Genomic DNA, 57671 nt, shown 5'->3' with positions numbered 1-57671 from the left:
GGTCTCACTTTAATCGCTTAGGAAGGCACATGAACAGACCAAAATCTACGGTAATATCTTCCCCAACAGCCATACATGAAAAAGTTATTATTCTTGATGATCAAACAGAAAAATACGAACTTCCAAAATGGATCTTAACTATGATTGCGATCATAGCGAGCATTGCCTTAGCTTTACTAAGCACTTATTTTTTAAATTTCAATGGATCATTCGGTAATCAAGGCGACTTTGGCACATTTGGTGACTTTCTAGGTGGAGTCCTCAATCCGATCTTAGGCTTTGCAACTGTTTTTTTACTCATCTGGTCACTGAAAATGCAGGTCAAAGAGCTGGCACTTTCTAATCAGCAACTCGCTTTAACTCGACAAGAATTGAAAGAAACCAAAGAAGAGACTGCACTGAGTCGTAAAGCTATGGAAGCTCAAGTTGCTCATTTAAAACAAGATGCAAAACTGACTGAATTGCAAGGCGTGTTAAAAGCTCAGCTTGATATCATCAACGACCATCTTGCTACTCAAGTTTATTCTCGAGCAACTGAAAGAGGATCTATAGAAATTACCTTCGACAAAATATTGAACAATCATAATGAAGTTCGTAGATATCAAGGTGCATTAAATCAACTATTGGAATCTGATCAACCTAACCCTCTGATTAATGCAGGAAAAGCATTGGAAATACAAATAATTCAGCTTGGTCATATATCCTTAGAGTACTCTAAAGAAACTAACTCGAAACTTTATGCATTACCATACCTTGTAAATGCAATATCACTGCTTAGTAAATTCTATAAATTTCAACCAAACGTAAGTATTGAGACTCTGTTGGAAGAAATAGATGCACAAATCAAAAAAGGCGAAGACAAAATTTAATTAACGCTACAAAAGTCGACAACAATCTCAAGTATGGTTTGCTCATCCTCACGGCTTACACCTAGGTATGGCCGTGCAGGAATACCCGCTGGGCCTGCGGGCATATCGTCGGTGCCGCCGAACTGGTGAATAACGGCATAGATTTTATTGCTACCAATGGCCGCCCAAAAGTCACCGCTGTCTGCGGTAATGCTGGCAGCTAGCCCGCCAGCACTGGCTTGCAGTATCTTACCGCCCTGGCGTTTAGGGTTGGCTTTAAGGTAGGCATCACTTAAGGATGCCCAAGCTTGGCCTGTAGTGGGATCGGCCTCTGCTTCAAACGCACCTTCTGTGGCTGACTCTAGAACTGCGGCGATATCGTTCATGGGTTCACTTAAGTCGTCGAGTCTTTCCATCAAGCTAGTCAGCATCTGCAATACTGTGCCGTTGGTAAACTGAATATCCACTTTACTCATAGTGCCCCCTACTCTTTTAACTTGCCTTCAAGCACTTGGTATTGGGCTTGCTGCAGATCTGCTAGTGATAACTTAAGCACTTCCACTTGGCCCTCATTAGGTGTGCGCTGTAATGACCAATGGTTCGCGATAAGTAATTTGCTCGCTCGTTCATCATCAGCTTGCCCTTCAATTGGATACACATAGAGCAAGGTTTGATTATCGTTATCCCATAGAACGGCCTCGGGCTTAGCCAGCATCAGCGGTAATTGCTGCAACTGGTTAGGCGTCACTGAGGCTTGCGCTGTGTTGAGTTGCCGCTCAGTTATAGCGAGCAATGCACTAGGCTCGCGCCCTAAACGCGCTGTCACTGCGGTTTGAATCGAGGGCGTCATAAAACCTAAAGCCTGTACGCCTAAGCCTGGTCTTCGTTTCTGCCCTGGATTGGCGGCAAGGACTTCATCCGTCCACTTTGCAAACTGGGCGTGGCGCAGCGGGCTATTATTGAGTGCCTGAATAAACTGTGCGCGGGTATCGAGGGATTGAATGGTGCCAAGCTTTTTGGCGACGGCCACGTCGGTACCAAAGGCGGCTTCGCCTGGACTATAAGCCCAACCTAAATCGGGGCTCATGCTGCTGCCATCGGGCAGATCGATACGCGCATGGGGCACAGTTAACACTTCACCCGTTACGCGCGCGACTGTCTCAGTGTCAAAGCGCTGGATATAACCTTCGCCATTTTCCACAGTGATCCCCATCGCCTTCACTTGCGCCTCGGTGAGCGCCCGAACGCGGCAACGACAGCCCCAGCCATTGGGAGGATAGATGATGTCCCATATTGGATCGTCAAAGCGGAACACTTTACCCCTAAGCCGCGCATGGGCTGGCCGTGTTTGGCCGTCATCTATCGCCACATACTGCCAATAGGGGTGGGTTTTAGTGCGCGACAACATGCGCCGATAGCGCCCAGCCATGTAGGCAGTTTGCAAGTTTTGACGATAGATAGTGTTTAAGCGGTAGGGACTCCCCAGCTGTACCTCGCGGCCATCGACTTCCTTTTTGCCCCACCACCCGAGCTTTTCAAGCTGCGGTTTAAGGTTTGACTGAAACTGCTTAGCGGTTAACCCTTGGCTTAGGGCTGCATCCACTTCATTACGGATCGCCGTGAGCACATCCATCTGTGCCGCCTTGGCCACCGTAAAGGCACGGGCGTGGGCGCGGGTCCACACGTCTTGCCAATCATCACTGATGGCAAAGCCTTTGGCACGGAAATAAGCCACCGCATCGGCGGGGGCTTGGTTAATGGCAATGCTTAAATCAACAGTTTTAGGCACTCTTGGTTTAGGCATTGGCGATGCCCCACAGTTCAGCCACAAACATTAACCGCGCGAGCGTTTCGGTAAGCTGCTCGGTATCCATGGTGGGATAGTCCTTTTCCAGTTGCGCCCGCAGCTGCTCCGGCTCGCTCTGCAGTTGTGCCAGTAATGGCTCTACCATCGCCATATAGGCTTCGCTCATTTGACCTTGAGTGAGTGCATCCAAGGCTTTATCTAAGGCGGTTTGGCTCGGTTCACTCAACGGGACATCTGACTGCATAGCCGCCCCCTCTGTCGCAGAGAGTGCGGCCAAGGCCGTCTGCTGATTGTCATTAGCGCCTGCTGCGCTGGCATTGGGGTCTTCTTGCTGGATCACCAGCACGGCTTCGCCATTGGCGGGCTTAGGGATACGGGTCTTTTCATGCAGCCAGTTTTGTGGGATCTGCATGCCCATGCTGACGAACGCCCGCAGCGGATACGCTAAGGCCCGTAAGTCTTCGGCCTCTGTGGTATCAAAGACTAAGCGTGGATGACGACGATGGCTTTGATAACTCTTGCAGTTAAGGGCATATAAAGGGGCCACTAAGTCGCGGGTTAAGGTTTCGGCAATCAGGCTAAGGTCAGCATCACGCAGCTCTTGGCGCACTTCGTTATGCACGTTACCGAGCGCATTAGTTGAGCTTTTACCATCGGCTTGGCTGGTTAAGGTGCCGCCTAAAATCACCTTGCTCATGGTCTTTTCAGCCCAGCTAATCATCAAATCAAAGGGATCGGCTTGGCCTGTGGCGGCACTCTCAAAATCCATCACCATGCCCTTGGGCATAATGCCACCCGCGTTATGGCCAATGCTCATCACTGCATTTAACAGGGCGCGCTTTTCCTCATCGCTGGCACCCGCTGGATACTGACCAATACGCAGCGGCAAACCGTAGATCTCCAGAAACTCGGCTAAGTCGCGCACACTGTAGTTTTTAAAAATAAAGGGCCAGATTAACTGACGCACTAAACCACTGCGGCTAACATAGCCAGACTTGGCTGGGTGAATATGTTTGATCCAACCAAAGGGCCACAGGTCAGCGCCATTGACCGTGGCATCACGCAGCCGCAGTTCGTTGCGCCGCTCAGGATGAGTCATAAACCAAGACGGATCGCGATACTCTGGCACTTCAATAAACCATTCGCCCAGCTCACGCGTCCAGGCTAACTCGTGCATGCTAAAGCCCTTGAGAATGGCATCACTCATTGACTTAATGAGCGTCTTTATCCAGTTACCTTCCTCAAGCATTTCTTGCAGATATTCAGTGTCGGCCTTTTCCTGTGGCGTCGGGTTACGGGGTGGCACTAAGTAATAGTCCACGCCGATCAACGCCCGTTTGCGCTTGTCCAACTCGGCATATAGGTGGCCGTCTTTCTCTTCGATATCTTCGGCCAGTTCACATTGGGCAATGAGATCGCCTTGCTCGGCGGCCTGCAAAATATTGGCAGCACTGGCGGGCGTTAAACCACTACTGGGGTGCTGGCTAAAGGTGCGTTGCAGACCAATTAAACGCACATCGTCGGTTTGCAGCGCTTTGGCTTCACGCTGCTTAAACGGCCGACCACTGGCGTCCAAAATACGTGATTCAGTTGTTTTTTCTTGCATTACCAGCAACCTCGCTGCGTTTGATGATCATCATCCTCATGGGCACTTGCTGCGGCATTCGGATTGCGGTGATCACTTCTAGGAATGGGGGTGAACTCTATGGGGGCACCGTCTAAGGTGGAGGCGTATACCATCAAGAACAGGCTGATCGCGGCATCACCATGGCGTTCTTTTTCTTGGCCTGTGCGTACATCGCCAAGGCATGGCGTACCTCGACGGTTAATGCTCAAGGCCCGCAAGTCTGTGCTGGTATCATCATCCCTTGGAATAGTTAACAGCCCATCTTCAAAGTGACTTTTAAAACGAGGCATTTGTTCGCGGTAAAAGGACTCTGACAGCATCACGCAGGCGATCACTTCACTGCCGTATTTATCCTGGGCGTATTCTGCTAAGGCTTGGCCATTACCGCGCGCATCCATCGCGCCGCCCCTCATCCGTGGCAAGCGGTCCACAATGTAAAACAGGATCTGCTCTTGTTGGCGAAAGGGAATGTTTTTAAGCTCAACCTGTAACTTGGTTTTAATGTGCAAGTCTTGGGCGATTTCCCCCACGTCAATCACAGTTAAGTCACCACTACGGGCAAAGTCTTCGCCAAAGCAATGGGGGCGTGCAGGATTTAAGCTATCGAGAACCGGCTTGAGTTCATCCTCACACCACTTAAGGATCTCCGCTGCCCGTAAACCCTCTGGCCATTGTCCAAAAGCATCGTCTTTTTTAAGGCGAACAACGGGGCCGCTATCTGTCACGCTGGCCATGCGGGCTTCGATTAACGCGCGGTTAAGATAGGCACCACCGCCCGACTTTGGCACACAGAAGTATTCTTCTAATGCGTCCTCTTCGGTAGCTGTGGCTTTGAGTAATTTTGCTTTCCAGTCATCCTCGGCCGCTTGGCTCCATTCGATGCCTCGCACTTGGCAAATACGCTTATACAGCCCCTCGCTACAGGCATCATCTAAGGTGACACGGTGAATGGAGTAATCTTTTTTACCCGCACGGGAATCATTAATCAGCTCATTGAACTGGTTATCAATGCCATTATGGGTGGAGATCAAGCGTACCTTTGCGCCCCACATGGTCAACGCCAATGCCGCTTTTAGCACTTCGGCCAAGCGTTCGTGGAACGCCGCTTCGTCTATGGTCACATTGCCTTGCATACCACGCAGGTTTGAGGGATTACTCGATAGCGCCTGCACCTTAAAACCTGAGGCAAAGTAAATGGCAAAGGTCAGGATCTCTTTACCATCTTGGCCTTCATCAACAAACACTTCTTCTTGGATTTCGCCTGCGGCTTTATCAAATACCTTAGCCCACATGGCCGCAGCGTCGATAAATTCCCGTGCCATTTCTTTGTTACTGCCCACATAAAAATGGTTAGTACCGCCTTGGCCACGGGCAGCGCCTGCGGTAAGAGAAGCATCGGCAGCCTCAGCCCAAGTGAGTCCAGTTCGGCGCGACTTTTCGGCAATTTTCAGCGGTGACTCGTCGGCTATCCAGCGCTTCTGATAACCGAGCAGCACCTCTTTTGGATCAAAGCGACTTAGGCAACTTGCCTCATACGTGGGATCAAAGCTGCTTGCTGTTGGCGTGATGGCTAGCGCTACCGCAGTCGCGGCCGCTAACACCTTTTTCTTAATGGTCATCAGGCAATCCCCAATATTTCGCGCTTAAGCAAGGCCACAGCATCACTGGTTAAACCTGCAGTTTTAGCTACCTTCTCGGCGGCATTAGCCGCTTCGGCCGCGAACGCAGTGCGGATCTCTTTCTCGCGCTTATGGCTGGCCATTGCAGCAGACTCCAAACGCTGCACCGCTAACATGGCGTCTTTAATCATGCCAACGTCGGCACCTTCGCCCGTTTCATCTTGGTTTAATAGGGCTTTAAACAGCTGCGAACGCGCCATTTCGAGGATGAGTTTAGTGACTTCACCTGTGGGTTTATCGCCCAGTTCTGCCGTCCACACTTGGGTGATCTCACGCATTTCGCGCAGGGATTTACCCACAGCCTCCATCTTGGTGGCATAGCGGTTGATGCCTGCGCGGGAAAGCTGGTTTTCCTCAGGTAAGCCTGCGGCTTTAATCAGCGCATTGATTTCATCAAGTAAATCAATCTGCTGAATCGAGCCATTACGCAGCCCCGCATCGAGTTTTTTGCGGATAGGATCAGGCAGCAAATCGACTTTAGAGCGTCGGCCTCGGGTTTCACTCGCCATTGTCAGCTCCTTTAGAAGACTTTATCGAAGCAGCAATGTCCTTCTGCGCTTGAGCCATGGCTTTTTGCAAAGCTCTTTCGGCCTGTGCAACTTGGGGCACTTTGGCGAAATACATCTTGCGGAACTCACCTTCGATATACCGCTTACCTTCTTTTTCCATCATTGGTTTAATGACTTGGTTTTCTACATCAGCGGTAACAAAAGCGAGAGCTAAGTGATAAAGCACGTTCTTTTGTCCAGCGGATAACGGTTTAACGGCCATGGCTACTCTCCCGCCCGTGGGCGTTTAACCCCTGGCACTACCGCGCGACCTGTCGCCACATCTTGGCCGCGACCTGTTAGCGTTGCCGTGGTCACTTTGCCAACCAGTTCGGTTTTAATCAGCCCTTGCTCGTTAAGCCAAGCGAGCTGCACCAGCAAGGCATCACGGCTAATGTCGAGGCCGTAGGCATTTAAGCCATCTTGTAAGATGGACTCATTGAGTGCGAAGGCTCCCGCCTCGGTCAGTAATCGAAGCACCACAAGGCGTTGGTGCTCATTGATAATTTGCTGCATCGCCATTAATGGCCTCCTTTCAGTTCGTTTTCGAGAAGCATGTCGGTCTTGGTTTCTAAGCGCCTAATGCCTTGTTCCATTGCGCCAAAGCGCTCACCTAAACCTGTGAGGGTTTTATCGAGCGCATGCAGTTCGTCACGGGTCGGCATGTACTCCAATTGCATTTCGGTTTCGCTTAGGCGCTTGTCGATTTCCGCCACCTTTTGGATCACCTTTTCATGCTCAATCCGTGGGGTAAATCGCGTGCTAAACCACGCCATCAGCAGTGCACAGAAAACGCTAATAACGCTGCCAATGAAGCCCCAATACTTCCCGAAATATTCAAATAACGATTCGATCATAAACGCTTCCCATAGCGCATCTTCTGGCGCTTATCTTCATCCTGTTGGCAACTGATACAGCGCAACTCGTTAAGTCGCTGTGGCTCATTTGGCTCTAAGCAATCAATACAGATGCCATTGCCTGTGCTGTGTTGTTTGTGCCTGGCGGCATCCCGAACTGCATCAACACAGGCAGCTCGCTCGCGGGTTTCCATATTGCTAGCCCAATCGGTTTCGTCCATGGGGTTCCTTATTTTGTTTGGTCAATTTGATGGCGTTGCCGCCAATCGTGCAGGGCTTGCCAGTCGAGGTTGCATTGCCCAAGATCAGTGAGTAGCGAGAGCATTAGCCCCGCTAGCTCTTGATTGCTGAGCGGTGGGTTGCGAAGGCACACCACTTGTTGGTTTTGCAGGCACTGCAAGACCTCTGGCGGTACCTGAGTGACGTTGCACTCGCGTATCAGTACTTCGGGCGGCAACACATATTGGGTCTTGTAAATAGGCACGTAACGCACAGCGGGCGGCGTTGTCGAACACGCGCACAACATCGTTAGGCACACTAGCCACACGCCATGTTTGTGTTTGCTCATCTTGGGCGTCCTCAAGTAGCTGGATCAGTTGGTGGTTAAGATCTTGATTGCGGTTGGCCAGTGCGGCCTTTTGCTGTTCGACGGATTGCACCTGCAGGGCGAGTGTTTCGCCTTCGGCTTTTAAGGCAATGCGTTCAACGTTGGCGTCTTGTAGCCATACCGCTAGGGTGTCTGCACTCTGTTTTAGGGCAGCATTGTCAGTTAACGCTTGGGTGAGCAGGCTCTTAGTGCTCTGCTGTTGGTGGTACATCAGCCCAATGGTGACTAATGCCAGTGACAAAAATAGCCACTGCACAGTGCTAATGATTTGAGAGGGATTCATTGCGCGCCCCCCTTTGATTGCGAGAGGCCCAGTTCGCTTAGGCAAATGGCTTGCTCTTCGGCGCGGCGTTTAATCAGCCCATTCAGACGCACCTTGACACCTAGGCGGGTGCCATAGGTCCAACCATTGCAGACGCGCTCACCCGTTTGAGGATTGGTGGAACAGGCCTGCGTTAGCTCCTTGCAGGCACCCACACGATCCCCTACAAGCAGCTTTTTACGCAGGGTTGAGCTGGCAAAATTGCCATAGCCCGCCCAATGCATAAACGACAGATAGGCCGCATGCTCGCCGTCAGTAAGTGCTACAGGGGCCGTGAGTTGCAGCAACTGCTTATCTGCGCGAGCGATATCCTTGGCAAAAATCTCCATGCATTGCTGCTCGGTAAAGGTTTGCCCAAGCCTCAAGTCTTTGCTCGTATGGCCACGACAGGCGGTCAGCACGCCAACCGCATCGATATAGACGCTCAGGCTATTCCCTTCCCATTTATCGGTAAGCTGTGCGCCCGTAATGGCCGCCGAACTTAAGCCTGCGGCCAGTAAAATCGCCTTGAGTTTACTGTTCATTAGGCACCGCCATAGCTTGTGCTTTAGCTCGTTTACGCGCTTTTAAAATGTCTAGATGGGTGACGGCTTGCCAGCCTTGATCAAAGTAGCTTTGGCGGGTAAGGCTGTGACTGTACAAAGGCAGGGGCGCTGGCCCATTGCCCGTGAGATCAGCCGCTAACTCTGCACGGATGCGAGCATTAAAACCGTCTTTGGCGCACTGGCGATAGACTCGGTTTTGTATGCGTTTGGGCTGCGCATTCGCAATCGGCATACTGTTAACGCCGCTGCGATAGTTGTTGTGGGTGACAAAGGCCATAAAAAAACCGAGACAGTGAACATAGGTTCATTGTCTCGGCTTAAGTTTTTGCAGCGGATTGGAAAGGTTTCGGGACTATCAATTAGCTGACACTATATAACTAATACTCCACTATCATTTTTAAGAGCAATCTCATAGAAAACCTCTACTTTCAGCTCTACCTCAACTTCATTATTATCAATAAAATAAGAAAAAACTGTGCTATTAAACTCAGACCAAAGTGGGTTTAATGTCATTTTTATTTCAACACTCTTATTGTCAACGACTAAAACCTCTTCCGATTTAGCTATGTAACCATAAGACCTTGCACATTTTTCATGTACCCAAATGTTTTTTTCACCTTTTTTAAAACCAAGGCTAACTAGACTTTCTTGGGATGAAAAAACAACTACTTGATCTATATATATTTCTGCAAAAGTCCCTTTCTTAGCAATATTCATAAACTGACTATAAAGTTGATTTAAAAAATTACGTGCTGAATCATAGCCAAAGTGATAACCATAATACTCTAAATGATCAGAAGTCATGAGCTGTTTCCGCTCTAGTTTATGCTTCAATACACAGGCATCCTTACTCAAAACACATGTCTCATAGCGCATATTGAAAAGCCCTGAAATATCAGAATATTCTTCCCACCCTTTTACAATACTATCCTTTAGAACAAACCAATTAGAATGTCCTATAGGTTTATTGCACTCATCTCGTAACATGCGCTCATCAATAGCATTAATAGAACTATTTATATCACCTATAACTGAAGTTAACACCTCTTGACTAAAGCCAACTAACTTCACATTTACTTCTTGTTCTAGCAGCTTACTGAGTATCTTTTTTTGTAGTAAAGAATCATTATAATCCCCACTATTATAAAGTAATCCTACCTCAGCCCCTCGCCCATTAAAATAACAAAGTTGATACAAAAAAGCTCTGAAAGCAAAAGGTGAAAGTTCATATCTATCATGAAACCTATAATTATTAATAATGTTATCATAATCTGCGAGAATCAAATCTAAAACTTCAGGGACACTACTAGCAAACAAAGACTCACCTAAATAGCAAGCATTAGATTCACGTGGCTGCTTCCACTCCAGACAATCATACAACTCCTGCCATCGCTCGTTAAAGGCAAGTCCAGCCAACATTCGACAACCAATACTTTTCATATATCTCAACAATATGTCGTTATTGAGGCTTGTACTATAAATCGCTCTCTCAGCTAAGATAACCTCCTCATTAGTTAATGGTGTTGATAATAAAAATTTTCCATACTTTGAATAAGCGACCCCATCTGAAAGCGATTTAACTTTATCTTTTAAAACATCCAAGTTATTAATAGTATACCTAACTGAATTGAAGTCTCTCCAATAATCCAAAAGCCATAATTTATCACGACCTTGTGGCAAGTATTGCACGTACTTTGTATGTAAATCACCCTGCAAATTTTCTGCAACATTTTTATATAATGTAATAACTTTATGAGGGTGCTCGCTAGCTATTAAATGAAAAATATCCACAACTGATTGGATCGCTGTAATAATTCCAGTTTTATTAAGTATAAAATCAACGTGACTAGACCAACCAAAAACTTCACGAAACCACTCACATTCAATTACTAAATCTATGCCTCTTCCCGATTGATATCCTTGCCAGCGAGCAATCTCGTACAAATCTGACGACCAATTTATTTTATCATCAGAGTTTGAAGTGTATGATTCTGCAACTAGAGTTTCATATTGAGGGTGGTGAACAATATGAGAAATCATTGTTGCCAATAGCCTTTGGGAGTGAAATGATAGTTTAGCATCGCCAGCTTCTCTAGAAACTCTTACGATCCTAACTAAAGCATCCCAGTATAATTTAATAAATTTAACATCAGTTTTTGACAAAGGTGTAATAGATTGCTTTTCTCCAAAAAATGTCTTGACCATTTTCTTATGAAAAAGAAATAAAATCCCAACAAAATTGCTATCCCAACTTTTATTTTTAAGCTGCTCAATAAGAACTTCCAATCCAGCACTAATATACCTCAACTTAGATGCAGAAAGCCTTGAAAAGTAAAAACGCCCTTCAATATCTAATTTTTGCACCCAAGTAAAGTAAGAGTTATTTTTAGATAAAACTTCTAACTTAATGCCCCACCTCAAGAACAGCGGCTTATTTAGCATTAAGAAATCTCTAATATAGTCTTCTGTCTGAGCCAGTGTACGAATGTACAACCTGATAAAGAACCATGCCGCAGTAACCATAGTTAAGAAAAAAGTAAAGCATAAAAGTCTTACAACTTCCGTTCCTACTCCTAGTGATAGCTTGGAACTACCTTCAACAAATGTAGTTTTATAAAATATGCTTATGAAAATATGGAGGGTTGATATTAAAATCAGAGATATTGGATTGACAAATGCACCTTGAGTAAGCCTCTTTGCCAAGAGTGAGCTATCGTACTTTTCTGTAACTTGACCTGCTATTTGTATTGCCAACGGAATACCTATTGCTACAAACCCAACAATCAATGTGAAGGTATCACTCACAACACTCATATAATTCGATACTAGTTCAATTCCCAAATGTTTAAATGTAAAAATATCGAATAAATCACCAAAAAAGGTAAGAAACGGTTCAAAAATATCAGCTGTCATTTTAAGAGCCAGTAAAAAATCATTCATTGAATAATACCTGAACAACATAAATTATCATATGATTCATCAGCATATCAGAACTCTATTTTAGACAACTAAATACCGGTTTCTAGTTATAGAACACTTGGCAGTGCAATGAAGATATACCAAGAATGGCACGTTGATGCATTTAGGATGAGAGCATATACTAACCTGCACACGATTAACTATGATGTCGTAAAATTAAAAGCAGTTATGCGGCTTCATGGTCTGCTAAAGAACAAGCATAGACTGATAATAATTAGACCTTCAAACACAGCTATCATTTTAGTATTAAAACAATCTCCTCTGCTTCCTCGCCACAAATGCTGCCCTTTGCTCTGCCACTATCTGGCTGATCCGGCGCTCGGTGAGTCCATAGTCGCGGCTTAACTGCTCTAGGTTATTGCCCTTAAACTCGCGCCAAATGCGGATATCCCGCAGCGCATCCTTGAGGCGCTCACCATTGGGAATGTAGATATCGCGCCCACCGAGATAGGCGCTTAGACTAGTGGCTAAGGCTTCGCTGACATTATCCGCGTTATTAATATCGTATTGCTTTAGGGTTTGGCGCATCACATCGCACAAGCTTTGCAAGGTTGAGGGCCAGCGGCGAATGAAGTCCTCACGTTCATCGGGCTTAAGCGTGGCTAAGGTTTCGAGGGCTTGTTCCAGCTCGGCGGCGCTGGTGGACAATAAATCCAACTGGTTTTCGGGAATGCTAACCGCGTTTAGACTGTTCTTACTCATGACCATGCCCCTCGTATTGCGTGACGATCACTTCATAGTTTGCGGGGCGTGTACCTGCTTCATTCATCTTTAGCCGCTCACCACGGACAATAATGCGCTCGATAAGTACGCGCTTATGCCAGTTTTTCAGGCTTTCTAATACTTTGTAGGCTTGCTGTTCTGTCATCCAAGCGGTGGCATCCACGCCTTCACTTTTACTACGTAGCGTCATGCGACGCACATAGGCATCGAGCGCTGACTCACTGTTATCCTGGATAACTAAGTGATGGCCCATGGTGATCCAAATGGCACGTATTTTATCTATGCTGGCCAATTTACTTTTACCCGCAGCAGGACTTAAACGGCGTTTAACCGCTGTTTTTTTATTGGTTACAGTTGGTTTAAAGCCCTTTTGTTTAAACACTTCTAGCGCCTGTTCAAGCTCTGGCAAGTTCATTGCCCGCAAGGAATCTTTACCCGTGGCATTTTTCAGCATGGCGCGGTAGATGACTTCATCGAGCAGCAATGATCCCTTAGCCACATTGATTAAAGTGATCAGGCGCTTCTTGTGTTGAGCGACTGTGTGCGCCTGCGCATTAGTCTGCACAGGGGCTTTTTGATTAGTTTCTAACATTCGTCATCCTCATCGGTTGTCGCACTGGATACTATCTTGATGGCTTTAGGCTGACTCTTAAGCTGCTGCCAATTCGGTGTTGCTGCATTTAAAAAGTTAACAGCCCAAAGCTCACGATCGGCGAGCAGTTCTGCCTTAGTTTTCCCCTTACGAACGGGCCTAACTGGGCAGTTCGCAATGGCATATTTGAGTAAGCGTTTAGCATAGGGTGTCATTCATCTTTACTCTTTGGTTAGCTGCTCATCAGTGCCTAATCACTACATTAGACAGACCTCGCTCCAAGCTATGGAGCGGGTTTCGCAGGGTTAACGCATTACTGGCTTTGGCTCCAGCAGATCCAAATTATTGAGTGATTTCTCCATAAAAAAGGCGATCACAGCGCGGCGTTCGCCCGCAAACTCTTTGCTTAACTCTTTAAGCGCATTGAGCAGCGCGGCGCCCATCATCAAGCAGTAATGCGGCCTTTCCGCCGCTAGGCCACTGAGTTCGCTGCGCAGATTGTCAAAGCTGGCTTCAAGTAAGGTTGCTTGGCGTAATTGAAACGCCACCCGATCGAGTGCGGCTTGGTTGTCATCGAATAGGTGTTGAATGCCCGATTGTGTGCTGAGTGTCATGATGTGCTCCTTGCCCACCCTAAAGGGTGCTGATATCCAGTGGTAGTTGGGTGTATTTGCCATTAGGCTGACGCTCATATAAGCGCAGGTACTGACTAGTGCCTGTGATTTGAATCGCGTCGGCTATAGCGTCCATGGCCCGTTTCCAGTTGGCATCGTCGATATCCAGCTGGCGCAGACTGAGCACCTGGTTAACGTCGATTCGACCTTGCTGGTTTACCCGAAACGCATGTTCAACCATCGCCATCAGGCGGGTATCCGCGCCACCGCTCCAGCTTTTAATGCAATCATCAATCAAGGTTTTAGCGGTTTGAATGCGTTCATCAAATACGCGGTGTTCACCTACAGCACGGCGTACTTGGTACTTGCCATCAAAGCTAGTAAGTAAAATATTGCCCTTACTACCACCAACCTTAACGCCATATTCACTGGCCGATAGTTCGGCAAAACCATCAATTTGCGCCATAGTCATCAGTTTGAAATTAAGCATCTGTTCACGCAGCTCTTTAGCAGAACCGACAATAGCCAGCACGACTTCATCGCGCAGTTTGTCCACGGCCTTAATACGATCTTCATGAACCAAATCGCCTACCGCGTTTTTGCGGTAGCCCTGCGGAATAGCGGCTTGGTTGTGGGTTTGTTCTTGTATGTTCATCTTATTTGTCCTCATTCCAACGCACTGTCACGCCATGAAATTGCACCGCCATACAACGGCGACGAATGCCTTTTATGTTCTCGATAATCTCAACTGCCATGCGTTTAAAATCACGGCTTGGAACGTCAATTTGGATAACACCGCGATGCTGGCTAACGACCTTCATCCCACGAAGCCTTAAGGCGGCAATCACATTGATAGCTTTTGTTTGCATGTTATTTACCTTTCCATTTGTTATCCCAAAGGGCGCTATTTAGGCGGTTAGCCACCTTTTGCAATTCCCTTTCGAGTAGTTCGATATGCTGTAGTTGATCGCCCTGGGCGAGTCGGCGACAGAACGCGAGCTGTTCCTCTACGTTGTAACGACTGTCTGTCGCGGATTGCACATCGATCCTCTGTGTTACTGCCGACTGCTTTAACTGCGAATGTGGGCAGCCACCGCGACAGGCGCGATAGAGCCGGACGCGTTGTGGGTTGGTAGAGCTAAAAGGCCGTTCTTGATTGTCTTTGCAGGTATCAACGCTGATTTGTCCTGCAACGGGGCACTGTACGTGGTGACGTAAGTAGCGCCCTTCGACACGATTTTTAATGGTGTCGATATTGCCTTTGTATTTGTTCAGCAGGACCTGATTAAGCATGGTCGGACTGACACCTAGCTCTCTGGCAATCTGCGCTTGGCTGCTCTCACTGACTTTTAACTCAAGCACTTGGAACCAATTGTCCTTGTTCATAGCGCCTCCCTATAGGGATAAAACTTCGATTTGGTTGGTGCATAAATACCGTCATCGATTAGCTCTGGCGCTAAAGCGCCACAGTCAACGTTGAGGTGATAAATGATCATTTCCTCTTCGATAGCTCTGATGCGGATCAAGCCTGCCCGTTGCAGGGCATTGAGGTAACGCTTTACCGTTGAGCGCGCCACCCTAGCTGTGACCATGATTTCTTCAATGGAGAAATTGCGCATGATGCGGCAGCTGTTCCAGATCCGCTGATTCGCTTTAATCTTGGCGAACTGAGACAGGCGCTTTAACGGGCTGTCATCGTTTAACCAATAGCGGTTCGTCAGCCCTGTACGCCCTTTCCATTCGAGTGTTAAGCGCCCTTCTCGATACAAATCACGCAAAAAGCGATTCGCGAGACACTTAGGCATTCCCGATGCATCGGCAACTTGTTCAGCACTAAAGCTGACTTTTCGATTGCGACAACAACACATAAACAACCATGCGCTGTGCCTTAACGGGGTTGAGCGTTTGACTTGTGCCATAACGCTTAACCCACAAGGCTTGGACGTCGAACACCATGGAATGGCTGTGCCCCCCAGTGTTCTGCTGTGACGTAATCAAGTTCGTTCATTTTGGCGAGACGTTCGATTTGATTAAGGCCAATGACAATGCGACGAGCCTCACCACTGCTGGCTTTACGCAGTTCATCAAGGAGTTCTGGTTCGACTTTGATGTCGTTGTCTAAGAGGGAATCGGCCATCACCATGACGTCATCTAAGTCGGCTGGCCGAAACTCAACCCACTCTGAAATACGGTTAAAGAACTGTTTGCGTGTACTGATACGGCGGGCGATTTGGTCCATACCAATGAGGATCACAGGGACTTCTGTGTTGTCGTAGAGATCACGCACCGTTTCAAGCATACGAACGTCCGACATCAGGTAGTCGGCTTCATCAATAAACAGTGGGCGTTCGTACATGCTCATTTGCTCGATAGTGAAATCGACCATCTTATTGATGCGCCACATACCACTCGATCCGAGTTCGCCGACAATGCGGTTCATTAGCGTACTGGCACTGTCTGTGGCCATGGCTCGAACATAGATACCGTTCACTTGGTTAAACAGATACGTAGTTGCAGTTGTTTTACCAAAGCCACTTGGGCCGTGGTACAAACCGAGACCTGGTACACCTATACCTCGGGTACAAAGGTTGTCGAAGGCGTCTTGGGCTGTCAGAACATTTTTTACAGGTGCGATCACTGCTTTCATTTTGTATACTCCATTTGCTTTAGTTTTATGGCCTTCATGGCCGTTATGGGTCATAAGTGCTCAGTTGGTCGCTCTGCGCTTATGGCCCATGATTTCATCAATGCGTTTTGCCCCTAACTTGTTGTGCTTTTTGTAATCCTTTAGGAATGCATCCTCCTTTGGCGTTAATTCACGGTTGAGAGATTCAGCGGCAAGCAAACGTGCCTTTTCGTGCTCATTACGCACTAAGGTTGCATGCTGTTGATTAATGGTGTTTTTACGTTCTTCAATCGCTTTACGCTTCTGGCGTAAATGCTCAATTTGTTGGTCGCTATAAGCAGGCTTATTAGTTTTAACGAGCTGCTCTGCAGCCTCAGTTAATGCCATTAAGCTGGGGTTTTGGTGGGCTATTGGCTGGGTTGGAAACTCGACTAGTGACTTAGCCTGCTTGGCATAGTGTTCAATGACGGTTTGATGGATCTCGCCTATGTTGAACGTTTTAGCGAGTTGCTTCATTTCGGCCCTGAAACTACGCAGTGACTTGGCTTCTTCTTTTTTGGTTTGACGATAAGCCGCAGGGCTGATCTCTTGACCTAAAAGACGGCTATCAACCGCTTCAATTCGTGTTTCCCAATTATTGATCGGGTAAATAAACGCACGAGCGACATCCGTTGGATCGAGAAATACTCGAACTCGTTGCCCTTTCCACTCATGCTCCAACATTTCCGGTGCCGTATAACGCAATCCTCCCGCTTTAATAAAGCCTTTAAGGATGGTGTACTCGCCAACGTGGTTAAGCAGGAGATCTAAGGCTTCAGGATGTTCGACCGCCCGCACTTGATATTGAGCTGCGCGATAGACTTCATTGGGTGTTTTACCCTTTAGGCCATCGTGTGCGCGGAGGTGATAATAGGCATCTACCCAATTATCAAGAAGTTGCTGTAATTCCGGTTGCGTCATACGGAGATCGTAATCAGCCTTTTCGTTCTCTTTCTTGTTGCGCTCTTTAAGGCGTACCGCAAATTCTTTGCGAGCCTCGATAGCCTCGCGATCATTGACGTTATGGCCAATGTAGCCTGGTAGTAACTCAATAAGATCATGGCTGAGTGTCTTAAAGAAACGTTCGATAAAGGGCTTTTCCCAACCTGAGTATGGATTAGCTCGGCTTTGTTCTAAATCGAGTAAGTGATAGATGCTCGTGGTTCGCTGGCTAACATAATCGCTACCGTTATCGGTACGCATTAAGCCGCCTTGGTTTGGAACTCCCCAAGCCAGCAAGGTTTTACGCATTAAAAGGCAAATGCCTTCACTTGATGAAGTGGGCGAAACAAGCAGTTTGACGCGACGTGTGAAGCAGTCGATCACCGCAATAATGGTGTGTCGCCCTTCTTTCAACATGGCATCGACTGGGGTTGAGTCAAATTCCCATACATCGTTTGGCGCAGCCATCCATGGATAGGTTTGCTCAACCGCAGTGCGGTATTTATCGTTGAATTTTTTAGGGTTTGTGGTGAATGTAAAAGCCGCTTGATTCTGACTTATCCATTTATTCACCCAGCGGCGAATGCTGGAGATGCTTGGGATCTGCCAAGGCATGTCGGTTTTTATCGCATAGATCTCGGCTAGTTTTTTAAGCTGCTTTGCCTTGCCCGCCAGATGCGGTTTAGCGGTGATCAGCCCCTTTAGGAAGTCGGCTAAGTCGGGCTCGTCGTTCAGTAGACAAGGACGCTCAACTTTATATTTACCAGCGAGTGCACTAACGCCATCTTTAGCTAAGACCTTTTCCCAACGGCGGATCGTAACAATAGAAACGCTGCTAATAATTGAGAATACCCAGTCCGGTAGTGCAATCGAACGCTGTGTATACGCTTTGCAGAATGCTTTTTCACCATCAACGAGCTTGCGAACCTCAAGGTAAGGCATGCAGAATTTAGCCTTGGCATTGACGATCAGCATCTTTGCATCAGCCCGCTTTTGCGCTTTATCAGGTAGATTTATAAACTGCTGAATGCTCTTGGCTTTTTCTGTTTGACTCACTGCAGGGATTTGCAGTTTGGCAACAGCAGATCCCGCATGCATCAGGGACGTTGGAGATTTTGCTATCTTCTCCGCTTCCTGTTTTGCCAGCTTCTGACGAGCCTCAAGGGGTAAACTATTTAGGTGATATTCAAATCCTCCACCTAGCCCTTGTCGCCTTTGCTTTTGCCAGTTTTCATGTTTTGCCCTATCACGGACGCGTCTATCCCCGACATCCAATAGCTCTGCAATTTCTACAGTGCTAAACCATTCCTTAGTCATGGTGCTCTCCCACTAAATCAACACCAAGGTATTCAGATAAAGCAGCCATGATCTTGATGGCTTTTAAGCGTTTAGGTTTACGACCTGTATTGGGTGCAAACCATTGAACGCACTTCTGAACCGTCCTTGGGTTATATCCATGCGTAATCGCCCACGCACGGCAGCTTTGTCCATTTGCGAGCAAGGCTGCATGTATATGACGAGCGCTTTCTATCTTCATAAGAATTACCGTGCTAATATTTTGATTACGTTCGCATTGCGAACGAACGCAGTTTAACTACAATACGTTACGCAGTGCGTAACGTATTGCGAATATAGATCCGAGTTAGGCACAAATCAACAGCTTTTTGCTTTTTTGCGCAGAAAATTACGCACTAAAGTTATTTTAGTGCGCAAAAGATTGATGTAGTTTCGGTTGGATATTCAGTAAACCATTACTTATTCGGTAGTTTTTAAGTAATAACTATTGCTCTCTTGAGCGTTAAATAGATTTTGGTTCGAGGAAAATAATGAAGTCGGAAGCCTTACATTCAGATCCAACTTTAGATCCGACTTCCACAACTGAAGTCGGCACTCTTGCTGACCGTATTTCGGAAGCAATTGGGAAAAACAGTATTAGAGAGTTCGCCATTAAAATTGGCGTATCTGAAGGTACCCTGCGTAATCTAATCAAAGGTGGAGAACCTAAGTTAGATACAGCAATACGTATAGCAGAAGAGGCAGGCGTGAGCATTCGTTGGCTTGCAACTGGCAATGGCCCTAAATACCCGAATCGCCAACGCGATGAAATTTCCCAGGAAGGTATTGTTTACGTCCACCAAGACCAATTCAATGAAGAGTATTTCTTGATTGAAGGCTATGACGTGGTGGTAAGCACTGGGCATGGTGCGTTTAATGATGAAACAGGTGTACGCAGACGGCTGCCGTTTAGAAAGAACTGGCTTAAATACCGTAGTTTAAAGCCCGAGAATCTTAAAGTCGTCTATGCCAAAGGCAATTCGATGGAGCCCGCCATACACAGCGGAGATAGCTTACTGGTAGATATCAGCAAGACTACGCTAGAAGACGGCTGTATCTTCGTATTACGTCTGGGCGACGATCTTTACGCCAAGCGCTTACAGAAACTATTTGATGGCGGTATAGAGATACTCAGTGACAACAAGGAGTATAAATCTCAGATTGTCTCTGCGGGTGAACTGCCAATGCTGCAAATTATTGGCAAAGTCGTGTGGATGGGTAAAAACCTCGATTAAATCTTTAAAAGTTCCGAGTTTATCAATCTTGATGAACTGTGATTATTTTTCAAAGCTGGCGAACCATTTTGGCGCCAGCTTTGTTTTTATCAATCCTAGTGAATCACTTCCGACTTAATTCACCACTCGTACAACTCTTGTACACCAAGGCCTCCCGCCTAGTTTCGACTAATCTCGGCTGTTCTCACTTATTGTCAATCCATTTGACTGGTTACACTAACTGTAATTAACACGAGCTGTAGTAGCGCATCTGGTGCCACAACTTATAGTGAAGTACATCACTTAATTTGAAAAACAGCTCACGCTAATTCGATAAAGCCTCAATTAACACCTCCATCAACAACAGCAAACTTGTTAAAACAGAAAAACAGACTTTAACGGCGAAAAGATAACCCACGTTTTCTATCGGTATAAAGAACTGAGTAAATTCACATTACCCCACCTGAGATCCTTTTTGAGCGGTTTGAGTCTTAAGTACTCGACCAAGTACCAAAAACAGTGTCGATTATTTAGCGAATGATTTCAATTTCATAGAATCACCGCTTAAAAACGATGGACTCAATTATGGCTATATTGCGAATTGTTAAGTGGTTTTTCACGAAAAATGTCGAATTCTGCACCACGATGCACATTAGATGAGCACTTAACAGCATAATTACACTTTTTTTAGTAACTCGAGTTGACTCATCCAACAGAGCGTTTTACTATGCGCTCCGTTCTCAACGAGTCGCTACGATTGTGTGAAACGATTCCCCTGTAGTTCAGTCGGTAGAACGGCGGACTGTTAATCCGTATGTCACTGGTTCAAGTCCAGTCAGGGGAGCCACTTTAAGCACATGATAAAAATGAGTTAGAACAAGCAGTAAGATAAGTTGTAAACAATTCCCCTGTAGTTCAGTCGGTAGAACGGCGGACTGTTAATCCGTATGTCACTGGTTCAAGTCCAGTCAGGGGAGCCAATTACATTATCAAGCTGAAGCATTAAAATGATTCCCCTGTAGTTCAGTCGGTAGAACGGCGGACTGTTAATCCGTATGTCACTGGTTCAAGTCCAGTCAGGGGAGCCAATTTAAGCAAGCTAAAAAGTCGATAGTAATATCGCACCTCGATTCCCCTGTAGTTCAGTCGGTAGAACGGCGGACTGTTAATCCGTATGTCACTGGTTCAAGTCCAGTCAGGGGAGCCATTTAAAAAGTGTTATTTCTGTAAAGTCGATAGCAATATCGCACCCTCTACTCCCCTGTAGTTCAGTCGGTAGAACGGCGGACTGTTAATCCGTATGTCACTGGTTCAAGTCCAGTCAGGGGAGCCAATTTATTCTTCGTTTTGTTCCCGTGCCTTTGCCTCTTCCGGCTTCTAGTTACCCTATTCTTTTCCGTTTTGTTTTTAAGCAAATGCAGTTACACTGTTATCAGCTTATTAATAAAAATTTATGAGTGTCATCACACAGATAGCTGCAGTTAAGTATTCTTGACTTAAACTTATCCTGTTTGAGCTCACCCAAAAAAATAGAGCGGATTTTTATGGCCATGTCAAAATCATATCCAATTTTTTTACTGCTTATTTTCTTAGGTCTTTTTGCTTGGGTATATCAAAGCGAAAATAGCCAATTACAAATCCAACAACAGCAAGAACTGGATAGCTTTAAAACCAGTTTAACCCGCTACCAACAATGGCAAGGTGATGGCGCCGAACTCTTCAAAAAGCTTTCTGAAAATTACCCATTCCAATTTTTCCAATATATTGATGATACCGATGGCCAACGGAGTCATACAGAAGGTCGTTTAGACAGCCAACATCCTCATCCTTTAGCCCGTTTATTTTCTATCGAGCTCAGTCATACACAAAAATTGGCAACCGGTCGTTTACAAGTCAAACTCAGTGCAAACCAAGCGATTGAAACTTCGATTAGTCATACTCAAAAGCTCGGTGTCATGTTACTGGTGGCTTACCTTATCTTGCTGTTAGTGTTTATTCTGTTAATGTCAAAACATAGGGCGGCGATACATTATGCTGCTGATTATATTTCAAAAATACCTGAGTTAGGGTTTTCTGCTGTCGCATCATCAAAACTCACAGGTGAGCTCAACCCCATTGGAATATCCCTTGAAGAGTGTCGTCTTCAACTTAAAGCCCAAATCGATAAACTCAATCAAGAGAATGAAAAGCTGCATAAAGCAGCCTATCAAGACACAGTGACGGGTTTTGGTAGTCGCCAGCGCTTTACCCAAAAATTAGAAACCATAAGTAATCCCGATATTCCTCAATTGGGGCTGATGGCAATGGTTAAGGCGACAGAGCTTGCGCAAATCAATCAAAAACAAGGGCGAACTGCGGGGGATGATTATCTTTCAAGGGTGGCAAATTGTATCCGCAAAGCCTGTAGTAAGTATTCAGACGCAGAATGTTTCAGGGTATCGAGCGCTGATTTTGCCATCTTTATTCCTGATGTCATGCTGAAGGATGCTCCAAAATTTTTAGACCAATTAAAAATTTATCTCGATGAATATTTGCAGATGACAAAAGCGGAATCTGTTGCCCATATCGGTTTAGTCCCCTATCACCAAGGTACCGATGCGGTTAATTTGCTGACGATTGCGGATACCGCAGTCAGCATAGCGCAGACCCTTGGACCGAATAGCTATCATATCCAAGAAAAACTCAATGGTGACGAGCAGTTTGGTGATGATCGCTGGAAAATGGCGATCAATGATTTAGTCACTCGCCAAGCATTAAAATTCTACCAACAGCCAATTCAGCCGTGCCGAACTGATGTAGAGGTTTACCGTGAGTTGTTGGCGCGCTTTTACAATAGCGAAGGCAAGTTCTTACCCACCACCACAGTGATCGCTATGGCCGAACGTCACGGTATGAGTTCTGAATTAGATAAACTGGTGGTGATCAGTGCATTAAGAATGCTTAAGGAAAACCCGACCATTTCGGGTAACTTTGGCATCAATATCAGCGCATTTTCTGCGCATCAAGATATGTTTGTCGCTTGGCTAAAGGACATTTTAGGCAAGCAAAAATACATCGCCTCGCGCTTAGTATTTGAGATCAATGAGTCAGGTATGCAGTCTAACTTAGGGGCAAGCTATAAGTTCGTTCGCGAAATACATAGCGTTGGATCACGGGTGTCGATAGAGCGTTTTGGCATGAGCTTTACGTCCTTCAAATTCTTCAGTGAAGTGCGTCCAGACTACATAAAGCTTGATGGCAGCTACACATCGAACATTGATGAAGACAGCAATAATAAATTCTTCGTCCGTATGATGGTGGATGTTGCAAGGCGGATAGGCATTCGGGTTATTGCGACCAGCGTCGAACGCCAAGAAGAAAAACTCACCCTCGAAAAACTCTTAGTTGATGGATTGCAAGGCTATTACATAGCACAGCCCCAAGCCATGGCGATTACAGATCAAATTTAATACTTTAACGGGTTAATTCGTCGCCAAAATTTACAGTAAAGATGGTTAACCCTGCATTCTATATGTTGTTTATGCAAACGGAAAAGTCGATAATACGGCCAAGATCCGTTTAGAAAAGTATTGAGATGACTGAATATCTCCTCTTGTTGATCAGTACAGTACTGGTCAACAATTTCGTTTTAGTGAAATTCTTAGGCTTGTGTCCTTTCATGGGGGTCTCCAGTAAACTGGAGTCCGCTATTGGCATGTCTATGGCGACCACTTTTGTGCTGACGTTAGCCTCTATTCTCAGTTACCTCGTCAACCAGTATCTACTATTGCCCTTTGATCTGAGCTACCTGCGAACCATGAGCTTCATTTTAGTGATTGCGGTTGTGGTGCAATTTACTGAAATGGTGGTGCAAAAAACCAGTGCTGCACTGCATCGGGCTTTAGGCATTTACCTGCCGCTGATCACAACGAACTGTGCTGTGTTGGGTGTTGCCCTATTGAACGTTAACGAGAAGCACGATTTTATCCAATCGGCTATCTATGGCTTTGGTGCTGCGTTAGGCTTCTCATTAGTGTTAATTCTCTTCTCGGCGATGCGCGAACGTTTAGCTGCCGCAGATGTCCCCTTACCTTTCAAAGGCGGCGCCATAGCGATGATCACCGCAGGTCTTATGTCCCTCGCCTTTATGGGATTCACAGGATTGGTTAAGTAAGATGTCCGGAATTTTAATTGCAGTCATATTGTTGACCCTATTGGCATTAGTCTTTGGACTATTACTCGGTTTTGCCGCCGTTAAATTTAAGGTTGAAGGCAATCCGATTGTCGATGAACTCGAAGCGATTCTGCCACAAACACAATGTGGCCAATGTGGTTACCCTGGCTGTCGCCCTTATGCTGAAGCGATTGCCAACGGTGATAAAGTCAACAAATGCCCTCCCGGCGGCACTGCTACCATGGAAAAACTGGCGACCCTGATGGGCGTCGAGCCCGAGCCGCTGAATGCCGAAGCACAATCTCAAGTGAAAAAGGTCGCCTACATACGTGAAGACGAATGTATTGGTTGCACTAAGTGTATTCAAGCCTGCCCCGTGGATGCGATTATCGGTGCAGGTAAGCTTATGCATACTGTGCTGACAACCGATTGCACGGGTTGCGATCTCTGTGTTGAGCCTTGTCCCGTCGATTGTATTGATATGATCCCAGTCACCCAGAATCTTAAAAATTGGAACTGGCGTTTAAATGCCATCCCAGTGACTCTCATCCAAGACACTCTCATCAAAGAGATTCAGAACCAAGACCCACAGTTAGAAGAGGAAAAGCGGTGTTAACTTTATTAGATCAATTAGATAAAGGAACCCTTTGGCGCTCACCCGGTGGTATACATCCACCCGAAGTCAAATTCCTCTCGAACACGACGCCGATTAGCCAACTGCCCTTAGCCGATACGTACTTAGTGCCCATCCCTCAAGTCGGTGAAAATTGCACACTTGCGGTAAACATCGGCGATAGCGTATTAAAAGGCACGCCGTTAACGCAAGGCACCTCCATTTGGCATTTACCTGTGCATGCGCCGACATCAGGCACTATCGTTGCTATTGAGCCAAGGGCAAGTAACCACGCCTCAGCATTGCCGGTTAATACCTGCGTTATCCAAGCCGATGGCAAAGACACTTGGTGTGAGCTGGTGCAAAATGAGCTTGATGATTTAAGCCATCAACAGATGATCGATAAGATCCGTGCTGCTGGCATTGCAGGCATGGGCGGCGCGGCGTTTCCAACTCATATTAAGCTTAATCCGGTCAGTGAAATTGATTTAGTCATCATCAACGGCGTCGAGTGCGAACCTTATATCAGCGCAGATGACAGATTAATGCGCGAATACAGCCAAGATATCCTCGCCGGTATTGGCATTATTCATCGGTTATTAACGCCAAAACGCATTGTTATCGCCATTGAAGATAATAAGCCAGAAGCGGCCACAGCCATGCAAGCTGCAGTCGTCCAATGTGGGCTCCCAGCGGACAGCATTCGGGTAACCGTCATTCCGACTAAATACCCTTCTGGTGGTGAAAAGCAGTTAATTCAAATTATTACTGGCCGCGAAGTGCCCTCGGGCGCTATTCCCGCCAAACTCGGTATCGTCGTGCATAACGTCGGCACTGCCTTTGCGATTCATCAAGCGGTTACCCAAGGTAAACCGCTGATTGAGCGTGTGGTGACTGTGACGGGCAAAAATGTCGGTAAACCGGGGAACTACTGGTTACCGATAGGCACACCTGTTGAGCATGTGCTTGCTGCGACTGAGTTCACGCCAGAGCCTGAACAAAAGGTGATTATTGGCGGGCCTATGATGGGCCATGCATTGGCGAATATCCAAGTGCCTATTTTAAAAGGTACTAACTGTATTCTGGTGCCAAGCAGCCAAGAAATAGGAACTACGCCAGAAGAAAAAGCCTGTATCCGCTGCGGCGAATGCGCCAATGCCTGCCCTGCACTCCTATTGCCACAGCAACTCTTTTGGCACGCCAAGGCCGAAGAATATGACAAAGCAGCCAGTTACAATCTAAAGGATTGTATTGAATGCGGTTGTTGTAGTTACGTCTGCCCGAGTGATATTCCCTTAGTCGAGTATTACCGCATTGCCAAATCTGCACTTAAACAAGCCGCCGATGAGAAGCAGCAAGCGGAGCGCGCTAAACAGCGTTTTGATGCCCGTTTAGCGCGTCTTGAAGAAGAAAAGCTTGCCCGTGAAGCTAAGGCCAAAGAAGCCGCAGAGCGCCGACAAGCGACTATGACTGGCACGGATAAAAATGCCGTAGCCGAAGCCATGGCACGGATCGCCGCGAAAAAAGCCGCAGCGGCACAATCAGCAACTGAAGAGTTGTCGAATGAAGAATCATCAAACGTAACAAGCACTGATACGACAGACGCGCCCAAGGGTAAAGCTGCAGTTGCCGCAGCCATCGCCCGCGCTAAGGCGAAGAAAGCCGCCCAAGTGAATGCCAATGGTGCTGATACAAATGGTGCAGATACAAACAATGTGGTGAATGTTGATGCCAGTGATGAATCCTTCTTAGCAACAGATGCAATCGCGCAAGAAGCGCCGTTATCTCAGAAGGACAAAGTCGCCGCGGCCATTGCTCGCGCCAAAGCTAAAAAGGCGGCTCAGCAAGCCGATACCGCGCCGCTTGAAACGGCTGAAAAGGCTGACAGTACACCAGAAGCCAGCGCTGCCGATGATAAAAAGGCCAAAGTGGCTGCCGCAGTCGCGCGGGCAAAAGCCAAGAAAGCGGCGCAGCAAGCAGAAACCGCCGCTAGTGATATTGAAGTTAGCAATACTGACGTTAGCGTTAGTGATGTTAGCGTTAGTGATGTTAGCGTTAGTGACGTTAATGATTCAGAAGCGATTAAGAAAGCCAAAGTAGCCGCCGCGGTTGCCCGTGCTAAAGCGAAAAAAGCCGCGCAGCAAGTTGAGACAAATGCTGACAATGATTTAACTCAGACCGCGACTCCAGCAGTTGATTCCGCAGCTAGCGTTCAAGCAGATGTGAATGATGATACAGAAGCAGCCGCTACTGACGTTAACGACGCTGAAGCGATTAAAAAGGCCAAAGTGGCCGCCGCTGTTGCTCGTGCTAAAGCGAAGAAAATAGCTGCGGCATCAGCAGCTGAGTCTAAAACTGAGTCTGAAATAGAGTCCGTTGACGACATTCAAACTAAAGCTAACGTGGCATCGCCGTCGATAGCAGCACTTGACGCCGTCGCAGCTAAACCCGAAGCCGTTTTACCATCCGCAGAACAAATTGCAGAACCCACTGAAACGGCAGCCTTATCAGGCGATGAGCTTAAAAAAGCACGGATTGCTGCGACCATCGCCAAGGCAAAAGCCAAAAAAGCGGCACTCGCTCAACAAACCGAAGCTTCGAGCGATTCAAGTGTTGCTAATGATTAAGAACAGAATGATAAAAAGGGAACACAATGGCGTTTAAAATAGCCTCATCACCCCATGTCACACGTAATTTGCATACCTCAACTGTGATGCAAAGGGTGATTTTATGTTTACTGCCGGGCCTTGTGGTGCAATGCGCCTTTTTTGGCTGGGGCACGCTTGTTCAAGTGTTGCTTGCGATTCTTGTTGCCCTAAGCTGTGAGGCCGCGGTGATGAAACTTCGCAATCGTGATATCAAAGCCAGCCTTAGCGATAACAGCGCCATGCTGACCGCAATCTTGATTGGTGTCGCCATTCCTCCCCTAGCACCTTGGTGGATGATAGTGATGGGCACCGCCTTTGCGATCGTTATCGTTAAGCACCTTTACGGCGGTTTAGGCCATAACCTGTTTAACCCTGCAATGGCGGCGTATGTATTGCTGTTAATCTCATTCCCAGTGCAAATGACCACTTGGATAGCACCGAGTACCGTTGCGCTGCATTCGCCTAGCCTAGCTGAGAGCTTGCAACTTATCTTCAACATTGGCGCCCACGTTAACTTGGAACAGTTTCGTTTAGGGATAGATGGCATCGCAATGGCGACGCCACTCGATACCCTTAAAACCGATTTATCCCTAGGATTAACCACCACTGAAAGCCTGACTAAAGCCATTTTTGATGGCAGCACAGGCGTAGGTTGGTTCTGGGTGAATTTAGCTTATCTGGCTGGCGGTTTAGTGTTACTTAAACTGAAAGCCATTCGTTGGCACATCAGTACTGGCGTGTTATTGGGGCTCTTTGTTGCATCGAGTATCGGTTTCTTACTGTCGCCCGATACCCAAGGCAGTCCCCTATTACATTTGTTTTCTGGCGCGACCATGTTAGCGGCATTTTTTATCGCAACCGATCCCGTCACAGCAGCAACCAGCCCCCGTGGTCGTATTATCTTCGGCGCGTTAATTGGTGTGTTGGTGTATATCATCCGCATTAAAGGCGGTTACCCTGACGCCTTTGCCTTTGCTGTGTTATTGGCTAACCTCTGCGCTCCCTTTATTGACTACTATGTGCGGCCACGCACCTATGGTCATTCAGCTAGCTAAGGCCATTGGGCGGACTACAGTCATGCTACAAGATAATGTCATTCTGCTGGCAACGAGAGCTTAAGGAAAAAGAGTTGAAAAATCCGATGATTAAAAATGGTTTTTTATTGGCGCTGTTTGCCTTGATTTGCACGGGTCTCGTCGCCGCGGTCAATCAACAAACCTTTGACAAGATTAAGCAGCAAGAACAACAGGAATTGATGCGAGTATTGCAACAATTAATCCCTGATGAAATACATGATAACGAGCTTACCGCTCAGTGTACCTTGCTATTAAACAAAGAAGCATTAGGCACGGATAGTCCAATGCCGGCCTATATTGCTACCCATGCAGGCAAGCCTGTCGCTATCGCCATGGAAGCCATAGCACCCGATGGCTATAGCGGTAATATCAAATTAATTGTTGGGATTAATATCCAAGGTGAAGTCTTAGGCGTACGTACCTTGTCCCATCAAGAAACCCCTGGGCTGGGTGACAAAATTGAACTACGTAAATCGAATTGGGTCACTCAGTTTGTTGGTAAAGTGTTGGGCTCTGCAGATGATAAGCAATGGTTAGTTAAAAAAGATGGCGGCGATTTTGACCAATTTACCGGTGCAACCATTACCCCGCGCGCTTATGTTAAAGCAGTCAAAAACGCGGTATGGTATTTCAGCACTAACCAAGCACAAATTTTCAGCCAGCCGCTAAATTGTGAGGCCAACCATGACTAATTATCGCGAAATTGCGTGGCAAGGACTGTGGAAAAACAACCCAGGCCTAGTGCAACTGTTAGGTTTATGTCCGCTACTCGCGGTTACTGCAACGATCACTAACGCCCTTGGCCTTGGTCTAGCCACTATGCTGGTGCTGATTGGCTCTAACATTTTGGTGTCACTGGTGCGCGACTATGTGCCCAAAGAAATTCGTATTCCTGTGTTTGTGATGATCATCGCCGCGCTAGTCACCACAGTGCAACTGCTCATTAATGCCTATGCCTACGGCCTGTATTTATCCCTTGGGATCTTCCTGCCATTAATTGTGACGAACTGCATCATCATCGGCCGCGCCGAAGCCTTTGCCTCGCGTAATAATGCGTTTAGTGCCGCCTTCGATGGTCTAATGATGGGCCTTGGTTTTACTTTAGTGCTTACAGTGCTGGGCGCAACGCGGGAAATCTTAGGTCAAGGCACACTGTTTGATGGTGCGGATCAACTGCTCGGCCCATGGGCTAAATCGTTAACCATGCATCTATGGCAAGTCGATACCCCATTTCTCCTTGCTATGCTGCCACCCGGTGCATTTATTGTGATGGGATTATTGATCGCATTGAAAAATGTGATTGATAAAAAAGTCAAAGAACGCCAACCTCAAGTCGCCGCAGAGCCGAGCGTTACCCGCGCACGGATCACTAAGGTAGGTTAGGCTTTCAAGTAACGACAGGCATTATGGCGCTCGTGTTAACGCGTTTAATGTGTGCCTAGCACATGATGAGCGGCAAAACTCAAAGCATAAGAAAATCAGCGAACGTGGGTTGTAAACTCATCAATCATCATTAATAGGATATTAATAATGAGCGGTTGAGAGTTGAACCCCACCACAGCGCAGGAATCGTACATGAATCAAGAAAAACGTATCCAGATCCTCACTCGTCTTCGCGATAACAATCCCAAACCTGAAACCGAACTCAATTTTTCAAGTCCCTTCGAACTGCTAGTGGCAGTGACGTTATCGGCCCAAGCAACAGATGTGAGCGTCAACAAGGCAACAGACAAGCTCTTTCCTGTGGCAAACACAGCCCACAGCATTTATGCCCTTGGCGTAGAAGGTTTAAAGCAATACATAAAAACCATAGGCTTATATAACAACAAAGCCATCAATGTGATCAAAGCCTGTGAGATCTTAATTGAGAAATACAATGGCGAAGTACCAGAAAACCGAGAGGCCCTAGAGTCTCTGCCCGGCGTTGGCCGCAAGACGGCTAACGTGGTACTAAACACTGCGTTTGGTTGGCCAACCATCGCCGTCGACACCCATATTTTCCGCCTCGCTAATCGCACTAAATTCGCGCCCGGCAAGAACGTAGTCGAAGTGGAAGAGAAAATGCTAAAAGTCGTGCCGGCGGAATTTAAAGTCGATGTGCACCACTGGTTTATCCTGCACGGACGCTACACTTGCCTCGCGCGCAAACCCCGCTGTGGTAGTTGTATCATTGAAGACTTGTGTGATTTTAAAGAAAAAATATACCCTGAAGAATAAGCTTCGAATCAACTGAGTGGAGCAAATTGACGTTTCAGTGTTGTTTTCACATTGATTAGACTGGATTTCAAACAAACAAAAAGCCGCAATAGCGGCTTTTTTGCTTAACTTGGAACTGGGTTAACTCAAACTTGTATTAGTCGTTAAAACATTGAAACAAAGAACGCACTGAAAAATAAAGCAATAACAACTGTGGTGCCTAAAGCCATTTTAAGTTCGGTGTTCATCATTCACTCTCCTAGTTGGTATGGCTACATTATTATCAACCCAGTGATAAAAACCCATGTTTGTCTCTGTGTTTTGTGAGCGATAGCCAATTTATCGGCAATTTTCTCTTCTAAATCCTGAAAATTCCTCTTACAGACAATCATTTCCCTATCCTAAGCGTTAATCTGGGTCAAGCGCTGTAAAAACAATGGCAGACATTTATCGAGGTCCATCTACGGATTTTTGGTATACTCCACCCCGTAATCTATTTAGAGAGAGGACCTATGTCGCAACTATTACATACTATGATCCGCGTCGGTAACTTAGAACGCAGTATTGCTTTTTATACTGAAGTGCTCGGCATGAAACTACTTCGCACCTCTGAAAATCCAGAGTACAAATATTCTTTAGCTTTCGTGGGTTACGGTGAAGAATCCACAGGCCAAGCCGTGGTTGAACTAACCTATAACTGGGGCACTGACAAATACGATTTAGGCACAGGCTTTGGCCACTTAGCGATTGGCGATGAAGATATCTACGCCCGTTGCGCTGCTATTGCCGCAGCCGGTGGCAAAGTGACTCGCGCCCCTGGTCCTGTCGCAGGTGGTACCACTGAGATTGCGTTTGTTGAAGATCCAGACGGTTATAAAATTGAGTTCATTCAAATGAAATCAGCGACCCAAGGTTTAGGTTAAGTCCTGTCAACTGAACCAGAAAAATAGCTGAGCAAGACTATTTATTCAGCGAAAAATGCCGGATCTTCATTCGGCATTTTTGTTTTTATACTTTAGATCTCACGTTATCCACAAAGAAAAACAAATAAAACCAGTGATTTACTGCTCGCGCCATACGTCTAAACCGACTTTATCGAAGCTTTATCTTGTGTCAGCTTTCGCTCGGTTTTGTTCGCCACTTTACGGCTGAAATGACGTTTAAACCAAGGCGTGCGCCACAGCAGCAACACACTAAAACCTACGATATACAGACTTGGCTCGATGATTTCCGATTTTACCGACCAGTAAAAATGGATTGGCGCCAATATAGCGACTAAATACACCCCATAGTGCAAGGTTTGCCAACGACGTCCCATCTTACGCATCAAGGCTTTAAACGAAGTTATCGCCAAAGCGGAAACGATAAGATAAGCCACAGCGCCGACTAAAATATACGGCCGTTTTACCACTTCACTAAACAGTAATTCCCAAGCAAACAACAGATCTAAACTAAAAAAGGCCAAGATATGTAAAGTGGCATAGGCAAACACATATAACCCCACTAAACGGCGGGTCTGCATCAACAGCCCTTGCTTGGTCAACTTGGCAATCGGTGAGATCAGTAAGGTCGCCGCTAGCGCATTTAATGCGCCTATGCCTGTGTAGTGAATAATGTGCTGCACGGGATCGCCACCCGCACGGCCAAGCACCACAGTGAGCACAAGGTAGACGATGGGCACTAAACCCAACAAATGAAATAACGCTTTTAGCCAAAACAAGTGCTTAGCGGTTAATCTCAACATAGGTTGTCCCCGCTTAATGGCGAATCCCCAAACAACAAACCAATCATCAATAGTATTTCCTCAGATCCATGCCGTCATACAGTGAAGCCACAAACTCGCCGTAACCGTTGAACGGCTGGGTATCGATGCGGGTTGCTGAAAACAATCCCCCCTCGCCGATACGACGCTCAGTGGCCTGCGACCAGCGTGGATGATCCACCGCCGGATTAACGTTGGCATAAAATCCATACTCGTGTGAGGCAAGCTGATTCCAGCTGGTCGGCGGTTGTTTATCCATGACGCGAATTCGCACGATTGATTTAATGCTCTTAAAGCCGTATTTCCACGGCACCACTAAGCGAATGGGCGCGCCGTTCTGCGGTGGCAGGGTTTTGCCGTACAAACCTACCGACATTAAGGTTAAATCGTTCATTGCTTCGGCTATCGTGAGGCCTTCAACATAGGGATAATGAATACCACCGCCCATTAATCGGCTCTTCTGCCCCGGCATTTGCTCGGGATCAAAAGCGGTTTCGAAGGCGACATACTTGCCCTTACTGGTGACGCCAACCTTTTTTAATAACGCCGCCAGCGGGAACCCCACCCAAGGGATCACCATAGACCAAGCTTCAACGCAGCGCAGGCGATAGTTACGCTCCTCAAGCGGGAACATTTTAGTCAGATCATTAAAATCTAAGGTCATGGGCCGTTCAACTTCACCTTCGATACGCAGTTGCCAAGGGTCGACTTTAAAGCCTTGGGCATTATTGAAGGGATCTTGCTTATCCGTACCAAATTCGTAGAAATTATTATGCTGCGTCACTTTATCAAACGGGGTTAACACATCGGCGTCACCGTACTGCTTATTGGATTGAAACGTCAGTGGCGTAGTGATAAATGAGGACTTAGGTTGATCGCCAAATAGATCGAATAATCCGGCCTGCACGTAACCTGGCACACTGGCGCCGATAGCACCGAGTCCCATGGCTTTTACAATTTGCCGACGCGAGCGAAATACCGCTTCGGGCGTCACTTGGTTGTCTTGCATGTGCCACTGCGCTTTTTTAAGAATACCTGGGGTAAAACGGGAATGTTTAGCCAATTGACACCTCTACCATCCAATGATTAAAGCTACCGAGTCGCGATAAAAACCTTCTCTGGCGCTCTTCTGTATCGCTCACTCTTATATAGACAGGTAAAAGCCAGAAAAACTTTCCACCCGTGAATAAATTCACCTTAAACGTATAAGACTTGCTCATTCAAGCATTAAGCGCAGATATAGTTGATTAAAGGGCTTGAAGCCTGTTGGGGGGCATGCGAACCTAAGCGCCAAAGCTAAAGGAGTGCTATTGATCATGCCATTTTCTCAATCTTTTTCTGTCGCCGAAATCATCGGCCTTCTCGCCATTGCCTTCTTAGGCCTGTTGATCGGTGCTCTGCTCAATCAAAAACTCACCCGCCAACGCTGGCAACTACACAAAGACCAACTTGAGCAAGAAATGCGTCAAGTAAATGAAGATGCAGAATTATCCTTAGCACAACAGCAAATTTTGGTCGATGACAAAGAAGCGCAATTACGTCAATACCAGCAACGCCTTGAGCTCAAAATTGAACAACTGGGCAAAGCCGAGGCCTTAGCCGAACGCGTTCCCACCTTAGAGCAGCAATTAAATGATAGCCAGCGCCGTCAGTTAGAGATCCAATTAGCCCTGTCGAAATCCAATGCCATGCAGCAAACCATTCAAGCCAAGGCCGATGCCCAGCAAGAATCGCTGCAGGATAAAATTGCCAGCTTAGAATCGGCCGAAGTGCGTTTACAAACCCAATTTGAAAACCTCGCAAACCGTATTTTTGAAGAACGTAGCGAAAACTTTAAGCACCAAAATGCCAGCCAACTCGAAGGCGTACTTGGGCCATTAAAACAACAGCTAGAAGGATTCAGACAGCAAATTCGTGAATCCTACACCCACGAACAATCCGAGCGCAGCGCCCTTAAACATCAGCTTGAGCACCTGCGGGATCTCAATCTGAAGATGAGCCAAGATGCCATCAACCTGACCAAAGCGCTCAAGGGCGATAACAAGCAACAAGGTAATTGGGGTGAAGTGATCCTCGATCGCGTACTGCAAGAAAGCGGCCTACGTGAAGGCCATGAATACCATACTCAGCAAGATCTCAAGGATGATAGCGGTAAACGCTTTAAGCCGGATGTGATTGTGCATCTGCCAGAAAATAAGGATGTGGTCATCGATGCTAAGATGTCGTTGGTTAGTTATGAGCGCTACTTCAACAGTGAAGATCCGGCACTGCGCCAACAGGCGATTAACGAGCATGTCATTTCCATTCGCAGTCACATTAAAGGCTTAAGTCAAAAAGATTATCAACATCTGCACGGGCTTAAGAGTCTCGATTATGTGTTGATGTTTATTCCTATCGAACCGGCATTTTTACTGGCATTGGAGCATGATCCTAGCCTAGTCAATTTTGCCCTTGAGCAGAATATCATGCTCGTTAGTCCAACGAATTTGTTGGTGGCCCTGCGCACAATTAACAATATTTGGCGCTACGAATATCAAAATCAACACGCACAAACCATTGCAAAACAAGCGGGTCGAATTTACGACAAGTTATGTGGTTATATTGAAGACATGGAAAAACTCGGCCGCGCCTTAGATAATGCAGAAAAAACCTATCACAGCGCAATGAACAAGCTGTCATCGGGCAAAGGCAACCTAGTGCGTCAAGCTCATTTAATGCAGCAGCTCGGGGTCGATACCAGCAAACAACTGGATAAAATGCTGCTAGAAAAAGCACTCAATGAAGCCCAAGACGATAACGACACTCAGGATGACGACGCTGAACTTAATCTGTCGCATACCCGCGATCCTAAGGACACGGAACTCGAGCCTGTCGAATGCAATGATAGATAACAAGAATTGAACACCCATTAATTACCTCAAATCGATACGGACATGTCGATTGATACCTTGATGCCCGGAGGCAAACGCTCCATGTGCAAAGCAGTTATAAATGTGGTTATATCCAGTGCAATATTGCTCGCAGGCGCATTGAATGCCCCTGCTGCACTTGCGTTAACGTCAACGCAGAAAACCTTTCTTGAGGCTGAAAAAGCCCTGAAGAAGCAAGATTATGCAACCTATAAACCCCTACGGGCAAAACTAGGTAATTATCCGCTCGCGATTTATTTAGATCATGATATCGACATAGGTGCTCTTAATGCCTTACAGGGTTATGCAGCTAAAGCCTTGATTGAAAAATATGAAACCACACCCATGTACAATAGGTTACGGTCTAAATATTTAAACAATGCTGGTAGCCAAAAACGCTGGAATGATTATCTTGCGATCACCCCAGAAGCGCCTACCGACATCCGCCTGCAGTGTTATTACTATGAGGCGAAACTCGCCAAGGGCGATCTAAAAACGGCTTATGCGGCCGCACAATCACTTTGGGTATTTGGGGGTTCGCGACCAAAGGAATGTGATCCTCTTTTCAACACATGGACCAAAGCGGGCAAACGCACACAAGATGTCGTATGGGCGCGAATGATGCTGAGTTTCGAGGCTGGCGAAACGAGTTTACTGAGTTTTTTATCCCAAAAAATCACCACCCATAGTAACGAAGCTAAGCGTTTAGTCGCCGTCTATAAAGATCCCAATAGCCTGCGCCATACCGAAAAGTTTAAAGATAAAAATCCCATTGTCGGTGACATTGTTGCCGCAGGATTAAAACGCCTTGCCCGTAAGGATCTCGACCAAGCCATTAATTTGTATGAACGGTATCAAAAGGCCCATCGTTTTACCCCAGAACAAGCGCAGCAACTCGATAAATACCTTGTTCGCCGCATTTTAATTGAACAAGATGATAACTATAAAAACTATGTCGACAATGTGCTCACTGAGCTGAAAAATGACGACCTATTTGAGCGCCGTTTAAGATGGGCTATCCGCGATCACGACATGCGCAGTATTGCCCGTTACTTGAACCTACTCCAACCAGAAACCTTAGCAAAGGAGCGTTGGCAATACTGGCTTTATCGCACCAATGCCAAAGAAGCGCCTGAAAGCGCCATAAAAGCGCTCGCGACAATCAGTAATGAACGTAATTTTTACGGTTTTGCTGCTGCGCAATTCTTAAATAAACCAGTATCACTCAATCAAAGCCCTGAGCCTGTTGTTGATGCCAACAGCCAAAAGTTAACAGATGATCTCGGCTTTGTCAGAGTGCAAGAGTTAATGGCACTCGACCGTTATTTCGATGCTCGCTATGAATGGATGTCACTACTAAAACGCAGTGACAATACGATGCGAGCACGTTATGGACGCTATGCCCATGAACAGGGCTGGTACGATTTTGGTGTTGAAGCCAGTATTCAAGGTAAGTTGTGGGATGATATTCCTCTACGCTTCCCTATGGCGCACCAAGCTGGTTTTGAGCACGCCAGCAAAAAGCATAGGGTTAACATCGATGAGATCCGTGCGATTAGCCGCCGCGAAAGTGCATTCTATCTTTATGCGACCTCGGGCGTAGGTGCCCGTGGTCTAATGCAAATTATGCCTGCCACGGCCAAAGCTACCGCCAAAAAACACGGGGCCAGATATAGCGATCCAAAGGATCTCTACAGCGCAGAGCTTAACCTCAATCTTGGTAGCGCTTACTATGCCCAGCTGTTGAAAGAGTTTAACCAAAACCGCATCCTCGCCACGGCGGCCTATAACGCGGGTCCCTCTCGCGTGCGTCGCTGGTTATCAAACTCTGATGGCAAACTCGATGCCATGGGCTTTATCGAGGCTATTCCCTTTACTGAAACCCGTGAATATGTTCAAGCCGTCCTCAGCTATCGATTGATTTATGAGGCGCAAAAGCAAAAAGCACAGCCATTATTCAGCGAAGCTGAGCTTAAGTTTGCTTACTAACTCGTGACATAAAAAGGAACTCGATACTCAGCCGCATCGAGTTCCTACTTTTCAGCATACCCTAGGGTAAAGCTCATGCTTTAACCACCAAAAATTCTAAATGTTATTCTCTAAATTCAAATAATTAGCAAAGCGAATAATTATTCAGCAATCACGCCGTTTTATCGAAAACTTGTTTGCACTGAAGGGCGTTAAATGCGAATAATTAGTATTAAAGCATTAAGAATCCCATTACACCCATGATTAACCTTAGTTCGTTAACCCTTAGCTGCGAATACCAACCCTTTGTCAATCCTCATACTTTAGCCATCGACGGCTATGAAGCCTTAGCGCGTTTTTACTTGCCTAATGGTGATGCGGTTGCACCTAATATTGTGTTCGAGCAGTTGCATGAATCCACAGAAATACTCGCTGCAGTTGAATATCAAGCCAAGGCATTTCAACTCATCCATGCGCCGAGTCAGCAGCGAATTTTTATCAATGTTGATCCCCACGCCGTCGATGGACCACATACCGCCAAGCTCATTCGTTTACTGTCCCACTATGAACGAGTCACGGTCGAGATCATCGAAAACACCTGCATTAACGATGCCCAGCTGGCCAGTCAATTATTCACTCAATTTAAACAAGCTAAGATACATGTGGCGCTGGATGATATTGGTGCGCCCCACTCCATGCTCAGTGTCGATCTGATGATGAACGTGGATTATCTTAAATTTGACCGTCATTGGTTAACGCACATAACACACCCAGAGGGAGCCCAATTATTAATTGCATTGGTCAACTTTGCCAAAAAGACTCACAAACAATGCATTTTAGAAGGCATAGAAACTGAAGCTCACTTAGCCTTTGCGCGCGATATCGGTGTCGACTTTGTCCAAGGCTTTTTGTTTAAATCCTGGTTTATTCGCCCCACCAGCAGCCAAGTACTGTGCCTTACGTAAGATCAGGCTAAAACGATTTACATTCGCGCCACCAGCCCACTAAAGACCAAACCTAATGCTGTCGAGTAATTGATTTAGCACTAGAAATGCCACTGGATATACAGGCGATGATCCGCCATAGTGATAACGCACATCAGCTTGCAAATGCACCTTAAGCACACTTCCAAATGTATTAGGAGTCGCCCGTGGCACAATCTGGGATCAGCGAATTACTACAACAACTCGAACAAGTATTGCTGGGCAAGCCTAGGCAAATTCGTCTCGCTTTAGCCTGTATTCTCGCCCGTGGGCACCTGTTGATTGAAGACTTACCCGGTATGGGTAAAACCAGTATTTCCCATGGTATAGCCCAAAGCTTAGGTTTGAGCTATCAGCGGATCCAATTCACCAGTGACATGCTGCCTGCCGACATTCTCGGCGTATCGATTTTTGATAAACATCAAGCACAATTTATCTTTCATCCTGGACCAATTTTTAAGCAGATGATTTTGGCCGATGAAATTAATCGCGCCAGCCCTAAGACACAAAGCGCTTTACTCGAAGCGATGGCCGAACAACAAATTTCCGTCGATGGCATCACCCACAGATTGCCCAATCCTTTCTTTGTGATCGCGACTCAAAATCCCACCGATCAATCCGGTACATTTTCGCTACCAGAATCGCAGCTCGACAGATTTATGATGCGTCTGTCTATTGGTTATCCAAGCCACGATGCTGAACTCGCTATGCTTAAGAGCAATCATAACCACTTAACCTTAGATCAATTGCCCCAATGCCTGACACCGATGGCCTTAATGCAACTGCAAGAGCAGTGCGACAAAGTCAGCGCTTCCGATGCCTTACTCAATTATATTCTGGCCTTAGTGAGTTTTTCCCGTAGCCAAAGTGACAGCGTGGGGTTATCACCGCGTGCCACCAAAGCGCTATTACAAGCGGCTAAGGCATGGGCCTTTTTAGAAGGTCGACATTATTTAGTCCCAGAAGATGTGCAAGCGGTATTTTGTTGTGTAGCGGAGCATAGACTCAGAACCAGTAGCCAATTACAGGGTGAAGCCCTATCTGAGCGAATTCTCGCCAGCGTTAACCCTATTATGTAGCAAGATACTGTAATGAGGAGATATCGCTAAAGTATGCAGTTAACCCATTAAACTAAGGAAATAACTCAGAAGTGAAACGACTGATACTCCCGACTTTCATTCCGACGTTAGTCCCGATTTGGCAACGTTGGTTAGCAAGACGCTTGCCACCGAGTCCCGAAATAACCTTAAGCCATCGCAGCATTTTTATTCTGCCGAGCGGTTTTGGGTTAGTTTGGCTCGGTCTGGTTTTACTTTTATATCTATTCGGCACTAACTATCAAAATAACTTAGTCATTGGCCTCAGCATCTTACTCCTAAGCCTCTTTAATACCTGCATTCTATACAGTTACAAAAATCTGGCCGGCTTACATGTACGGGCCACGACGCCGCCCGAAGTCTATGCGGGCGAAACCTTAACTTTTCCAGTCCTTATCAACACTCACCATAGTGGCCATAACATACAACTTAACTATCCGCATAATCGCACTTATACGGTGCAGAACGTCGGCACAGATGAACAACAAGCACTCGTGCCCTTCGAATATCATCAGCGGGGTCAAGTGTCACCGGGTCGGCTCAAAATTGAATCCTTCTATCCCTTAGGGCTTTGCCGCGCGTGGTCACATGTGGATTTAGCCATTAGTCACTTAGTCTTTGCCCAGCCGATTGAAGCGCCGCTACAGCTTGAGGCTGATCATACCCAGTCGGAGCAAGATCCCCTGTTACTCGCGGGTAAACATGTGTCGGGGATTGATGAGTTTAAAGGCCTTAAACCCCATGTGCTCGGCGAATCCCTCAAGCAAGTGGCATGGAAACAATGGGCACAGGGTCGCGGCATGCTGACTAAAGAATTCCAGCAGCCTCAAGGTGATCCCGTCTGGTTAAGGCTCAGACCCGATGCCAAACGCCTCGAAACCCAATTGGGTCAGTTAAGCTGGCAAGTCAATAAACTCACGCAACTTGAGCAGTATTTTGGCTTACATCTGCAAAACCCCATGGGAGACGATGTGCTGATCGCGCCCGCGATAGGCAATCACCATAGGATCGCCTGTCAAAAAGCCATTGCCTTATATCCACAATTAGCGCCTTCAACGGCGAAGCCCCCATATCAGTCATCAGCCGCTAATCACCCACAAAAAACGAATCAAGCTCCCCGCAAGCAGCATCATATCCCTACTTCGAGGGAGCAAGTATGAAGTTAGCGGCCAATAGCACGACACCGCAAATCGGCGACAATATTAGCCGCCAGACACTTTTTTGGTTATTGATCACCAATATTGCGGTATTAAGCCCACTATTTGATAAAACCACGCCTTGGACTTTGGGCATTTGCGCTATCTGTTTGCTGTGGCGTGTGGGGATTTATGTCGGCAAAGTGGCAAAGCCGCCGCGTTTTCTGGTGACCAGTCTTGCGATCGGCGCCGCAACCACACTGGCACTCGTCTCAAAGGAAATCGGCTTACTCAATGCGCTAGTGAATCTGCTGCTGTTAGGTTATGCCTTAAAATACATTGAAATGCGTAATCAAAGGGATGTGCGCGTTGTCGTCCTCGCGGGCTATTTTATTATCGCGCTGACCTTTATCGACCATCAATCCCTGCTTAATACCGCGCACTTGCTCGTGGTGACACTGATCAATACCTGCGTGCTCGTGACTTTGTATCAAGATAAGCAATCCTTAAAACACACGGCTTGGATCGGTGGCAAATTTTTACTCCAGAGCCTTCCCCTCGCGCTGCTGTTATTTTTAGTGTTACCGCGTCTTGCACCGCTCTGGTTAGTGCCCAACATGAAAGAAGCCCAAACGGGCTTGTCCGATAGTCTGGCGATTGGTGATATAGGTAAGCTTACCCGTTCGACTGAACTTGCCTTTAGGGCGAGTTTTACCAATGCAACGCCCATTAATGCCGAGTTATATTGGCGCGCCCTCGTGATGGAGAACTATGATGGTGTCACTTGGCGCCAAGAAGCGGGGATTAAACAGTTGCAAAATGATGCGCTGCTATTTCCGCCCTCACGGCCCAGCCCAGCATTGATGGTCAATAATCCTGATCCCATGAGTGATCCCATGAGCAATAGACCTGCTCTGATAAGCAGTGAAGATCAAGAGATCGCATTAAGTAAGCAAGATAAGCATAGTATTCGTTATCAAGTGATTGCTGAGCCGAGCCACCAGCCGTGGTTATTTGGTCTCGATGTGGCCTATAGCCAAGATGATAGTGTGGTCAATATGCCCGATTATCGGCTGTTAGCGCTGCGCAATGTCGATCAGCGAATGAGTTATCAAGTAGAGTCTTGGCCCAAGGCGAAGATGGATCTCAGGCTCTCGGCGCGGCAAAGACAGATTAATCTCGCGCTGCCGAGTAACAGTAATCCACGCACTTTAACGTTAGCTGAGCAGTTTAAGACTCAGTATCCCGCGCCTAAGCCACGACTATGGGCCATGATGGGCCACTTTAATAGTGAGCCTTTTTTCTACACTCTCACGCCGCCTCCCCTTGGGCCGCAGCAAGTGGATGATTTCTTATTTGAAAACAAAGCCGGTTTTTGCGTGCACTATGCCGCTGCCTTCATTTTTATGGCGCGGGCCACAGGTTTACCCGCACGTATGGTCACAGGCTATCAGGGGGGAGAATATAATCCGCAAGCGGGTTACTACAGTGTGCATCAATATATGGCCCACGCATGGGCAGAAGTCTGGCTTGAAGATGAAGGTTGGGTGCGTTTCGACCCCACCGCTATGGTGGCGCCCAATCGTATCGAGCAAGGATTCGACGCCCAGTTTGATCCAGAGCAGAGTTACCTGCAGGAAAGCCCTTTTAGTAGCTTACGATTTAAATCCATGCCTTGGCTCAATGAGTTAAGACAACGTTTTGCCAGCATAGATTATTACTGGAGCGTGTGGGTACTGGGTTTTAACCAAGAGAAACAGAATCAAGTGCTCAGCGGCATCTTAGGCGATGTGACTCACACTAAAATCGCGGTATTTATGGGGCTCTGTATCAGCCTTATCGTGCTCTATATCGCCTACAGTGCGGGCTTATTACATTTTAGAGTTCAAGGCGATCCTATTAGCACTCGTTATCAACAGATCTGTAATCGTCTTGCACACCACGGCATTAAGCGCAAAGACAGTGATGGACCAAATCAATTTGCGCAGCAGATTATTGAGCAATACCAACACAGTGCACCAAAGCTTTGCACGCTGTTCCAAACTTTGACACAAAGTTATGTGGCGCTGAAGTATCAAGATTTACCGGCTAAAGACTATCAAGCGCATTTAACCGCATTTAAAGCGGCGGCGAAGCAACTCAACTGGTTATTGCTCAGAGCCAAAGTGAAAGATAAGTTCACGCTAGCCTAGCATTCGTCAACTCAGCTTTAACTGACGATACATCATCGGAGCAAGCAGCAATAAACACCTAAAATTGCGGGTTAATTCCACAGAAGCTGCAATAGTGTTGAATCTTATAAATCAAACACATAGAATTGTTTTATTGTCACCATGCCGAGTTGCACATGCTAAAGTTAATCCAGTCCAATCAGATGGAAGTGCTCTGCGCCCATTTAGCCGCTTACCTGACCCAACCCCTTGCTTTTGCACGTCTACTGAGTAACGAGCATATTCTGGTACAGAGTCCCGGCATGTCGACTTGGCTACGCCTCGAAATCGCCAAACAAAATGGAATTGCCGCCGCATTGGAATTCCCGCTGCCATCGAGCTTTACCTGGCAGTTGTGCCATGACTTATTGCCCGATGTGCCCAAAGACAACGCCTTCACTAAGGCAGCGATGACGTGGAAGCTGATGCAACTCTTACCGCGCATGTTGCAAAATGACGCCTTTGGGCCGTTGAGACACTATCTAAGTCATCAGCAATCCAGCACAAATGCCGCCGACACGAATGAACATCTCAACACCAGTGATATGACGGCTGACGATATTAAGCTGTACCAACTCTGTGGCCGGATTGCCGATATCTTCGACCAATACTTAGTGTATCGCCCCGATTGGATTTTAGCGTGGGAGCAAAACGAGCATCCCGAATCACTCACCAAGCCGCTGAATGAAGACCAACGCTGGCAACCCATTTTATGGCGCGCACTCATTGCCTTTAATCGTGATGAGCTTAATCAAAGCCATTACCACAGGGCCAACCTGCACAGTGACTTAATTGCCGCGCTGAATAACCCCGACACGTCACTCGCCAAATTGCCACAACGCCTATTTGTGTTTGGCATTTCCTCGATGGCGCCGCAAACCCTTGAAGTGCTTTACCATCTGGCAGGCCGTATCGATGTGATCGTGCTAGGCTTAAGTCCGTGTCAGCACTATTGGGGTGACATTGTTGATCCCCGTAATCGAGCCCGCATGGCGGTGCAATATGCGGGTAAACGCCAATTAGCCGAACTGTGGGAAGATAAACTAGAAGTGGGTAACCCGCTGCTTGCCAATAACGGCAAGATGGGCCGTGAATTACTCGATATGCTGCTTGAGCTCCCCGCCGAACACTGCGACTTTGGCGATGATGTGTATTGTGAGCCCTGTGACGATCCCAACTCGCCACACAGTCATGCCAGCATGCTCCACGGCGTGCAATACGATATTTTAGAGATGCAAACCTTAGACAGAGTGCTAGGGCCAGATGCCGAGCTGTACCAAAATGTCGAGAACAGACGCCTACTAAAGCGCGACGATGAATCCATTCGAGTCAAGAGTTGTCACAGCCCACTGCGGGAAGTCGAAACACTGCACGATCACTTGCTTGAGTTACTCAGCAATAATGTCGACCTGACACCCAAAGACATAGTGGTCATGATGCCCGATGTCGCCGCCTACGCCCCCTATATCGATGCAGTCTTCTCGGCGAAGCAAGGCCTGCATTACATTCCCTACGCCATTGCCGACCGCGGTGCAGCGCAGGAATCACCGCTCATTAATAGCTTTTTAAATTTACTTGGGATTAATCAAAGTCGTTTTGGTCTGACCGACATTTTGAGCATACTCGAAGTGCCCGCCATTTTGCGCCGTTTCCAGCTCGATGACGATGAATTGCAACTGATCCGCCGCTGGTTAGATGAAGCGGGCGTGCGCTGGGGTCGCGATGAACAAAGCCGCCTTAAACAAGGTGTGCCAGCGTTTGAGCAAAACTCCTGGGCCTTTGGTATTAAAAGGCTGATTTTAGGTTACGCCTTGAGTGACGATGCGCCGCTCTACCAAGACCATCTTGTCGTCACTGGCATCGAAGGCCAATCGGCGCAGGCGTTAGGTAAGCTACTCAATTTTATTGAAGTGCTCGATGAAACGGCGCAAATACTCGCCCAGCCACAAGTGGGCGCCCTGCGTTTAGCGGAATTAACTGAGCTACTAGATGCCTTCTACGACACCGATGAAGACGAGCGCGAACAATTACAGGAAATCCGCGATGCCATTGCCGCCCTAGAGCAAGAGTTACTGTCAGCGGGCAGGCCCTTGGATACAAGAACGTTGGATACAAACCCGTTAGCGCCGCTAGCCCAAGAGAACATAAGCGGACTGAGCCTCAGTATTGAAGTGCTGCAACAGTGGTTTAATCAACGCTTAACCGAATCTCGGGTCGGCCAGCGTTATCTTGCGGGGAGCGTGAACTTTTGTACCTTAATGCCGATGCGCTCGATTCCTTTTAAGGTCGTGTGTTTACTCGGTATGAATGATGGGGTTTATCCTAGGGTTCAACATCCCGTTGGCTTTGATTTAATGGCGCATTTCGGTGCCCGTAAAGGCGATCGCTCCCGCCGCCTCGATGACAGATATTTGTTTTTAGAAGCCTTATTATCGGCGCGGGAACAACTGTATATCAGCTATATTGGCCGCAGCGAACGGGATAACTCTGAGCGTATCGCCTCTATGCTCGTCTCTGAGCTGATTGAATATTGTCAGCTGTGCTATTTACCTGAAGCCCTATTGATTCAATCGCAAAACGCTGCAAGCGTAATTGAACCTGAGGATGCCGAAAAAGCCCTCTATAACGCGATTGTCAGCCACCAGCCACTGCAACCCTTTGATCCCAAGTTGTATCAAGCCACAGTAAAAAATGATGGCGAAGATAGCTCAAACATAGATGGCTCAAGCATAAGTAAAAATGAGTCAGGCATAGGCCAAAGTTACAGCCTGCAATGGTGTCCGCCCAATACGGACACTGCGGGCACACATGCGGGCCGCTTTATCGGCGCGCAAACTCGCATCATGCTCGAAGCGGAGGAACAAGACTCAGTGCCAGATACAGAGGCACAGCCCGCTTCTGTGCACGAACAACAGCAAAGCAAGCAAGTGGATGTGTCTGCCCTGATCCGTTTCTTTCGAAATCCGGCGCAGTACTTCTTCAACCGTACGTTAAAAGTCGATCTCAGCCTTAATATTCAGGCTGATGATAATGACGAGCCCTTTAGCTTGAATGCCCTAGAGCGCTATATGTTACAGGCCAAGTTACTCGACGATGCCATAGGCCAAGGCCTAACTGAGCCTGATATCGAGCTGATTAAACGCCTCAAAGCCAGTGGCACTTTGCCCATGCAGCCCTTCGATGATTTGCTACTGCGCCAATATCAGCATGATATTAAACCTTTGATTGGCAGAACCTTGTGCCTCAATGGAGAACAAGCCAGCAGTCACGCCGATATTAAACTCGTGTTTGACTTGCCCATTACGGCGGGTAAATCCCAGCAAGTGTTACTGCAAGGTCGTATCGATGACATCAGCCCTAAGGGGTTAGTCAATTATCGCCCTGGTAGCGCACACGGTCGCGATGTGCTGAGGTTGTACCTTCGCCACCTGTGTTTAATGGCAATGGGCCACACACATGCAAGCTATCTACTCGACATGGGGCACTTCCACGCCTTGGCTCCAATCACTGCTGAGCGCGCCCATGCGTTACTGGCCGATTTGTTGGTGTTGTTTTACCAAGGCCAACAACACCCACTGTGTTTTATGCCGCGCACGTCACTGGCCTACGTCAGTTGCGAGGGTGAGCACGATGAGCGTTTGCAGCAAGCGTTACCCGAATGGTTAGATGAGCAGAGTCAATTGGGTGAAGGGAACGAACCCCATTACCAGCGATTATTCAGTTTCCCGCGGGATTTCTCTGAGAATAGCTTTGGCGCATTAGCCGAGCGCATCTATCGCCCTATGGTGAGTTTATATCTCAAAGACACGCTGGCTCAGCTTGAGGAATTTGCGCTCAACGATGGCATGAGCCAAGGCCCTGCTAATGAACACGCGACTGACACACAAGCTCTCGCACCACATTTGAACCGCAATAGCGCACAGGGAGAGCAAGCATGAGTGAACAGATGCCGTTGAACACGCAAGCCTTACATTCAGCACCACAAGCGCTTGATCCTCTCACTCTGCCCTTTGGCGGTAGTCGTCTTATTGAGGCCAGCGCTGGTACAGGTAAAACTTACACGATTTCAGGTCTTTACTTACGCTTATTGCTTGGTGATGGCATTCCTGCGCCGCTCACCTGCGAACAAATTCTCGTAGTAACTTTCACCAATGCGGCCACCGAAGAGCTAAGGGATCGTATTCGCCGCCGTATTCAAGTCGCCTTTAAGTGCTTCTTAGGGCTAACGATTGCCGACCCCTTTGTGCAAGCGCTGTATGACAACACTCCAGAGAGTGATCGCGCTATTGCCTTGAGACGGTTCGATCTCGCCCTTAAATCCCTCGATGAAGCAGCAATTTTTACCATTCACGGTTTCTGTCAGCGAATTTTATCGGATCTCGCCTTTGAGTCTTCCTTGCTGTTCGAATCGGACTTTACCTTGGACGACAGCGAATTTTTGCACCATGCCGTGCGGGATTTTTGGCGTGAGGCCTGTTATCCGCTACCCGATTACTTAGCGCAAATCATTGCCAAGGAATTTGGCGAGCCCGATGGTTTAGTCAAACAGTTGCGACCGCTCCTTGGCGCCAGTCAAGCAAAGCCTCTGAAACCCGCGCTTAAGTTTGATGCCTTAGCCCTGTCACTACGCCAAAGTTTAGAGCGCTTTAAATTAGCTTGGCCAAGGGGACGCGATGGCTTATTGGCATTGCTGCACAGTTTGCCACTCAACGGCACCCGCTTTGGCAAAGCAACGGATAAGTACCCCAAGCTAGCCGCCATGTTCGATGCACTAGATAACTGGCTCGCCTTCGGTCATGGGTTGCCGCCACTGAAAGAATTAGAAGCCTTGTCCTTGTCTGAGTTAAAACTCAACAAGGGCGGCGTGCTCCCAAGTGTGAGCGAAGCACCGCTGATGGATCATATGGAGCAACTCGCCATATTGATTGCCGCCATTAAACCGGCATTTTTGTATAGTGCGAAACTTGGCATAAGCGAGCGATTTGCCCAGCAAAAACAACAAAAAAATGTGCTGACCCCAGATGACTTACTCACGACATTAGCGAGCGCGTTAAACGCCAATAATGAAACCTTGCCCAAAGCCGTGGCAACACGTTTTCCCGTCGCGCTTATTGATGAATTCCAAGATACCGATCCGCTGCAATTTGCGATTTTCTCAGGCATCTACCAAGACCGCTACTCGTTTGAACAGCAAGGCAAAAACGATACAGAAAATAAGCTCAGCCTGTTGATGATTGGCGATCCTAAGCAAGCCATTTATGCCTTCCGTGGTGCCGATATCCATACCTACATTGAGGCCCGTCATCATACGCAGGCGCACTATCATCTGGATACCAACTACCGCTCAAGCGCAAACATGGTCGCTGGGGTTAACCATCTGTTTAGCCAGCATCACGATCCGTTTATCAGTCAATCGATCCCCTTTGATAGCGTGAAAACGCCCAGCAGTGCTAAAGGGAAAATCCTCATTGAAAAAACCGCCAATCCTGCCGCCTTAAGATTAAGACTCTTAAGCGAAAGCGCAGAAAACGGCCTCAACAAAACCACGGCAAGACACTTGCTCGCAGAAGACGCGGCGGCACAAATTACCCATTTACTGACAGATGCAGCCAATGGCGAATGCCACAGCCCGAAAGGGCCTTTGATCGCCAAAGACATCGCAATCTTAGTGCGGGATCGCAACGAAGCCGCAGTGATGAAAACTGCATTAAGTAAACGCCACATAGGCGCAGTATTTTTAAGTCGCGACAGTGTGTTCGATACCCTTGAAGCGCGGGAAATGGCGTTAATTTTGCGATCTCTGGCGAACCCTAAGGATGAGCGGGCACTGCGCAGCGCCCTAGCCACGGCATTATTAGGTTATAGCGCCGAGCAAATTCATGCCTTTAACCAAGATGAAGAGCACAGACAGCTGTTATTAGAGCAGTTTTTTAACTTACACCAAGTGTGGCAAAAACGCGGCATCATGCCCGCGCTATTAAGCCTTGCCAATAGCACTAAGTTGATTGACCGTTTACTGCACACCGCCAGTGTAGAGGTAGATGCTCAAGAGCAAGATGCCACAAACGGTGAGCGTCGCCTGACGGATTTTCGCCACCTTGCCGAGCTATTACAACAAAAGGCCACCGAACTTGATGGTATGAGTGCCCTGCTCAATTGGTATGAACAGCAACTGATTGATAACACAGGCACCGATGAACAGCAGCTGCGCCTTGAAAGCGAGCAGAATCTGGTGCAGATCGTCACTATCCATAAGAGTAAGGGTCTTGAGTATCCCGTATGTTTTGTGCCCTTTGTCAGCCTAGCCCGCGACAATCGCCGCCGCCCTACGCCTATGCTGTACCACAGAACTAACGATGCAGGTGAGCAAGAGCTAGTGTGGGATATCGAAGGCACGGATGACGGTTGGGAGCGCGCAAAACAAGAAACCTTGGCCGAGGACTTGCGCCTTTTGTATGTGGCGCTCACTCGCCCTGTGTATTTGTGTTACTTGTATATCACCAACCACAGTCGTCAGCTTAAAAATGGTCTTAAAAGTCAGCTACATGAAACCGCTATCGGCTATCTATTGGGCATAGGCGACTCAGAATGTGACTTTGCCCGTATCTGCAATGCTGCGCAGCAGCTCGCTCAAAATGTGGAAGCCATAAGTATTGATAAGGTGCCCGATGACATAGACGAGCGGCCATTGCCCTCAAGCCAAGACATAGCGCAAATACTGAGCGCGAAAACCTTAACCCGCCAATACAGCACGCCGTGGCGAGTCGGCAGTTATTCAGGTCTCGTTAAAAATACCAGCCATGGAAAAGCCGCGCCGGGCGCCGATGATGAAATATTAGGTACGCTTGAATATACGGCTGTGCAAACACTCTCTATTCCTGATGAGGCAAGTCATGATCTGCAGGATGACATGCTCAATCGCTTTAACTTTGAACGCGGCGCCAATGCCGGTAGCTTTATGCATTTAGTGCTAGAAGAGATTGATTTTACGCAGGCAGAAATCGACTTACCGCTGCAATTGCCTAAAGCCATGCTGCAATACGGTATCGCGCCCGAATGGCAAAAAGTATTACATACTTGGTATTTGGATGTGCTGCATGCACCGCTCGGCGCTATGCCGCACGCCTTAGAGTCGCAAGTCACGGGGCATGTAAGCGCCGTCAAACCTGCTCATCCAGATCTGTGCTTAGCCAAATTATCGCCGCAGAATACCTTAGTCGAAATGGAGTTTTATTTACCCTTAAGCGAACTTAAAGATACTGAGCTCAATGCGCTACTGCAGCAGTTTGGCTATGAGTCGACACTTAAGTTTGATGATCTCAAGGGCATGCTCAAAGGCTTTATCGATTTAACCTTTGAATACCAAGGTCAATATTATATCGCCGACTATAAGTCGAATCATTTAGGCGACAACATCAATGCCTATCATCAGAGCGCGCTGCAAAGCGCAATAACCGATCACAGGTACGATTTGCAGTACATTCTCTATTCATTGGCGCTACACAGGTATTTGAGTTTACGCCTGCCAAGTTATGACTACGACAGCCACATAGGCGGTTGTTATTACTTGTTCTTACGGGGAATGTCGGCTCAATATCCCGGCTATGGTATTTATTACGACAAGCCGCCGAAGGCACTTATTCTCGCGCTAGATTCACTTTTTAATGACAATTTATTTCACAGCAGATTGGCTCGTGCAATCGATACAGGAGTCACGGCATGATGCGCTCAACCCAAGGGCTAAATGCACATTCACTCACAGCCGCGAAATGGATAGACCATGGCGCAATTCAGCTTACAGCGCCGCTGCCAGAGCTGTTAAAACAGTGGGAGCAAGAACGACTGCTCACACCGCTCGATCGGCATTTCGCACTCGAAATGAGTCACTTGCATCCAAGCGACAGCCAACAGCCCTTGTTTATTTTGCTGTGTGCGCTATTAAGCCAGCAATTATCTTCACAGCACAGCTGCCTAGTACTCGCCCATATTGTGCCACTCAATCCCATGGCCGAGCAAAATAGCCATTGTAAAATCACCTTAAGCCTAGAAGCGCTCACAGAGACTTTGCAAAGCTTTGATGCCGTCGGCCAAGCGGGCAGTAACAAACCGCTTATTTTTGATAATGGCAGACTCTATTTACAACGTTATCATCAATTTGAAACCTCAGTGGCCGCTGCTTTAATCCGCCTATCAGGCAGCGTATCTAAGCACTCTGAAGACGCAAGCCACCAAAAGCAACCGCAAATCGCTAAGTTGAGGTCACTGTTAGATCAACTGTTCCCTGCCAATGTGAGCGCGACCCATGCACTCACTACCAATGTACTCACTAACAGTGAAGACACAGCACCCATTGATTGGCAAAAGGTCGCAACGGCCACAGCGCTGGGTAAAAAACTGTCAGTGATCACTGGCGGCCCAGGTACGGGTAAAACCACCACTGTAACTAAACTTTTGTTATTGCTACAAATGGAATCACAGCAGGAAATCCGTTTAGTCGCGCCAACCGGAAAAGCGGCGGCTCGCTTAAGCGAATCAATCAAAGCCTCAAAAGCGCGTCTGGCGAAGGAACTCAGCGCCCATGCTGATGTTGTTGATGATGGAGCTCTCAATAGAAATAGCCAAGACTTTTTAACGGCTCTGGGACGTATTCCAGAGGAAGCTTCAACCTTACACAGACTGCTTGGGGTGATCCCAAATTCGCCGCACTTTCGCCACCATCAAGGTAATCCGCTTAGGCTCGACTTATTAATTGTCGACGAAGCCTCTATGGTCGATTTGCCCATGATGTACAAGCTGCTGAGCGCATTGCCCGAGCACGCTAGTTTGATTTTACTCGGCGATCAAGACCAACTCGCCTCGGTTGAGGCGGGCGCTGTGCTCGCCGATATTTGTGCGGGCCTTAAAATACCAGTAGATCCCAATAACCTTGCTCAGAACAACATAGCGTCAAACAGCCCTGCTCTGTGGCAAATGCGCTATTCCAAGGAACAAGCCGAGCGTCTGAGTGCTTTAACGGGTTTTGAGTTAACGCCCTATATCAGCGACGCCCCTAAGCTTGGCGATAGCTTATGTATGCTAATGCACAGCCACAGATTTAAAGGCGATGCAGGGATTGGACTGCTTGCGAGCGCCGTCAATCGCGCAGATCTTCAAGGTATTTTGCAGGTATGGCAACAGGGACCTGCAGAATTGAGCTGGTTAGAACACAGTATGGTCGTAAGCCAAACCCAAGCCAAAGTGAGCGAGTCTGCTAATAATATGGGACTCAATTCACTTCTGGAGCAAGCCTGCCAGCAATATGGCACTTATCTCAGCGCCTTGAATAGCGATACGAGTAATAGTGATTTAAGCAAGCATCCAAGCACAGCTGACATCATTGAACGCTTTAACCAGTACCGTATTCTATGTGCTATGCGCTCGGGCGATTATGGGGTTGAAGGTATTAATCAATTTGTGACTCAAGCACTGGCCAATGCCAAACTGATTAAACCGCTACAGGAGTTTTATCTGGGTCGACCCATTATCATCCAAAGCAATGACTATAACTTAGGCCTGTTTAACGGTGATATCGGATTGATTTTGCAGGATGAAGATAAACCCGAACGTTTAATGGCGCACTTTATCAAGGCCGATGGCAGCCTGTTAAAAGTCTTGCCAGCCCGTTTGCCCAGCCATGAAACCTGTTATGCCATGACAGTACACAAGAGCCAAGGCAGCGAATTTAGCCGTGTGGCCTTAGTATTGCCGCCGAGCCCCAGCCTAGCCCAATGGCAACTGCTGACCAAAGAATTGGTCTACACCGCCATCACCCGCGCTAAAGTCCACTTTACCTGCTTAGGCACCCAGCACGTATTCGAGCGGGCCAGTAGCCAAGCAACCCAACGCGCATCGGGTCTTGCCGACCGCCTTTGGGGGTGAATGAAGCTTTGTGGTCAATGGGGAACACTTTAGGAACTACATTTTAAGATATGACTTTTAGATTTACTCTAACCATGAAACTAAGGATTTAAACATTGATTAAAAAGGACATTATTACACTTAAGGATCTACAAGCCGTTATTGCCTTGTTTGACGCCATAGCACCAGATGCCGCTTTACCTAAGCGTTATTATGAAAAAACCCGCTATATCCAGTGGTCAGAATTTAAAGACATGCAGATATACGCACTCGACTTTGAGCCCTATTTAACGATTAGCCAGCGTTGTAATATGACGTATTTTGGCATACATCAAAGTGCGCGACGTTTATACCTAGCACACTGTAATGATGCTGGCCACGCACCGCGCTGGGAAGCGAGACCAGTGACCTTAGCACAACTGATGGATGTCGAGTTAATGGTGAATTTACATAAAAATCATGCCTATAACTTAGGGCTAAACATCTGTTTTGATCTGAACTATTTACTCTGAGCTTTGGTATTAATGTACAAATTCGGATGACTAAATATCGGTGGTGGGCCAAGCAAGATCAGTTGCTAAAATCAATCAATTTGAACTTATCAATGTCACCCGCAACGTTTTTCCAGTACCCGAATGCACAAGGACAACGGATCTGATTATGCTCGCTCGAGCCAAGAATTAGCCGTTTGGTTCGCTCAAAACTAAGCTGTAGCGAAAGGATGTTTTGGTAAACCCTATACTTTCATAGTATTGCTGTGTGGCAATGCGCTGCATCGATGTAGTGAGTTCGAGTAACTGGCAATTCTCTTGCTTTCCCCTCTCTTTCGCAAAGGCAATCAACTGAGAGCCAACGCCCTGACCCCGCATGTCGGCATCCACCACAATTGCGGTTATACGACAGATACGACTCAAGGCGGGGAAATAATCAAAGAACATTAAGGCCATCACAGCGACAACTTGCAGGTCACCCTGCGCATTATGTTGCTCATACACCAGTAATTCATCACTGCGGCGCAGAGAATCATGCTGATATTGGCTTAACGTCTGGGCTAAAGCGGCATGGGACAAAGAATAACCGAGTTGCTCAAGTAATACCTGCACACTATCTGTATCCTGTAAGCGGGCTAACCGAATGTTTTTATTCACCATGAGATACCATGCTGTAATCTGCCTAAAGTCAATGTCACTCGTACTGGGTTGCACAGTTTAGATGACGGTGACGAAGCAATAGTCCAACGACATTGCCATCTCACGCCACAAAAATCCAAATAAACCCGACAAAGGCACAACCCCATATTTGCAATGCGATGTAATGCGTTAAAATTCACCACTTAATAGCCATCAGTCAGCAAAACCTTGCACTCATAGGGGCAAGAAAACTAAGATGACAGCGGCTGTACTATAGGATGATATTCGTATTGCCACAGGCCGATGTCATCCGATTTTGCTCACTTTGAGGAATCACTCACAATGTCTAAGATCAACCTGCTTTTGCTGTGCGGCGGCGGAAGTGCCGAACACGATATTTCACTCATGTCGGCCAATTATTTTGAAACCTCATTGGCAAAATCCGAACAGTTTTGTGTATTGCGAGTCGAACTGGATAAATTTGGTCAATACCGCACCGCTGCGGGTGATGATTGTGAACTGACCAATAGCCGTGAAATTCGCTTCCGCGATGAGAGCAAAGCCCCATGGCCGGTCGATTACGTCATTCCCTGCATTCATGGCTATCCCGGCGAAACAGGTGACATTCAATCCTATTTTAACCTAATCCAACTGCCCTATTTCGGCTGTGAATCCGAAGCGAGCAGTAACTGCTTTAATAAGATCACCGCTAAAATGTGGTTCTCGGCCTTAGGTATTCCGAATACCCCGTATATTTTTCTAAACCAATTCGACGATGCAGCAATAGAGCAAACCCAAGCCGCATTAGCACTATGGGGATCCATCTTCGTCAAAGCGGCCTCACAGGGTTCCTCTGTTGGTTGTTATAAAGTCGATGATAGCGATAAAGTCGCTGGCGTGCTTAAAGATGCTTTCGGCTATGCGCCCTATGTTATAGTTGAAAAAACCATTAAAGCCCGTGAGTTAGAAGTCGCAGTATACGAGTACAACGGTGAAGTGGTGGCGACAGTACCAGGTGAAATCATCTGTGATACCAACACCTTCTACACCTTCGATGAGAAATACGCCAAAAACAGTAAAGCACGCACCGATGTGGTGGCACAGCATGTGTCAGCTGAGATCAGTGAACAAATCCGCGCCTATGCAATCAAAGCATTTAAAGGTATGAAATTGCGTCACCTGTCGCGCATCGACTTTTTCTTAACAGCGGACAATGAAATTTTACTAAATGAAATCAATACCTTCCCAGGTTCTACGCCGATTTCTATGTTCCCCAAAATGCTGCAAAATCACGGTCATGACTTTACTGAATACTTGAGTCTAGTGATTAACAGCCAGATAACCGCTAAATCTTAGCGCTCGCCACCTGACTCAATGTAAACTCAGAGACTCAGTGCAGCACCTGTTTTCAGTAATAAAAAGAGCGCCTCGGCGCTCTTTTTATTTATTATTTTTCAATGTTTTATATCTAAAACTTGAATTATTACCTTACATCTAAACCCAATATTAAAATCAGACTGTCACTGATTAAGCCGCCCTCACATCTAGGTCAAACATCTAGGTCAAACGTCAAAACCCTTATGCAGCTCAGCTTGCTTTGCCAACAGGGCAAAGAATGCAGCTTTGGGCATAGGCTTATAAAATAAATATCCTTGAATTTCTTGAATATGATTCGCCATTACAAATTTAAGCTGGGACTCAGTTTCTACCCCTTCTGCCGTCACAGTTAAATCTAACGCATGGCTTAAACGCACTATGGCCTCCACCAACGCTTCGTGACGTTTGCCTTCATCTAATCTGTCGATAAAGCTCTTATCGATTTTAATTTGATCGATAGGAAAATTAGCTAAATAAGATAGAGATGAGTAACCTGTCCCAAAATCATCTAAGGAGATTTTAATCCCTTTAACTCGCAAACCATTAAGTACATCAATAAGATACGTATGCTGCTTCATCAATAAAGATTCAGTGATCTCAAGGGTTAATCTATCATAAGGGAAATCTGTCACCTCAAGTTGCTCGGTAATCGCAGCAAAGGATTCCACAAAGGCATCTTGTAGTTCATGGGACCAAAACTCAAAAGTCGAGACATTCACCGATAAATTAATGGGCCAATTTCGTTCCTGCATTTCTAAAATAGTCTGCATAGCACCAAGGCGAACATCTCGACCAATATCAACGATTAAACCACTGTTCTCAGCGATAGGAATAAATTCATCGGGTGGAATAAACGTTCCCTCATGCTGCCAGCGCAGCAGCACTTCAGCACGGACAATCAGGCCAGTGGTCGCATTGACTATAGGTTGGTAATAAAGCTCGAAGGTATGCTGATCTAATGCCTGCTTAAGCTGATTATGAAGGCTAGCAACACGCTCGGCATTTAGCTGCATTTGTTCAGTAAAAAAATGATATCGATTGCGACCATTTGCCTTAGAAATATACATGGCCTGATCGGCACAATTTAACAACTGTTCAAGATCGAGGGCATCTTCAGGAAAACGTGCAATCCCTATACTTACCGAGCTATAAACGCCTTTTCCATCGGCTAGCACATAATGTTTTGCCACATTTTTGTTAATTGTATCTGCAATTTGTGCCAATTCTTTCTGGTTAACAACCCCAGGTAATAGCAAGGCAAACTCATCCCCTCCTAAGCGTGCAAACACCATAGTGTCATTGACACACTCGCTGATCTGTTTAACCACTTGCACTAACAGTGCATCACCTTTGTCATGGCCATGGGTGTCGTTAACTTGCTTAAAGTTATCTAAATCCATCAACATAAAACTAAAGCCGGGTGTCAAACTGTCGGAGGTAATTAACGCTTGGATCTGCTTGAATAACGCATTGCGATTAGCAAGTCCCGTAAGAGAATCATTATTGGCCTGATACTTAATCAGCTGCGCCGCTTTCTTACGTTCACTAATATCTGAAAATAGCCATGCAAAACAGGGTTGCTGACCATTGGACTCTCGGAAGGTCGTGACGATAAGGTCAAGATAAAACTCCTCGCCATTTCCCCTAAGACCCACCAACTCACCCTGCCACATTCTGTCCTGAGCTAAATGCTCAAATAACCCCACTAATTCATTAGATTGGGATGATGCTAAAAAAATCTTAGGGTGAAAGTTAGCGATATCAGTATCTTGAGGGATAACTATATGTCTGAACGCAGGATTAGCATAGAGAACTGCATCGTCAGAATTGGAAATAACCAGAGCAAGGGGTAATCGGTCAAAAATTTTCACAGCTAAATGCTGAAATTCCATCGCACGACTGCGTTCAATGGCTAAACTCGCCAGTCTTGCCGCCTCTGAAATGAGTTCTAAATCCTGCTCTGTCGGGGACTTTATCGTATCATAATACATGGCAAATGTGCCTAGCACTTTACCATGAGTATCTTTGATAGGTTCTGACCAGCAAGATTTAAGACCTGCACGTAATGGCAGTTCTTTATAATTAACCCAGTAAGGATGTTGGGCGATATCTTCAACGATGACACGCTGCGCATAATAGGCTGCCGTGCCACAAGAACCCACGTTGGGGCCAATTTCGACACCATTAATGGCTTGATTGTAACTGTCGGGTAAATTTGGGGCCGCACCTAATAACAAACGTTTACCGTCAACACTGAGCAGTAACACAGACCCTCTGGTTCCTACTTTTTGAGCTTCGATTTTTAAGACTAAGGCGTGCAAGATTTCATGTAGCGGTGCGCCATTGAGCAGCATAGAAAGAATACTGCTATAACAAGCTATGCTGACATTGTGGGCGAGTTTAACGTCTGCATGATCGAGCAGATCTGGAAGGTTAACGCCGTACGCCATAATTTCCTTAAGAGCAAAGTTGCAATATAAATACTGATTAACAATGTTAAATATTTATAACTTATAAGAAATTCTAGGCACTAACGTTAATGAAGTAAACCCTTTCCCTGCGCGGTAAAAGGTTTACTTTAGTCTAAAAAGCAATGCTTTATTCTTGAATAC

Annotated in this window: 51 protein-coding genes, 5 tRNA genes and 1 other RNA gene (1 of these 57 only partly in view); 27 read left to right on the top strand and 30 right to left on the bottom strand. The window is 46.9% G+C overall.

The genetic code is table 11. The features are described 5' to 3' along the window. The first annotated feature begins 29 nt into the window (after positions 1-29). Positions 30-869, top strand: coding sequence for a hypothetical protein (locus AAA952_RS09645; protein WP_338256478.1), 840 nt, complete (start codon positions 30-32; stop codon positions 867-869). Here AAA952_RS09645 and AAA952_RS09640 read toward each other — a convergent pair. The 25 genes from AAA952_RS09640 to AAA952_RS09520 all read right to left on the bottom strand — a co-directional run bounded on the left by AAA952_RS09640 (position 866) and on the right by AAA952_RS09520 (position 18892). After that, positions 866-1324, bottom strand: a complete 459-nt coding sequence (locus AAA952_RS09640) for a phage virion morphogenesis protein (protein WP_338256476.1) — start codon at positions 1322-1324, stop codon at positions 866-868. The genes AAA952_RS09645 and AAA952_RS09640 overlap by 4 nt on opposite strands. Before the next feature lie 8 nt (positions 1325-1332). After that, positions 1333-2652, bottom strand: coding sequence for a phage head morphogenesis protein (locus AAA952_RS09635; RefSeq protein WP_338256474.1), 1320 nt, complete (start codon positions 2650-2652; stop codon positions 1333-1335). After that, entirely contained in the window at positions 2645-4261 is a 1617-nt protein-coding gene (locus AAA952_RS09630; protein ID WP_338256472.1) for a DUF935 domain-containing protein, read from the bottom strand. The genes AAA952_RS09635 and AAA952_RS09630 overlap by 8 nt, the downstream gene beginning before the upstream one ends. After that, positions 4261-5901, bottom strand: coding sequence for a hypothetical protein (locus tag AAA952_RS09625; protein ID WP_338256470.1), 1641 nt, complete (start codon positions 5899-5901; stop codon positions 4261-4263). Before AAA952_RS09625 ends, AAA952_RS09630 begins: the two co-directional genes overlap by 1 nt. After that, positions 5901-6470: a DUF3486 family protein gene (locus AAA952_RS09620; RefSeq protein ID WP_012089151.1), complete on the bottom strand. Its 570-nt coding sequence runs from the start codon at positions 6468-6470 to the stop codon at positions 5901-5903. The genes AAA952_RS09625 and AAA952_RS09620 overlap by 1 nt, the downstream gene beginning before the upstream one ends. Further along, positions 6460-6732, bottom strand: coding sequence for a hypothetical protein (locus tag AAA952_RS09615; protein WP_338256466.1), 273 nt, complete (start codon positions 6730-6732; stop codon positions 6460-6462). Before AAA952_RS09615 ends, AAA952_RS09620 begins: the two co-directional genes overlap by 11 nt. A 2-nt stretch (positions 6733-6734) precedes the next feature. After that, entirely contained in the window at positions 6735-7031 is a 297-nt protein-coding gene (locus AAA952_RS09610; protein ID WP_006087224.1) for a VpaChn25_0724 family phage protein, read from the bottom strand. Then, a complete protein-coding gene (locus AAA952_RS09605) occupies positions 7031-7366 on the bottom strand; it encodes a DUF2730 domain-containing protein (RefSeq protein ID WP_076500542.1) in 336 nt (111 codons plus the stop codon). The genes AAA952_RS09610 and AAA952_RS09605 overlap by 1 nt, the downstream gene beginning before the upstream one ends. After that, complete coding sequence (locus AAA952_RS09600) at positions 7363-7587, bottom strand: hypothetical protein (RefSeq protein WP_028760753.1); 225 nt, start codon at positions 7585-7587, stop codon at positions 7363-7365. The genes AAA952_RS09605 and AAA952_RS09600 overlap by 4 nt, the downstream gene beginning before the upstream one ends. A gap of 84 nt (positions 7588-7671) precedes the next feature. After that, positions 7672-8256, bottom strand: coding sequence for a hypothetical protein (locus tag AAA952_RS09595; RefSeq protein ID WP_338256459.1), 585 nt, complete (start codon positions 8254-8256; stop codon positions 7672-7674). Next, positions 8253-8819 (bottom strand): lysozyme, encoded by a 567-nt coding sequence (locus AAA952_RS09590; protein ID WP_338256457.1) that lies wholly within the window; start codon positions 8817-8819, stop codon positions 8253-8255. The genes AAA952_RS09595 and AAA952_RS09590 overlap by 4 nt, the downstream gene beginning before the upstream one ends. Beyond that, positions 8809-9117: a hypothetical protein gene (locus AAA952_RS09585; protein ID WP_338256455.1), complete on the bottom strand. Its 309-nt coding sequence runs from the start codon at positions 9115-9117 to the stop codon at positions 8809-8811. The genes AAA952_RS09590 and AAA952_RS09585 overlap by 11 nt, the downstream gene beginning before the upstream one ends. Before the next feature lie 92 nt (positions 9118-9209). Then, positions 9210-11780: a hypothetical protein gene (locus AAA952_RS09580; RefSeq protein ID WP_338256454.1), complete on the bottom strand. Its 2571-nt coding sequence runs from the start codon at positions 11778-11780 to the stop codon at positions 9210-9212. A 285-nt stretch (positions 11781-12065) separates the two neighbouring features. Further along, on the bottom strand, positions 12066-12521 hold the full coding sequence (locus tag AAA952_RS09575; RefSeq protein WP_338256449.1) for a Mor transcription activator family protein: 456 nt from the start codon (positions 12519-12521) through the stop codon (positions 12066-12068). After that, positions 12514-13134, bottom strand: coding sequence for a gp16 family protein (locus AAA952_RS09570; RefSeq protein ID WP_338256448.1), 621 nt, complete (start codon positions 13132-13134; stop codon positions 12514-12516). Before AAA952_RS09570 ends, AAA952_RS09575 begins: the two co-directional genes overlap by 8 nt. After that, positions 13128-13349 (bottom strand): hypothetical protein, encoded by a 222-nt coding sequence (locus AAA952_RS09565; protein ID WP_131524992.1) that lies wholly within the window; start codon positions 13347-13349, stop codon positions 13128-13130. The genes AAA952_RS09570 and AAA952_RS09565 overlap by 7 nt, the downstream gene beginning before the upstream one ends. 15 nt (positions 13350-13364) lie before the next feature. Then, positions 13365-13437, bottom strand: an RNA gene (locus tag AAA952_RS09560) — hammerhead ribozyme type II. A gap of 2 nt (positions 13438-13439) precedes the next feature. Then, positions 13440-13748, bottom strand: coding sequence for a hypothetical protein (locus AAA952_RS09555; protein ID WP_338256444.1), 309 nt, complete (start codon positions 13746-13748; stop codon positions 13440-13442). Between the two features lie 19 nt (positions 13749-13767). Further along, positions 13768-14403, bottom strand: coding sequence for a DUF3164 family protein (locus AAA952_RS09550; RefSeq protein WP_338256441.1), 636 nt, complete (start codon positions 14401-14403; stop codon positions 13768-13770). A gap of 1 nt (position 14404) precedes the next feature. Next, complete coding sequence (locus tag AAA952_RS09545) at positions 14405-14617, bottom strand: hypothetical protein (protein ID WP_063884365.1); 213 nt, start codon at positions 14615-14617, stop codon at positions 14405-14407. A gap of 1 nt (position 14618) precedes the next feature. Then, positions 14619-15134 carry a hypothetical protein gene (locus AAA952_RS09540; protein ID WP_131524989.1) on the bottom strand — a complete coding sequence of 172 codons (516 nt, stop codon included), beginning with the start codon at positions 15132-15134 and terminating at the stop codon, positions 14619-14621. Beyond that, complete coding sequence (locus AAA952_RS09535; protein ID WP_338256435.1) at positions 15131-15667, bottom strand: hypothetical protein; 537 nt, start codon at positions 15665-15667, stop codon at positions 15131-15133. The genes AAA952_RS09540 and AAA952_RS09535 overlap by 4 nt, the downstream gene beginning before the upstream one ends. Positions 15668-15672: 5 nt before the next feature. Then, positions 15673-16395: an AAA family ATPase gene (locus AAA952_RS09530; RefSeq protein WP_012089134.1), complete on the bottom strand. Its 723-nt coding sequence runs from the start codon at positions 16393-16395 to the stop codon at positions 15673-15675. Positions 16396-16455: 60 nt separating this feature from the next. Beyond that, positions 16456-18672: a DNA-binding protein gene (locus AAA952_RS09525; RefSeq protein ID WP_338256432.1), complete on the bottom strand. Its 2217-nt coding sequence runs from the start codon at positions 18670-18672 to the stop codon at positions 16456-16458. Then, complete coding sequence (locus AAA952_RS09520) at positions 18665-18892, bottom strand: hypothetical protein (protein WP_041411143.1); 228 nt, start codon at positions 18890-18892, stop codon at positions 18665-18667. Before AAA952_RS09520 ends, AAA952_RS09525 begins: the two co-directional genes overlap by 8 nt. A gap of 289 nt (positions 18893-19181) precedes the next feature. Here AAA952_RS09520 and AAA952_RS09515 point away from each other — a divergent pair, with 289 nt between their 5' ends. From AAA952_RS09515 to gloA, 15 genes are all read left to right on the top strand, one after another. Beyond that, a complete protein-coding gene (locus AAA952_RS09515) occupies positions 19182-19925 on the top strand; it encodes a LexA family transcriptional regulator (RefSeq protein WP_063884362.1) in 744 nt (247 codons plus the stop codon). 750 nt (positions 19926-20675) lie between these two features. Next, positions 20676-20751 (top strand) — tRNA-Asn (locus AAA952_RS09510). Positions 20752-20808: 57 nt separating this feature from the next. Further along, positions 20809-20884: transfer RNA gene (locus AAA952_RS09505), tRNA-Asn, on the top strand. A 32-nt stretch (positions 20885-20916) separates the two neighbouring features. Continuing rightward, positions 20917-20992, top strand: a tRNA-Asn gene (locus AAA952_RS09500). Positions 20993-21035: 43 nt separating this feature from the next. Continuing rightward, positions 21036-21111, top strand: a tRNA-Asn gene (locus tag AAA952_RS09495). Between the two features lie 50 nt (positions 21112-21161). Next, a tRNA-Asn gene (locus AAA952_RS09490) sits at positions 21162-21237 on the top strand. 211 nt (positions 21238-21448) lie between these two features. Beyond that, positions 21449-23353: a GGDEF domain-containing protein gene (locus AAA952_RS09485; protein WP_338256427.1), complete on the top strand. Its 1905-nt coding sequence runs from the start codon at positions 21449-21451 to the stop codon at positions 23351-23353. Positions 23354-23478: 125 nt separating this feature from the next. After that, a complete protein-coding gene (gene rsxA / locus AAA952_RS09480; RefSeq protein ID WP_006081543.1) occupies positions 23479-24057 on the top strand; it encodes an electron transport complex subunit RsxA in 579 nt (192 codons plus the stop codon). A gap of 1 nt (position 24058) precedes the next feature. Continuing rightward, positions 24059-24673, top strand: coding sequence for an electron transport complex subunit RsxB (gene rsxB, locus AAA952_RS09475; RefSeq protein ID WP_028760015.1), 615 nt, complete (start codon positions 24059-24061; stop codon positions 24671-24673). Then, positions 24667-27297 carry an electron transport complex subunit RsxC gene (rsxC, locus tag AAA952_RS09470; RefSeq protein ID WP_338256422.1) on the top strand — a complete coding sequence of 877 codons (2631 nt, stop codon included), beginning with the start codon at positions 24667-24669 and terminating at the stop codon, positions 27295-27297. The genes rsxB and rsxC overlap by 7 nt, the downstream gene beginning before the upstream one ends. Before the next feature lie 26 nt (positions 27298-27323). Beyond that, positions 27324-28373 carry an electron transport complex subunit RsxD gene (rsxD, locus tag AAA952_RS09465; RefSeq protein ID WP_263203801.1) on the top strand — a complete coding sequence of 350 codons (1050 nt, stop codon included), beginning with the start codon at positions 27324-27326 and terminating at the stop codon, positions 28371-28373. 74 nt (positions 28374-28447) lie between these two features. Next, entirely contained in the window at positions 28448-29086 is a 639-nt protein-coding gene (rsxG, locus tag AAA952_RS09460; RefSeq protein WP_105252444.1) for an electron transport complex subunit RsxG, read from the top strand. Beyond that, positions 29079-29777, top strand: a complete 699-nt coding sequence (locus AAA952_RS09455) for an electron transport complex subunit E (RefSeq protein WP_028760019.1) — start codon at positions 29079-29081, stop codon at positions 29775-29777. Before rsxG ends, AAA952_RS09455 begins: the two co-directional genes overlap by 8 nt. A 192-nt stretch (positions 29778-29969) precedes the next feature. After that, on the top strand, positions 29970-30611 hold the full coding sequence (nth, locus tag AAA952_RS09450; protein WP_113939645.1) for an endonuclease III: 642 nt from the start codon (positions 29970-29972) through the stop codon (positions 30609-30611). 491 nt (positions 30612-31102) lie between these two features. Then, positions 31103-31513 carry a lactoylglutathione lyase gene (gene gloA, locus AAA952_RS09445; RefSeq protein ID WP_006087315.1) on the top strand — a complete coding sequence of 137 codons (411 nt, stop codon included), beginning with the start codon at positions 31103-31105 and terminating at the stop codon, positions 31511-31513. A gap of 158 nt (positions 31514-31671) precedes the next feature. Here gloA and msrQ read toward each other — a convergent pair whose 3' ends face one another. Together msrQ and msrP are read right to left on the bottom strand one after the other, a co-directional pair. Next, positions 31672-32334: a protein-methionine-sulfoxide reductase heme-binding subunit MsrQ gene (gene msrQ / locus AAA952_RS09440; RefSeq protein WP_113939639.1), complete on the bottom strand. Its 663-nt coding sequence runs from the start codon at positions 32332-32334 to the stop codon at positions 31672-31674. A 46-nt stretch (positions 32335-32380) separates the two neighbouring features. Next, complete coding sequence (gene msrP / locus AAA952_RS09435; protein WP_028760022.1) at positions 32381-33415, bottom strand: protein-methionine-sulfoxide reductase catalytic subunit MsrP; 1035 nt, start codon at positions 33413-33415, stop codon at positions 32381-32383. Positions 33416-33668: 253 nt separating this feature from the next. On the opposite strand from msrP, the gene rmuC reads away from it, so the two are divergent. The 10 genes from rmuC to AAA952_RS09385 all read left to right on the top strand — a co-directional run bounded on the left by rmuC (position 33669) and on the right by AAA952_RS09385 (position 53064). After that, a complete protein-coding gene (gene rmuC / locus AAA952_RS09430) occupies positions 33669-35243 on the top strand; it encodes a DNA recombination protein RmuC (RefSeq protein ID WP_338256413.1) in 1575 nt (524 codons plus the stop codon). Positions 35244-35324: 81 nt separating this feature from the next. Further along, positions 35325-37250 carry a transglycosylase SLT domain-containing protein gene (locus AAA952_RS09425; RefSeq protein ID WP_028760024.1) on the top strand — a complete coding sequence of 642 codons (1926 nt, stop codon included), beginning with the start codon at positions 35325-35327 and terminating at the stop codon, positions 37248-37250. 239 nt (positions 37251-37489) lie between these two features. Further along, the gene (locus AAA952_RS09420) at positions 37490-38194 is read left to right on the top strand and encodes an EAL domain-containing protein (RefSeq protein WP_131524978.1); all 705 of its coding nucleotides are present in this window, start codon (positions 37490-37492) and stop codon (positions 38192-38194) included. 185 nt (positions 38195-38379) lie between these two features. Further along, positions 38380-39291, top strand: a complete 912-nt coding sequence (locus AAA952_RS09415) for an AAA family ATPase (protein WP_028760026.1) — start codon at positions 38380-38382, stop codon at positions 39289-39291. A 71-nt stretch (positions 39292-39362) separates the two neighbouring features. Then, positions 39363-40469 carry a DUF58 domain-containing protein gene (locus tag AAA952_RS09410; protein WP_338256408.1) on the top strand — a complete coding sequence of 369 codons (1107 nt, stop codon included), beginning with the start codon at positions 39363-39365 and terminating at the stop codon, positions 40467-40469. Continuing rightward, a complete protein-coding gene (locus tag AAA952_RS09405) occupies positions 40466-42637 on the top strand; it encodes a transglutaminase TgpA family protein (RefSeq protein ID WP_338256406.1) in 2172 nt (723 codons plus the stop codon). The genes AAA952_RS09410 and AAA952_RS09405 overlap by 4 nt, the downstream gene beginning before the upstream one ends. Positions 42638-42792: 155 nt before the next feature. Then, on the top strand, positions 42793-46593 hold the full coding sequence (gene recC, locus AAA952_RS09400; RefSeq protein ID WP_338256404.1) for an exodeoxyribonuclease V subunit gamma: 3801 nt from the start codon (positions 42793-42795) through the stop codon (positions 46591-46593). Next, complete coding sequence (recB, locus tag AAA952_RS09395) at positions 46590-50378, top strand: exodeoxyribonuclease V subunit beta (protein WP_338256402.1); 3789 nt, start codon at positions 46590-46592, stop codon at positions 50376-50378. Before recC ends, recB begins: the two co-directional genes overlap by 4 nt. After that, positions 50375-52573, top strand: a complete 2199-nt coding sequence (gene recD, locus AAA952_RS09390) for an exodeoxyribonuclease V subunit alpha (protein WP_338256400.1) — start codon at positions 50375-50377, stop codon at positions 52571-52573. Before recB ends, recD begins: the two co-directional genes overlap by 4 nt. A gap of 95 nt (positions 52574-52668) precedes the next feature. Beyond that, positions 52669-53064, top strand: a complete 396-nt coding sequence (locus tag AAA952_RS09385) for a hypothetical protein (RefSeq protein WP_338256398.1) — start codon at positions 52669-52671, stop codon at positions 53062-53064. A gap of 168 nt (positions 53065-53232) precedes the next feature. Here AAA952_RS09385 and AAA952_RS09380 read toward each other — a convergent pair whose 3' ends face one another. After that, a complete protein-coding gene (locus AAA952_RS09380) occupies positions 53233-53703 on the bottom strand; it encodes a GNAT family N-acetyltransferase (protein ID WP_263166283.1) in 471 nt (156 codons plus the stop codon). 321 nt (positions 53704-54024) lie between these two features. Here AAA952_RS09380 and AAA952_RS09375 point away from each other — a divergent pair, with 321 nt between their 5' ends. Then, the gene (locus AAA952_RS09375) at positions 54025-55038 is read left to right on the top strand and encodes a D-alanine--D-alanine ligase (RefSeq protein ID WP_168825124.1); all 1014 of its coding nucleotides are present in this window, start codon (positions 54025-54027) and stop codon (positions 55036-55038) included. A gap of 206 nt (positions 55039-55244) precedes the next feature. On the opposite strand, the gene AAA952_RS09370 is transcribed toward AAA952_RS09375, so the two are convergent. Then, on the bottom strand, positions 55245-57509 hold the full coding sequence (locus AAA952_RS09370; RefSeq protein WP_338256393.1) for a sensor domain-containing phosphodiesterase: 2265 nt from the start codon (positions 57507-57509) through the stop codon (positions 55245-55247). A 148-nt stretch (positions 57510-57657) separates the two neighbouring features. Further along, positions 57658-57671, bottom strand: the end of a protein-coding gene (locus AAA952_RS09365; RefSeq protein WP_338256390.1) for an RsmB/NOP family class I SAM-dependent RNA methyltransferase. The gene runs 1201 nt beyond the window's last position; the window shows 14 of its 1215 coding nt (coding positions 1202-1215); its start codon lies beyond the right edge, outside the window; the stop codon is at positions 57658-57660.

The sequence above is a fragment of the Shewanella sp. M-Br genome (assembly GCF_036245925.1).
GTDB classification, from domain to species: domain Bacteria; phylum Pseudomonadota; class Gammaproteobacteria; order Enterobacterales; family Shewanellaceae; genus Shewanella; species Shewanella oncorhynchi.
This window is presented reverse-complemented; position numbering and strand designations above follow the sequence as displayed.

What these genes read in the sequence shown, in the direction of transcription:
- msrQ (WP_113939639.1), bottom strand. Translation starts at nt 32,334, where the DNA reads ATGTTGAGATTAACCGCTAAGCACTTGTTTTGGCTAAAAGCGTTATTT.
- rsxA (WP_006081543.1), top strand. Translation starts at nt 23,479, where the DNA reads ATGACTGAATATCTCCTCTTGTTGATCAGTACAGTACTGGTCAACAAT.
- AAA952_RS09420 (WP_131524978.1), top strand. Translation starts at nt 37,490, where the DNA reads ATGATTAACCTTAGTTCGTTAACCCTTAGCTGCGAATACCAACCCTTT.
- AAA952_RS09545 (WP_063884365.1), bottom strand. Translation starts at nt 14,617, where the DNA reads ATGCAAACAAAAGCTATCAATGTGATTGCCGCCTTAAGGCTTCGTGGG.
- AAA952_RS09550 (WP_338256441.1), bottom strand. Translation starts at nt 14,403, where the DNA reads ATGAACATACAAGAACAAACCCACAACCAAGCCGCTATTCCGCAGGGC.
- AAA952_RS09575 (WP_338256449.1), bottom strand. Translation starts at nt 12,521, where the DNA reads ATGAGTAAGAACAGTCTAAACGCGGTTAGCATTCCCGAAAACCAGTTG.
- recB (WP_338256402.1), top strand. Translation starts at nt 46,590, where the DNA reads ATGAGTGAACAGATGCCGTTGAACACGCAAGCCTTACATTCAGCACCA.
- AAA952_RS09515 (WP_063884362.1), top strand. Translation starts at nt 19,182, where the DNA reads ATGAAGTCGGAAGCCTTACATTCAGATCCAACTTTAGATCCGACTTCC.
- AAA952_RS09455 (WP_028760019.1), top strand. Translation starts at nt 29,079, where the DNA reads ATGACTAATTATCGCGAAATTGCGTGGCAAGGACTGTGGAAAAACAAC.
- AAA952_RS09580 (WP_338256454.1), bottom strand. Translation starts at nt 11,780, where the DNA reads ATGAATGATTTTTTACTGGCTCTTAAAATGACAGCTGATATTTTTGAA.
- AAA952_RS09640 (WP_338256476.1), bottom strand. Translation starts at nt 1,324, where the DNA reads ATGAGTAAAGTGGATATTCAGTTTACCAACGGCACAGTATTGCAGATG.
- AAA952_RS09635 (WP_338256474.1), bottom strand. Translation starts at nt 2,652, where the DNA reads ATGCCTAAACCAAGAGTGCCTAAAACTGTTGATTTAAGCATTGCCATT.
- gloA (WP_006087315.1), top strand. Translation starts at nt 31,103, where the DNA reads ATGTCGCAACTATTACATACTATGATCCGCGTCGGTAACTTAGAACGC.
- nth (WP_113939645.1), top strand. Translation starts at nt 29,970, where the DNA reads ATGAATCAAGAAAAACGTATCCAGATCCTCACTCGTCTTCGCGATAAC.
- AAA952_RS09405 (WP_338256406.1), top strand. Translation starts at nt 40,466, where the DNA reads ATGAAGTTAGCGGCCAATAGCACGACACCGCAAATCGGCGACAATATT.
- AAA952_RS09375 (WP_168825124.1), top strand. Translation starts at nt 54,025, where the DNA reads ATGTCTAAGATCAACCTGCTTTTGCTGTGCGGCGGCGGAAGTGCCGAA.
- AAA952_RS09620 (WP_012089151.1), bottom strand. Translation starts at nt 6,470, where the DNA reads ATGGCGAGTGAAACCCGAGGCCGACGCTCTAAAGTCGATTTGCTGCCT.
- AAA952_RS09595 (WP_338256459.1), bottom strand. Translation starts at nt 8,256, where the DNA reads ATGAATCCCTCTCAAATCATTAGCACTGTGCAGTGGCTATTTTTGTCA.
- recC (WP_338256404.1), top strand. Translation starts at nt 42,793, where the DNA reads ATGCTAAAGTTAATCCAGTCCAATCAGATGGAAGTGCTCTGCGCCCAT.
- AAA952_RS09630 (WP_338256472.1), bottom strand. Translation starts at nt 4,261, where the DNA reads ATGCAAGAAAAAACAACTGAATCACGTATTTTGGACGCCAGTGGTCGG.
- AAA952_RS09540 (WP_131524989.1), bottom strand. Translation starts at nt 15,134, where the DNA reads ATGAACAAGGACAATTGGTTCCAAGTGCTTGAGTTAAAAGTCAGTGAG.
- AAA952_RS09585 (WP_338256455.1), bottom strand. Translation starts at nt 9,117, where the DNA reads ATGGCCTTTGTCACCCACAACAACTATCGCAGCGGCGTTAACAGTATG.
- AAA952_RS09615 (WP_338256466.1), bottom strand. Translation starts at nt 6,732, where the DNA reads ATGGCCGTTAAACCGTTATCCGCTGGACAAAAGAACGTGCTTTATCAC.
- AAA952_RS09600 (WP_028760753.1), bottom strand. Translation starts at nt 7,587, where the DNA reads ATGGACGAAACCGATTGGGCTAGCAATATGGAAACCCGCGAGCGAGCT.
- rmuC (WP_338256413.1), top strand. Translation starts at nt 33,669, where the DNA reads ATGCCATTTTCTCAATCTTTTTCTGTCGCCGAAATCATCGGCCTTCTC.
- AAA952_RS09485 (WP_338256427.1), top strand. Translation starts at nt 21,449, where the DNA reads ATGGCCATGTCAAAATCATATCCAATTTTTTTACTGCTTATTTTCTTA.
- AAA952_RS09530 (WP_012089134.1), bottom strand. Translation starts at nt 16,395, where the DNA reads ATGAAAGCAGTGATCGCACCTGTAAAAAATGTTCTGACAGCCCAAGAC.
- AAA952_RS09425 (WP_028760024.1), top strand. Translation starts at nt 35,325, where the DNA reads ATGTGCAAAGCAGTTATAAATGTGGTTATATCCAGTGCAATATTGCTC.
- AAA952_RS09590 (WP_338256457.1), bottom strand. Translation starts at nt 8,819, where the DNA reads ATGAACAGTAAACTCAAGGCGATTTTACTGGCCGCAGGCTTAAGTTCG.
- rsxD (WP_263203801.1), top strand. Translation starts at nt 27,324, where the DNA reads ATGGCGTTTAAAATAGCCTCATCACCCCATGTCACACGTAATTTGCAT.
- AAA952_RS09570 (WP_338256448.1), bottom strand. Translation starts at nt 13,134, where the DNA reads ATGTTAGAAACTAATCAAAAAGCCCCTGTGCAGACTAATGCGCAGGCG.
- AAA952_RS09610 (WP_006087224.1), bottom strand. Translation starts at nt 7,031, where the DNA reads ATGGCGATGCAGCAAATTATCAATGAGCACCAACGCCTTGTGGTGCTT.
- rsxB (WP_028760015.1), top strand. Translation starts at nt 24,059, where the DNA reads ATGTCCGGAATTTTAATTGCAGTCATATTGTTGACCCTATTGGCATTA.
- AAA952_RS09645 (WP_338256478.1), top strand. Translation starts at nt 30, where the DNA reads ATGAACAGACCAAAATCTACGGTAATATCTTCCCCAACAGCCATACAT.
- recD (WP_338256400.1), top strand. Translation starts at nt 50,375, where the DNA reads ATGATGCGCTCAACCCAAGGGCTAAATGCACATTCACTCACAGCCGCG.
- AAA952_RS09370 (WP_338256393.1), bottom strand. Translation starts at nt 57,509, where the DNA reads ATGGCGTACGGCGTTAACCTTCCAGATCTGCTCGATCATGCAGACGTT.
- AAA952_RS09625 (WP_338256470.1), bottom strand. Translation starts at nt 5,901, where the DNA reads ATGACCATTAAGAAAAAGGTGTTAGCGGCCGCGACTGCGGTAGCGCTA.
- AAA952_RS09380 (WP_263166283.1), bottom strand. Translation starts at nt 53,703, where the DNA reads ATGGTGAATAAAAACATTCGGTTAGCCCGCTTACAGGATACAGATAGT.
- AAA952_RS09525 (WP_338256432.1), bottom strand. Translation starts at nt 18,672, where the DNA reads ATGACTAAGGAATGGTTTAGCACTGTAGAAATTGCAGAGCTATTGGAT.
- AAA952_RS09535 (WP_338256435.1), bottom strand. Translation starts at nt 15,667, where the DNA reads ATGGCACAAGTCAAACGCTCAACCCCGTTAAGGCACAGCGCATGGTTG.
- AAA952_RS09555 (WP_338256444.1), bottom strand. Translation starts at nt 13,748, where the DNA reads ATGACACTCAGCACACAATCGGGCATTCAACACCTATTCGATGACAAC.
- AAA952_RS09565 (WP_131524992.1), bottom strand. Translation starts at nt 13,349, where the DNA reads ATGACACCCTATGCTAAACGCTTACTCAAATATGCCATTGCGAACTGC.
- AAA952_RS09520 (WP_041411143.1), bottom strand. Translation starts at nt 18,892, where the DNA reads ATGAAGATAGAAAGCGCTCGTCATATACATGCAGCCTTGCTCGCAAAT.
- AAA952_RS09605 (WP_076500542.1), bottom strand. Translation starts at nt 7,366, where the DNA reads ATGATCGAATCGTTATTTGAATATTTCGGGAAGTATTGGGGCTTCATT.